A 55,091-nucleotide genomic window follows, 5' to 3' on the forward strand; every position below is an offset into this window, starting at 1 on the left:
AGCGGGGCACCGGCCGAGCCGCCCGCCCGGACCGCGAGAAGCCCGCCGGACGGCAAGCAGGGCCGGGGAATCGGACGGCTCTTGCCGTCGCCGCCAAACACGGTGACCATCCACACACCCGGCGGCCGACAACGCACCAGGTAGGGCCGCCGACCCTCGTCGTCGCCGCCCCCCACCCCACACCCCGGCAGCCCGCCGGACGGCCAGGGCCCGGGAGCGGGGCACCTGCTGGCCCCGTCGTTGCTGCTGTTGTCCTTGCATTCCGGTGGCCTGGCCGACGGCCGGAGCCCGTCAGCGGGGTACCGGCCGTGCCGCCGCCGACCACTGTTCGGCGGGGGGCGCGTCAGCGCCGAGCTGCCGCCGTCTCGATCGCCGCCGCAGTGCCGTCGAGGATCAGCTCCAGGCCGAACGTGAAGTCGTGCTCGGCGGGGTCTTCTGCCCCCTCGGGCGGGTGCTCGAACACCTCGGACGCGAACAGCCGCGCCGCGTCGGGGAACCGGTCGGGGTCGACGAACCGCGCCAGCGTCCTGCCGTAGTCGCGCTCGACGCTCGCCTGGTCCGTCGCTCCGCGCATCGCCTCGACCATCTGCCGCTCGGCCGCGCTCGTCCGCTGCACGTATCCGGCGAGCACCATCTGGACGCCCACCTTGTCCCCTTCGTCGAGCCTGGTGCCGCGCAGGGCGCGCAGCCCCGCGTCCAGCCAGGCGATCGCGTTCGGCCCGCTCGGCGGCCCGGTGAAGGGCACGTCGGCGAGCCAGGGGTGGCGCCGGTGCACCTCCCGCAGCGCGTGCGCCCACGCGCGCAGGCCTTCGCGCCAGCCCCCTTCGGGCACGTCGAGTTCGGGCGGGGGGCCGTCGGCGGCGTCCACCATCAGGACGACCAGGTCGTCCTTGGACCCCACGTGGCGGTAGAGCGACATCGCCGTCACGCCCAGCTCCTTGGCGACCTTGGCCAGAGTGGCCCCCGCCAGCCCGTCCCGGTCGGCCAGGTCCACCGCCGTGCGCACGACGCGCTCCACGTCGAGCTCGGGCCGCCGCCCCAGCCTGCCGCCGGCCGGCAGCCTCCACAGCCGCCCCAGCAGGGCGGGCACCTCGTCCATGCCTGGAACCTACCTCCCGTCTGACCGGGGCCGGGGGACGGGCGCGGTCCGACGGGAGCTCGCCCCGGCCTGGAGCTCACCCGGCCTGCCCCCCATTTGTTTACTTCATATAGTTTATCTCGTATATTAATGACGTCCGCCGACGCCCCGAGGAGGGGACCCATGACCACCGCACCCGGCACCGGTCCGACCGCCGAGGCCGCGGGCCGCCTCGGCCCCGTCCGGCGCTCCGAGCGCTCCCTCGCCCCCGACCTGGCCCGGGGCGGCATGCTGCTCGTCATCGCCCTGGCCCACACCGGGATGGCGCTCTTCGCCACGGTGCCCGGATTCGCGCCCGACCCGATGGGCCTCGAACGCGCCTACGACGTCTTCATGTTCACCGTCGTGCACGCACGCGCCCTGCCGCTGTTCGCGATCATGTTCGGCTACGGGGTCGTGCAGCTCGCCCTCCGCCGCCAGGCCGCCGGTCCGCGTGCGGCCCGGGCCGTCCTCCTGCGCCGCAGCGCCTTCCTGTTCGCCCTCGGCCTGGCGCACGGCGTCCTGCTCTTCTCCGGCGACATCCTCGGCGCCTACGGGATCATCGGCGCCGTGCTCACTCTGGTGCTCGTCGGGCGCGGCGAGCGCGTCCACCGCGTCGGGCTCTGGTACCCGGGGGTGGCCGCCGTCTACGTCGCCGTGGCCGCCGCCATGGCCGCGTGGAGCCTCGCGAACGGCTCGGGCGAGCGTGCGGAGGTGCCCGTGGGCGCGTACTCCTCCGGCCAGGCGGCCACGTACGGCGCCGCCGTGCTGGAGCGGCTCGGCGAGTGGCCGATGACCACGCTCATGCTGTCCACCATGCTCTTGCCCGCATGGCTGGGCGCGTGGGCCGCACGGCGCCGGATCCTGGAGGAGCCCGCACGCCACCGCCGACTGCTCACGGCGGGCGCCGCGGGCGGGCTGACCGCAGGGTTCGCCGGGGGCCTGCCCATGGGCCTGTTCAGCGCCGGGTGGCTGAACGCCGACGCGTCCGCGGCCATGTGGCTCAAGATCCTGCACGAGTCGTCCGGCCTGTTCGCGGGCGTCGGCTTCGTCTGCCTCTTCGCCCTGGCCTGCCTCGCCTATGAGAACCGGCGCCCGGCGGCACCCGTGCGCGCCGCCGTCGGCGCGGTCGCCGCGCTCGGGCGGCGTTCCCTGAGCGGGTACCTGGTCCAGTCGGCCGCGTGGCTGGCGCTGTTCGCCCCGTTCGCCCTCGACCTGGGCTCCGCCCCGAACCCGGCGGCCACCGCGCTCGCTTCGGCGGTCGGCGTCTGGTCGGCCACGGTCGCCGCCGCCGCGCTGATGGAGCGCCGCGGCCTGCCCGGTCCCGCCGAGCGGGCCCTCCGCCGATTCGCCTACGGGCGGTCCCGGCGGGCGTGACAGGACCGTCCGCGTTGTCACCCCGATTCGGTGACAGCTTGTTACTTACGTCCGTGAGAGCGGCGTCGCCACAGTGGGGTCATGCCTATTCCGCCGAACCGCGACGCCGCCGTCGACGTCGACGGCCTGAACTTCTCCTACGGGCGATATCAGGCCGTCAAGGACGTCTCCCTGAGGGCCCTTCGTGGCGAGGTCTTCGCGCTGCTCGGGACGAACGGGGCCGGCAAGACCACGTCCCTGGAGCTCATCCAGGGGTACCGCCGCCCGGACTCCGGCCACATCCGCGTCCTGGGGCTCGACCCCTTCCGGCAGCGCCGGAGCCTCCGCCGCCGAACCGGGTTCATGCTCCAGGAGGCCGGGTTCCTCACGGAGATGACGGTGCGGGAGACGATCGAGCTGTGGGACTCGATCTCGGGGCGCCGCGACAGCGTGGACCGGGTCATGGACCGCGTCGACCTCGTCAGCCGTGCAGATGTCCGCCTCGACCAGCTGTCCGGCGGCGAGAAGCGCCGCCTGGACATCGCCCTGGCGGTGTGGGGCGGCCCCGAGCTGGTGGTCCTCGACGAGCCCACGACCGGGCTCGACCCCGAGTCGCGCCGGCGCCTGTGGTCGCTGGTCGACGACCTGCGCGCCGCCGGGACCACGATCATCCTCACCACCCACTACCTGGAGGAGGCCGAGGCCCTGGCGGACCGCCTCGCCATCATGCACGAGGGGAAGGTCGCGGTCGCCGGAACGCTCCAGGAGGTCCTCGAGTCGCACCCGGCCACCATCAACGCGCGGCTCACCGCCTCCTTGGCGGACGAGCTGCCCGCGCTCTCGGGGAGCACCGCCGTGGCCGCCCCGGGCGGCGCCGACGCCTCCGACACGCGCACGCTGCGGGTCGAGACCTCCGCCCTGCAGGCGGACCTGACGGTGCTCTTGGAATGGGCCGACCGGCGCGGCGCCACGCTCTCGGGCCTGCACGCCCAGCCCGCCACCCTGGAGAGCCTGTTCCACACCATCCGGACGCGGAGCGAGCGGCTGACGGCCGAAGCCCTGGAGGCGGCGGACCAGGGCACCGACCGCGCCGGAGGTGACGGCGGTGACGGCGGTGACGGCGGTGACGGCGGCCCCCACGGCGGTGGCGGGGGAGACGGCGGAGGCGGCGGACAGGGCACCGGGAACGGCGCCGAGCACGACGTGGAAGGGGTGTCCGCGCGATGACGGCCACCGCACGACAGGCCACGGTGGCGGCCGGGACCGCCGCCGGCCGGGACCGCGGCCCCGGCCGCGTGACGCTGATGCTCGCCCTCACCCGGGCGGAGCTGAGACTGCTGATGCGCCGCAAGGGCGTGCTGGCCGTCGCCCTGTTCCTGCCCATGATGCTGGTGGGCATCTCCTACCTGGGCGCCCGCCCGGAGGGCCCCGCCCAATGGGGGGCGACCCTCGGGGTGTACTTCATGTACGCGCTGATGATGACGCCGTACATGAGCACGACCACCCAGCTCTCGGCCCGCCGCGACACCCTGGTCTACAAGCGGCTGCGCACCACCGAGCTCGACGGCGCCGAGCTGATCGCGGGGAGCATGCTGGCGATCGCGCTGCTCAGCGCGGTGCAGATGGCGCTGATGCTCGGTGTGTTCACCGCGACCGGCGCGCCGCTGCCGCAGCACCCGCTGCTGGTGGTGGTGGGGGCGGTGCTCGGGCTGGTCCTCGCGCTGGTGCTGGCCGCGTTCATCGTCGCGGTGACCGGCAGCCACGAGCGCGTCATGTTCACCATGATGCCGCTGCTCATCCTGGCCGTGATCGGCGCCCAGCTCATCGACTACCCGGTGCAGGCGGTCGCCTGGGGGGCGATGCTCGTCCCGATGGTCCCGGCGGCCGACCTGATCGCCAAGGGGTTCGGCGGCACCGGGGTCGGGGCGGCGGACCTGCCGGTGCCGGTGGACCCGGTGGTCGCCGACCTTCTCCTCCTCGTGGCCTGGACCGCGGTGGCCCTGCTGGTCACGCGGCGGACCTGGCGCTGGGAGCCGCGCTCCTGACCCCCGCGCGGCGCCCGGCGCCCGCCCCGCCCCGCCCGCAGACCGTGGGCCGGACACGCGTCCGGCCCGGACCGAAAGGTGATTGCGCATGGACTTCTTCTACGCCCTCTCCGGCGTCAAGCTCGGTTCCACCCTCGGCCAGGAGCTCCTCGTCCAGGTCATCACGATCGCCGTCATCGGCGGCGTCGTGTTCGTGCTGGCCTCGGACCGCCCCGTGGTGCAGATCGCGATCTACGCGGCCCTGGCGCTCTATGCGGTCGGGCGGCTGGCCGCGGTCGCGTACGTCCAGCGCGGCCGACGCCAGACCACCGGCTCCTGACCGTCTCCGCCGGGCGCGCTCCCGTCCTGCGCGCACGGCGGGGCTTCCTCGGGGCCCCTGACCCGGTCCCGTCCGGAGCCCGCCCCCGCCCCGTCCTCGGGCGGTTCCGGACGGCGGCCCGTGGCGCTCCCTCCCCGCGCCCGGGCCGCCCTCGCACCGGACGCGCGGCCTCCGGGGAGGAACGCGGCCCGCCGCAGCGATGAACACGGCCCCTGCCGGATGTCCGGCGGGGGCCGCCGTCGTGGCGCGGGCGGGTCCGGTCCCGCACGCCTCCGCGATTCCGGCCGTGGAGGCGGGGCGGTCCGCAGCGCGCGGACGGCGGGGCGCCTCCGCCGCCGGAAGCGGCCGGATTCCGCCGACCACCGCCGCTTTCCGCCCCCTTCGGCGCTCCCGTAATGGCGCGCACCGGAATGACGGCCCCCGGAATGCTCCGCCATCCGCCCGGATGGGGGCTGGGCCGACGGCGCCTGCCCGGGTACTTTCGTATTGGACGACCGGGGAACGCGAGTGTATATGATTGACTCCTCGCATCGGTCCGCACCGTCCCGCCGCCCATCAGCGGCCGACGCTCGGAGCCCTGTTGTAGCACAGGCGATCATCGGAGAAACAGGGACCCCGTGTCACGGAAACAAATTACCGTGTAACACGCCACTTACGGTAATCAGTCGCCTTTATTCCGTGACGCCCCTTATTACAGTCATCGGGAAACCGGATCCCGACGCACCGCGGCGCCCGCTCCGAGGCGGACACAGAACGCGCACCAGAAGCGGCCCGCAGAATTCAGCGCCCACCCCAGAAGAGTGGCGAACACCCCACTGACCTGCCATGACACTACTCGGTCACCCCGAGTTCCGGGGCGCCGCCCCCGCCCCACCGCGCACCCGTCGACCGGGGGGAACGCTTTACCGGCCGCGAATCCTCACCCTTCTCCCCGCCCCCTGGCCCCGTCTCTCCATTTCTTTTCCCCGCCCCCGGCCACGGGTCCCGAACCGGTCACACGGACACGCCTCCGCGGGCACACGCCCCCCAGGAAGTCCCCTGCAATGCCCTGTTCACCTGGAGTGATGCCGCCAGGTCGCCACCGCCGCCCGCACCGTCGGCCCCCTCCGCAGCCCCCGCGCCCGGGCGCACACGCCCGGGACGCGGCACCCCCCGCCCGCAATTCCTGACAGGGTAATCGGGCCGCACGGCCGCGGAAGAACAATTCCTCCGGACCCGAAAACCCCACTTGAGCACCGCCGTCAGGTGGGTTAGCTTGGGCGCCGCCGGAGTCGCCGCCACGTCGAATCGAGCCGCTGTTTTCCCCCTTCCCCACACCAGGCGTCGGCGCCGACGCGGCCGGAATCTCCCTTCACACCGTGAACGACTTGGTATCGGTTGGTGACGATAGTGCTCTGCCGTCGGGGGTATCGATGACTTCTCAAGGGATATCGATTGACCGACCGCCTGAACAGCTGCAGGCCCCCGCTCTGCACATCCGAATGGACGTGCTGCTCGACTCGCTGCGGAAGAACCGCCCCCGCGAGATCCGCATCTTCCACCCCGCCTCGGCCGGGGCGGCCACCCTGCTCTCCGCGGTGACCCGGCGGGCGCTGTCCTCCGGCGCGCAGGTCCGCACGGTGGTCGAGCGCCGCGCCGGCGCCGAGCCGGGGCTGCCCCCGGCGTTCCGGACACAGCACCGCGCAGGTGCCCGGATCCGCACGGCGGATTCGGTGCCGCACTGCCTCGTCCTGCTCGACCGGACCATGGCGGTGCTCGCCTCGCAGGGCTCCGGCGAGCCGCAGTGGGCCACCCTCGTCCGGGAGCGGACCATGCTCAGCGGACTGTCCACCCTGTTCGACCTCGTCTGGGCGTCGGCCGCGCCGGTGGACGAGGCCCCCTGCGCCCCCGGGCCCGAACCGGAGGCGCTCTCCAACGCGATGACCCGCCAGCTCATCCTGCTCCTGAGCGAAGGCCTCAACGACGAGGCGGCCGCCAAGGAGCTGGGGACCTCGCTGAGGACCGTGCGCAGGCACGTCGCGGAGATCAAGGAGATGGTGAACGCGAAGAACCGGTTCCAGACCGCGGTGCGCCTCACCAAGAGAGGACTGCTGTGACGACCACCCTCGCGTCGCCCGGCCCCGGGCCGCTGTCCGACGCCGATGTACGGGCCGTGCTCGACCGCGCCGAACCCGTCCCCCTGCACCCGCGGGTCACCCGGGCCGACCACCGGGGCCGGACGTTCATCGTGAAACATGCGCGCCGCGCGGGCGGCGGGCAGGACGCCCTGCGGCACGAGCGCGAGGCCGGGGAGCGGGCGGCGGCGCTGCGCCTGCCCGACGGCGCCGCCCTGTGCACGCCGCCCGTCTGGCACGACCCGGAGCGGCTGGTCTTCGCGGCCCCCGAGGGGCGGGGCACGCTGCAGGACCTGGTCGCCGAGGGGCGCGGGGCCGGGGAGGCGCGCCGGTGCGGTGCCGCCGCGGCCGCGCTGCACGGCGACGACGGGCGCGGCCTGCCTCCGGCCGTGCCGGAGCGGCCGCGGCTGTTCCCGCTGCGGACGGCCGAGTACGCGACCACGTCGGACCAGGTCATCGCCCTGCTCAAGCAGCTCGACCGGCACCCGTCGGCGCGGGACGCGCTGGCGTCGGTCCAGGAGCGCGGCGCCGCGGACGCGGACCCGGTGTTCGTCCATGGCGACTTCAAGCCGGACAACATCCTGGTCCCCTCCGGGCAGGACCGGGAGACCACCGGCACCGGCGCGATCACGGTCATCGACTGGGAGCTGGCCGGCCGCGGCGACCCGCACGAGGACCTGGCGGCCTTCCTGGCCGGGGCGCTGTCGGCGTCGCTCCAGGCCCGCGTGCACCGCATCCACCAGGACCGGGCGGCCGACGTCCGCGCGGCCGTCGAGGGGGCGGCGGGCCAGTCCTTCGCCCTTCTCGCGGCGATGCTGGACGGCTACCGCGCGGTCCGGCCCTGGTCGCCGGACCTGGAGCGGCTGCTCCTGCTGACGGGCGGGCGGCTGCTGTGCCGGGCCCAGGCCCTGGCGACCGTCGGCAGCCAGGTGGGCACCGTCCCCACGGTGCTGCTCCGCGCGCTCGCCGCGATGCTCGGCGACCTGCCCCGCGCGGTCGCCGGGCTCCGGACGGCCCTGGACGAGGGGGGTGCGCGATGACCCGCACCGGCGCCGCCTTCCCCGAGCCCGCCTTTCCCGGCCCCGCCACGCTGCGCACCTGGTGCGACCGGGTGCGGGCCGCGGTCGCGCCCGAGTCCGCGGCCGACCCGGCGGGCCGGTGGATCCGCGCCGCGACCGGCGAACGGAGCGAACCGGCCGCCCACCCGCGCGGGGTGCCCGCCCTGCGCAGCTGGCTGTACCGCGACGTCCACCTGGCGGGGCCGCACTCCGAGGCCGCCACGCCCGGCGCCGACGCGGCCGCCACGGCCCTGTTCGCCGAACTCGCCACGGGCACCTGGTGCGACCCCGGCTGGACCGTCGAGGGCGAGGCGCCCGCGGAGGACGGCGACGGCGACGGTCCCGAAGGGCCGGATGCGGTGGTGTCCAAGAACGGGGTGCGCCTGCGCGCCGCTCCCGGAGAGCTGCGGACAGGGGTCGACGGCGGAACCGCCGAGGTGCTGCTGCCCCGCGCCCGGCCGGGGGCGCTGTTCGGCTGGTTCGGCTACACCGGCCCGAACGGCCCGCCCGTGCGCCCCCGGGCCCGCCTGTACCTGCACCCGCCGTCGCTGGCCGACCGGGGCGTCGTCGGGCCGCTGCTGGAGGCGCTGGAGCGGTTGGAGGCGCCCTGGCAGGCCAAGGCGGCGACGCGCGGCACCGGAGCGCCCCGCCCCGACTCCTTCGTGGTCTACCTCGCCGCCGCCGACGCCGACGGCGTGGCGGCGGAGCTGGCCGCTTCGGGCCTGCCCGAGGTGCTTGCCGACCCCGTTCCGGGCTTCGCCCTCCGGGTCGCGCAGGGGGTGGGCCTGGCCGTGCACCCGCCGGGCCTTCCCGGAGGCAGCTTCGGCGTCCGGCTGGCCGACCTGTTCGCCCGGACGCTGGTCGAGAGCGGCGCCGACGGCCTCGAAGAGCGGATCGGCGCGGCGCTCCACCCCGCCGTACCGGAGGCCGCGGCCGCCGGGGCGGAGCACCCTGAGGCCCTGCGTCCGGAGCCGGAGCGCCCCGAAGAGAGGAGCGAGGTCCATGTCCCCTGACGCCCAGGGCGTCGCCCGCCCGCCGGTCCGCACGGTCGAGCCGTCGGAGCGCGGCTGGACGTGGCGGATCCCCGCGCCGCCGCCTCCCGGCCGGTCGGCCTCCCCGTTCCCGCCGCCCGCCCCGGCCCCGGCGGGCGAGGGGGGCGAGGTCCCGGTGCGCTTCCTCTCCCCGTCGTGCGAGCGGCCCACCGAGGGCGGACCGGTGTCCGACTCCGTCTCCTCCTCCGGGGGCACCGAGGTCTTCACCGGCGTGCGCGGGCACGCCTCGGTCGCCGACGCGATCCGCGTGCCCGGCCCGCTCCCTCCCGAGGCCCTGTCCGGCCTTCCCGGTGCCGTGCTCCAGGGCATCATGGAACGGCCGCGCCGCCCCGCGCCCCCTTCCGGGGGCGACCCCGGGAATGCCCCCACCCTGTGGACGGCGGTCCGGGAGTTCCTGGACGAGTGCGAGGAGGCGGGCGTCCGGCAGTCGGCCTCGGTCCGCGCCCACCTCGGCGACGCGCCCCCTGACCCGGTGTTCTCGGCCCACGGGGTCCACCGGACGCTGGGGCTGGGGCGGCTCGCCGTCGCCGAGCGGGACGGGCGGCCCCGGTACGGCCGCGTCGACGTGCTGCTGCCCTCGGCCCCCGCCCCGCTCCTCCTCGACACCTGCAGGGTGCTCGGCGAGCTCGCCCTCACCACGCAGCTGTTCACCGCCGCGGGCAAGGCGAGCGCCCCCTCCCTGGCCCGCCTGCTCCGCGCGTTCGAGGCGCTCGCCTCCGAGGAGGCCCCGTTCCCGGCCGAACTCCTGCGGCGGGGGACGGCCGTCCTGATGGTGGACCACGCGCGCAGGCTCGCCGCCCAGGCGGGGCTGGACGCGCGGACGGCGGCGCTGGAGATGGCGGTGGTCGTCGCCCTGCTGACGGCGCCCGCCCCGGCCCCCTCGGCGGCGTCCCCGGCCGCACCCGCCTGAGCCCGCGCCCCCGGCGGCGGACGCGGCGCCCCCGATGACGAGGACGATGAGAAGGAAGCCCTGCGCATGAATCCCCCGAAGATCACCCTGCCCCGCGGAAACGTCCTGCTCGTCGGCGCGGGGGCGCTTCCCGTCGCCCTGCTCCCCGGCTGGGTGCTGTACCTGCGCCAGCTCTACGGGTGGCAGGTGCGGGTGTGCCTGACCCGTTCGGCGACCGGCCTGGTGGCGTCCGACGCCCTGGCCGCGATCTCCGGCCGCCCCGTGCTCGGCCCGGAGTGGCGCCCGGCCGGCGGCACGGTCGAGCACCGGGAGGCGGCCGAGTGGGCCGACCTGGTGGTCGTCATCCCGGCGACCGGTGCCTTCATCGCCAAGTGCGCGGCGGGCATCACCGACAGCCTCGCCCTGGCGACCGTCGGCTTCACCGGGGCCCCCGTGTTCATCGTGCCGTCCCTGGGCGGACCGCGGCTCCGCTCCAAGGCCGTCCGCCGCAACCTGGCGGCGCTGGAGGAGGACGGGTACCACGTCCTGCCCACGGAGACGGGGACCTCCGCGCACACCGGCGCCGACGACCTCGGGGCGATGCCGTCCATCTTCACCGTCCTGCGGACGATCGCCGATTCCGGCGCCGTGGGGGCGGGCGGCACTGAGGCTGGCGGTGCGGACGCGGAGAGCGCGGAGCCGGGCCCGGCGGGCCGGGTCGCCGAGGGGACTGCCTAATGCTGTTGTCAAGCCACGAGACGGAGCGCGGGCCGGTCCTCATAGGGTCTGCGGTCGCGCAGGATCGCGAACAGCACGTTGACCCGCCGTCGGGCCAGGGCGATGAGCGCTTGGTGGTGCCGCTCGCCCTCGGCACGCTTGCGGTTATAGAAGGTGCGGGGCAGGGGGATGAGCCTCCTGAGCCATCGGTGGCAGCCGGCATGAAATCCATCCCTGCCCCGCTCGCACGGCCCCATCGTCGCGAACCTCTGGGGCGCACTCAAGAAGGTAGGGCCGCATGACCGGGGCGCCCCGGACCGCCGCCCCCGCCGTTCCGCCGCCCGACCCGCACCGCTGGCTGGAGGACGGCGCCGACCCCGCCGTCGGCGCGTGGGAGGCCGGGCAGGCCGCCCTGCTGGACCGGTCGCTGGGCCGCGACGGCCTGCGGGACTCGGTGCGCCGCGCCCTCGCCCCCTACCTGGAGGTCGGCGGGTACACGGCCGCGGGCTGGCAGGACGGCCGGGCCCTCTACCTCCGCCACGCGCCCGACCGCGACCTGCCGGTGCTCGTCAGCGCTGACGCGGTGGGCCCGCAGCAGGACGCGGATGCCCGCACCGTCTTCGACCCCGCCGTGTGGGACCCGTCCGGGGACACCGTCCTGACGGGCTGGTCGGCCCCGCCCGGCGGCGGGCCCGTGGCGGTGACGCTCGTGTCGGCGGCCGGGGGGGACGGCCGCGTCCTCGTGCTGCCCCCGGGCGGGGGAGAACCGCTCGGCCCCCCGCTGACCGGCTGCCACCCGGCCGCGCCGTCCTGGCTGCCGGACGGGTCCGGCTTCGCCTACATCAGGGAGGCGCGCGACGGCGGGCGGCTGCGCCGCTGGGCGGCCCTGCACCGGCTGGGCACGCCGCAGGGCCAGGACGCGGACGTCGCAGCGGGGGCGGCGGACTGGACGGCGCAGCGGACGCAGGTCGACCCCTCCGGGCGGTGGCTGCTGGTGCAGACGCGCGGCGCCAAGGGCACCGCCGTGTGGGTCGGCCGGCTGGGGGACGGCGCCCTCCGGGCGCCCGGGATGGCGGCGGTCCACGCCGCACCGGTGTGCACCGCCCGGTTCCGGCGGGCGGGGGTGCTCGACGTCCTCACCGAGCACGGGGCCCCGCGCGGGCGCCTGCTCAGCGCCCGCCTCGGCGAGGAGCACCACTGGTGGGAGGCGGTCCCCGAGCGCCCGGACGCGCACCTGGCGGACGCGGTGGCGCTGGGCGGGCGGCCGGAGGCGCCCCTGCTCACGGTCTGGCGCGAGGACGGCTCCTCCCGGATCCGGCTGCATGGCGGGGACGGGGAGGACGGAACCCCCCGCGAAGGCGGCCCCGGAGAGGAGGGGGAGGTCCCCCTGCCCGGGATCGGCACGGTGTCCGCCGTCGCCCCCCGCCCGGACGGCCGGGAGGCGCTGATCGAGTGGACCGGCTTCACCACACCGCCCTCCCTCCTGCTCTTCCGGCCTGACGGGGGCTCCTGGGACGGCGGCGCCGCCGTGCGCACCGCCCTCACCGCACCGGGGGCGGCCCGCCCGGGGTCGGTCCGGTGCGAGCGGCTCCACGCCACCGCCCCGGACGGGGCCCGGATCGGCCTGTTCGTCATCGGCCCCCCGGAGGACACCGGACCGGCGCCGACCCTGCTCACCGTCTACGGCGGATTCGGGCTGGCGCTCACCCCCTCGTTCTCGGCGACCGCGCTGGCGTGGGCGGCCGCCGGGGGGCGCTGGGCGATGGCGGCGGTGCGCGGCGGCGGCGAGGAGGGGAGCGCGTGGCGGGAGGCCGCGCGCGGCCGCGACAAGCACCGCTCCGTGGGCGATCTGCACGCCGCGGCCGACCACCTGGTGGCGGAGGGCGTCGCCGAGCGCGGGCGGGTCGCGCTGATCGGCTCCTCGCACGGCGGGATGCTGGCGGCGGCGGCCGCGGTGGACCGGCCGTCGGGCTATGCGGCGGCGGTGTGCACGGCGGCACCGCTGGACATGGCGCGGTTCCCGCGCTGGGCGGCGGGGCGGGCCTGGATCCCGGAGTACGGGGACCCGGACGACCCGGAGGACCTGGCCGCGCTGCTGCGGTACTCGCCGCTGCACAACGTCCGGGAGGGGGTGGCCTACCCGCGGATGCTGCTGACCGCCTTCGAGCTGGATCTGCGCGTCGACCCGGCGCACGCCCGGAAGTTCTGTGCCGCCCTCCAAGGGGCCGCGCCCGCCGTCCGGAACCGTGCCGGGCGCCCGGGGGAGCCGGACGCCCCAGAGGACCCGGGGGCGCTCTACGCGCTCCGCCCGAGCCTGGGCCACACCACCGGCGCGGCGGCGGCCCGCAAGGCGCAGGCGGGCGACGAGTTCGCCTTCCTGACCCGCGCGCTGGGCCTGCCGGAGCCGCCGCCCCCTGAGCCGTGACGGCGGTGCCTCCGCCGACCGGCGCCCGTCGGGGCCGTCACGGCGAAGGCGTGCTCGGCGGCGCGGGCAGGCGGGCCGTGAGGGTGAAGTGGGACCCGCGTGCCTCGGCGGTCATCTCGCCCCGGTGCTCGCGGATGTGGCGCCGCAGGCTCTCCAGGCCGGTCGGGGGCTCGTCCAGCGGGTAGGGGCGTGCGGGCCCCTCGGCCGCCCCGTCGTTGCGGACGACCAGCACGACGTCGTCGCCGTACCGGTCCAGGCGGATCTCGCAGACGGTGGCGCGGGCGTGCCGGAGGATGTTGGTGACCGCCTCCCGGACGACCCTGCCGAGCGGGTGGGACAGCTCCTCGGGGACGTCGGCGAAGGCGCCCTCGGTCTCGCAGCGGATCGACGCCGACTCCAGCAGGCGGCGGGCCGTGTCCACTTCGTGGGCGATCTCGGTGGTCTGGTTGGCTCGCACGAGGTTGCGGACGTCCCGGACGGCGCCGCGGGCCACCTCTTGGACCTCGCCCAGCTCCCGTTCGGCACGCTCGGGGGCGTCCCGCACCAGCCGGGAGGCGAGTTCGCTCTTGAACGCCACGACCTCCAGCGCCCGGCCGAGGATGTCGTGCAGGTCCTCGGAGATGCGCAGGCGCTCTTCGGTGACGGCCAGCCGCAGCGTCGACTCGTTGGCGTCGACGGTGCGCTGCCACAGCACCGGGCCGGTGGACTCCCAGTAGGCGAGGAAGCCGACCGCGAGGACGCTGGTGACCGAGTAGCGGAGGGCCTCCTCGGTGCTCGATCCGGGCGCGACCACCACGTACACGCACACGCCGGTGGCCAGGGCGATGGGCACGATGTACGCGGCGATCCAGTGGCGGGGGCGCATGGTGACCACGTCGGCGGCGGCGATGCCGGGCAGCAGCAGCCAGAACCAGGGCGCCTGGGTCCGGGCGGTGGCGAGCGTCATGGCGGCGATGGCGATGACGACCAGGGTCCACAGCAGGACGGTGCGGTACATGCCGACGGGCGGGGGTCCGCCCAGGCCGATCACCATGGACCGCAGGATGGAGAAGCCCATGAGCAGGACCACGAGCACGGCGATGGGGACGGGCGCGGCGTCGGCGGTGACCAGGGCGATTCCGGGGAGGAGCAGCGCGAACGCCGAATTGAGGTACTGGTGCCGCTTGATGTAGCGCAGGACGACGCGGTCCGGTGTGGGGGGACCGGTGGCGGGCTGGTGAACTCGCATGGGACCCGTTCCACGAGTGGGTGTTTACAGGGCGATGGTAGGGCGGCGGCGCGGGCGCGGAGTCGGTCCGGGAACGGGAATTCCCGCCCGGATGCGAGTGGTATTCATCTCTTGTCCACGCCCCGGGGACGTTCCATTCTGGCCGATCCGCAGTGCGGAAGCCGTGCGCCCTCCCGACCTCCGATCCGTGAACTGGGGCTGGAGTACCATGGCGTATCAGCGGGTTTTCCGTCCCCGGAAGAATTGTCGCGCGGGCGATCCCCGCGCGGGGCGGCAACGAACAAGTGAGGAGGATACGGCTCTGATTCGCGTACTGCTGGCCGAGGACGAGGCCATGACCCGTGAGGCGATCGCCGCCCTCCTCGACCTGGAGCCCGACATCACCGTGGTCGCCCAGACGGAGGACGGGTCGGCGGCGCTGGCCGCCGCGCTGGAGCACGCGCCGGACATCGTGATGCTCGACGTGGAGATGCCGGAGGGCGGGCTCGCCCTGCTGGAGAAGGTCAAGAAGCACCTCCCGGACACCCGCTGCGTGATCCTCACCCGGCACGCCAGCCCGGGGGCGCTGCGCCGCTCGCTCAAGGCCGGCGCGGACGGCTTCATCGCGAAGAACAGTTCGGCGAAGCTGCTGTCGAACGTGCTGCGGCGGGTGGTGGACGGCCACCGGTACGTCGACCCCTACCTGGCCGCCGACGCCCTGGCGGAGCCGGCGTGCCCGCTGAACGAGCGGGAGCTGGCGATACTCGCGCAGGTCAGCCAGACCTCCACGACGGCGGACATCGCCCGCAACCTGCACCTGGCCAACGGCACGGTGCGCAACTACCTGTCGGCGATCCTCGACAAGCTCAACGTGCGCTCCCGGTACGAGGCCGCGGAGCTGGCGCGCGAGCAGGACTGGATCTGACCGGAGCACCCTTCCCGGGGCGCGCCCCGGGGGCCGCCGGGCCGGGCGACCGCCGGGCCGCATGACTGTCATCCGGCCCGGCCCGCACACCGTCATCCCCGCGCGTGGCGACCGCTCCGCACCGGTCACTCTCCGCCATTTCCCGAACACCCTGGAGACGCCTTCCGCGGGCCGGAGACCAGGGTGAACACCCGCCGGCGAGGGCCGGGGACACGTCACGTGGCACCAACGTGCCAATCTCCCGCGTTCGCTTGGAATCGTCCTCGCGGACCGTGATGCTGTTCATGTCCGGACAAAAAGAGATAACCCGGCACAGGGGAATGACCCCCCGGTGCCCGGCCCCACTACTTAAGGAGTCCGACATGGACCAGTCCGTTTTCGGTGACCTGGACCTGCTCGCCGCCGCCGGTGCCGAGGCCGCCGACGTGACCGTCGCCATGGACGAGAGCGTCGACGCCCCGACCACCGTCCCCTGCGGCATCACCATTTCCATCACCCTGGACTGCTGAGTCCTTCCCCGATAAGGGGACATGCTTCTCGGCCTGTGGTGCGGGCCGTGAATAAAAGGAGGGCCGCTCACCGCTGTACGGCGGTGGGCGGCCTTTCCGTGTTCGAATTCCGGAATGGCGTCCGACGCGGTCGGGAGCCCGTCAGCCGTCGGAGGCGAGGGCGCCGAGGCGCTCGCGCCTCGCCTCCAGGGCCTCGCGCTGCTCGTCGAGGCGGGCCGCGATGCCGTCGACCTCGGCGCGGAGGGCCGGGCACATCTCCAGGGTCATGCCGTGCTCTCCGACCCTCACGCAGTGGAAGTAGCGGCGGACGGTGCTCGTGGGAAGGCCGGCGTCGATCATGGTCTTGATCTGCAGGACCCGGACGACGTCGGATTCGGAGTAGACCCGGTAGCCGTTGGGGTCGCGCCCGGGGACGAGGACCCCGCGCTCCTCATAGTGGCGCAACGCGCGCGCGGAGACTCCGGTCCGTGCGGCGAGCTCGCTGATCAGCACCCGTACTCCTTCGGCTTGACCTTCACGCTGACGTGAACCCCTACCGTCCGGCGGTATGGCACCTAAGGCAACCGAACGACGAGAATCGATCTTCCACGGATACGCGGCGACGCCCGGGGACCACTGGTTCGGGTGGCTCGCCGAGCGGCTGGAGCGGGCGGGCATCCCGGCGGACGTCCCCGCACTGCCGGAGTCCGGCTCCCCGGATCCGGACCGCTGGGGCGCCGCCGTCGCGGAGGCGGTCGGGACGCCCGACCAAGGGTCGGTGGTCGTGGCGCACAGTCTCGGGTGCCTGGCGGTCCTGCGGTACCTGGCCTCGCTCTCCGGCCCCTGGCGCCTGGGGACGCTCGTGCTCGTGTCGGGGTTCGTCGACGAGCTGCCTGCGCTGCCCGTCCTCGACGGGTTCATCGGGGACGACGGGGCGGATACCGCTGGGGTGCGGGAGAGGATCGGGTCCCTCACCCTTCTGCGGTCCGACGACGACCCGTACGTCCCCACCGGGCACACCGACCGTCTCGCGCGGCTCCTCGGGACGACGGCGACCGTCGTTCCGGGTGCGGGCCACTTCCTGGCCGAGGACGGCGTGACGGCTCTACCGCAGGCGCTCGAAGCGATCGTGTGACGCGTCGGCCGCGCGGGCACCCTCCCCGTTGATCTCGGGAAAGACGCCCCTACAGACGCGGTTTCAGCGTCGAATCTCCCGAGATCAACGAGCGGATGGGGCGCTCAACTCTCGCGGACCGGCAGGTCGTAGACGCGGCGGACGCTGGAGCCGAGGCGGCCGATGTCCGCCCCGTACACGTGGAGCGACACGGCGGGGCCGCCGCCCGCGTTGGCCACCCGGTGGATGTCGCCGGGAGGGGCGAAGCCGCAGGTGCTCCCCGCGCGGTTCACGGCGCCGCCGACCGTGACCAGGCGGCGGTCGTCCTCGGGCCCGGCGAGGGCGTAGCGGGTCTCGTCCTCGGCGCCGAGGTGCACGCCGGTGACGCACCAGGCGACGTGGTCGTGCACGGGGGTGGCCTGGCCGGGCAGCCAGACCAGGGCCACGACGGAGAAGGCGCCGCCGTCCTCCACGTGCAGGACGTGCTGGGTGTAGGTGTCCGGGTCGGCCGCCATGGCGGAGGCGGGGAGGAGGCCGGGGTCGGTGAGGAACGGGGGCAGGGCGTCGGCGACCAGTTCGGCGGTTCGGGCGGGGGTCTCCCGCCGGTTCACAGCGGTCCGGACGGCGCCGACGAGCGCGTCGAGGCGGGGCGTGGTCGCGGTTCTGGAAGCGGTGGACACGGCTGCTCCAAGGGGTGGTCGGATGCGCAGGCGTCCACGGCGGCGGCCGTCCCGAGATCGCCGGGAGGCCGCCGTGCCGTGATCGCGATGCCCCGAGCCTCGTCCCGCGGGGGCCGTGTGTCGACGGCGACTTGTTCAGCCGCTCCCAAGGCGGCGCTTATAGGAGGCGTTCGCGGGGAGCGCGGACATCGGTCCGTCTCCGGTGACCCCGACCGTGCCCGGCCCGATGCGTCGCGCGGTGTCCGCCAGCACCTCCAAGAGGAGGCGGGTCGCCGGGATGCGGGCGTATTCGCGCAGGGTGTAGGCGGCGACCGTGCGGTGGGCGGGCGGCTCCACCCGGCGGCCGACCACGCCGGGGTGGCGCAGGCAGGACAGCACCAGGCCGGGCATGCAGGCGATCCCGGCCCCGGCGGCGACCAGGCTCTGCACCGCGAGGTTGTCGTCGGTGGTGAAGGCGATGTCGGGCTCGAAGCCCGCGGCGGCGCAGGCCGTGACGAAGTTGCCGCGGCAGCGGGAGCACCCGGCGATCCAGCGCTCGTCCGCCAGGTCGGACAGGTGGACGCCGTGCTTGCGGGTCAGCGGGTGGTCGCGGGGGAGGACGATGACGACCGGGTCGTCCAGGAGCGGCACCGCGAGGGTGTCCTCTTCGGCGACCTCGTCGGGGAGGGCGACGGTGCCGCCGTAGCCGAAGGCGATGGTCACGTCGCACTCCCCGGCCTGGAGGGCGCACAAGGAGCCCGGGGGCTCGGTCTCCACGAGTTCGACGCGGATGCCCGGGTGCTCCTCGGCGAGGCGGGTGACGGCGGCGGGGACGAGGGTCGCGCCGGCGCTGGGGAAGGTGCAGAGCCGCACGCGGCCCGAGCGCAGGCGGCGGACGGCGGCGATCTGCTCTTCGGCGGCGGAGAGGTCGCGGAGGATGCCGGAGGCGTGGCGGAAGAGCATGCGCCCGGCGTCGGTGGGGCGCAGGCGGCGGCCGACACGGGTGAAGAGGGGCGTCCCGGCGGAGCGTTCGAGGGCCCGCATCTGCTGGCTGATGGCGGGCTGGGTGTAGCCCAACTCCCGGGCCGCCGCGGAGAAGGAGCCGTGTTCCACGACGGCGTGGAAGGTCCGCAGATGGCGGGTGTCGAACATGCCGGGAGTATAAGAAGGCGTTCGGGAGGCGCTAAGGGGCCTTGGGTCGGCCTTTGGTCCCTGCGGCTTTGCACCGCTGCCCTCCGGCCACAGAGGCGGGCAGCGGGCGCTGGGTGCTCTCGCTCAGCTACAGCGGTGGAGGCGCGCAGAACTGCGTCGAAGTCGCCAGCCTCTCCATCGGTGCCGCCGTTCGGGACTCCAAGCACCCCGATGCCGGGCACCTCGCCTTCCCTGCCCCCGAGTGGTCCTCCTTCCTCGCCGGGGCCGTCGCCGACCGGCTCTGACCTCCAGACAGCACTCGGCCCCGACCACGCAATGCGTGGTCGGGGCCGAGTGCTTGGGCCACCCCTAGATCTGACCCGTCCAGAAGGACCAGAAGGCCTGGGCGATCGCGGCGATGATCAGGAGGAACCACACCGTCACCACGACCGTGTGGTTGCGGATCAGCACCCCGGCCGCCGAGCGGGCGCCCGCTGGGAGCGGGATCCTTCCCGTCCGCACGTTGTCCAGGGTCACGTAGGTGAAGATCGGGATCATCACCGCCCACACCACCATGCAGTACGGGCACAGCGCGCTGATCTTATACAGGCTCTGGAAGATCAGGAAGTGCACGAACCCGATCCCGAAGACCACGCCGCCCTGCAGCCCCCACCAGAACCACGGCCGGAACGACGCCCCCGCCAGCATCGCCATCCCGATCGCCGTCACGATCGCGAAGCACGCGATGCCCAGCAACGGGTTCGGGAACCCGAACGCCTCCGCCGTCGGCGTGTCCATCACCGTGCCGCAGCTGATCACCGGGTTCACGCTGCACGTCGGCACGTAGTCCGGGTTCGCCAGCGAGTTGACCTTCTCGATCGCCAGCGCGAACGCCGCCAGCAGGCCGATCCCGCCGCCGACCGCCAGGATCCACGGCAGCGCCCGGCCCATGATCGGGACCTCGGCGCCCGGAGGCTCAGAGGCGGCCGACGGGGACGGGGGCGGGGCCGCCGACCCTGCGGCGGCCTTCTGTGCGCTCACTGCTCGCCGCCCTCCTCCTGCGCGGCCTCGAGCTCCTCGTCGATGATGTCGCTGAGCTGCTTCTCCGACGGCATCGACGACATCAGCCGCCCGTTCACGAAGATCGTCGGGGTGCCCTGCACGCCCGCCTCCTGGCCGTCCGGGAGGTCGGCGTTGACCCGCTCCAGGATCGCCGGGTCCTGCATGTCCTCGACGAACTGGTCCCGGTCCAGGCCGATCTCCTCGGCGTAGTCCACGAACACCTCCGGAGTGGGCTCGGCGGCCCCGCTCCACTCGTCCTGGGTCTCGAAGAGCTTCTGGTACATCTCCTCGAACGAGTCCTGCCGGGCGGCGGCCTCGGCCGCGGCGGCGGACGCCTCGGCGTTCACGTGGCCCGGCAGCGGGAAGTACCGCACCACGAAGTTGATGTCGCCCTCGTACTTCTCCCGGATGTCCTCCATGACCGGGTACTGCTGCGCGCACGCCGGGCATTCGAAGTCGAGGAACTCCACCACGGTGACCTCGGCGCCCTCCGGCTGGTCGAGGTAGTGGCTGTCGTCGTTGACGAGCGTCTCGGCCGAGACCCGCTCGGCCTCGGCCGGGCCTCCGCCGTTCACCGAGCGCACGATGGCGAAGATGCCGAACGCGAGCGCCAGGACGAGCAGGAGGCCGAAGGTGATGCTGAGATTTCTGGACATGTCCTCACCAGGATCGTTTCGGGCGCCGCCCCTGGTGGGGCGCACGCCGGGAAAGGTCGGGGGGTCCGGTGAAGGCGCGCCGCCGGGGGTGGGACGGCGCGCGGGCATCTAAACGCGCTGGATGCACAGGGTGGTGAGCAGCCGGATGCCGCTCGGGCGCCAGACCGCCGGGACCGCGGCGAGCCGAACGGGCCCACGCCACAGCGGGGGCAGGCGCAGGGCGACCGCCAGGGCGACGCTGAGCAGCAGCATCACCAGCAGGGCCGTCGAGGCGGTCCGGTGGTCGGCCGGCGATTTCACTCCGCCGTCGTCGGTGTCCGTGCCGAAGAAGGCGGAGGTGTTGATGATGGGGGCGTCGCACTCATAGTCGTGCGCGCTGTCGGGGGCCAGGGCGGAGGCACCGCCGACCCCGCCGTCCCCGTCGGCGAGGGCCGGGAGGACGCCCGCCTTCACCAGCTCCTCCGGGGGCACCTCGACGGCCTCCCCGGCCGGGGCGGGCGCATCCGGCTCCCCACCCGGCTCCGCGGCGGCCTCGGCGACGACCGCCTTTCCGGCGACGGCGGCGGTACGCACCTCGTGGACCTCGGCGGCGGACGCGGCCGCGGCCATACAGACGATGCACACGTAGTGCAGTGCGAGGACGACGGCGAGGGCGAGCACCCACCCGGGGCGCGCCCTCCATCCTCGCTTCAGCACCGTGTACACGGCGCAAAGGGTACCCCGGGCGTCACCGCCTGTCCCTCCCCTCTCCGCTCTTCGCGCACCTCTGGGCCCCCGGCGCACCGGCCTCCTCTGTCCCCCTGGGCACCCGTGGCCATGGTGTGCGGCCACTCACAGCCCCCGGCGCACCGCTTGCCAAGGAATAAATGTGTATGCATACTCTTTCTAGCAAGCAGTCATCCGGCAAGCGACCCGAACCCGTGGGGGCACGACCATGAGCGACGTGAAGCTGAGCGTCATCTACTACTCCTCGACCGGCACCATCTCCGCGCTGGCCAAGGAGATCGCCGAGGCGGCGGAGAAGGCCGGCGCCGAGGTGCGGCTGCGCAAGGCCGCCGAGCTGGCGCCGCAGGCCGCCATCGACAGCAACGAGGCGTGGGCGGCCAACGTCGAGGCGACCAAGGACGTCGCCGAGGCGACCGCCGACGACGTCGTCTGGGCCGACGCCGTGATCTTCGGCTCGCCGACCCGCTACGGCAACATCGCCTCGCAGCTCAAGCAGTTCATCGACACGCTGGGCCCGCAGTGGGCGCAGGGGCAGCTCGCGGACAAGGTCTACAGCGGCTTCGCCTCGTCGGCCACGCAGCACGGCGGGCAGGAGAGCACCCTGCTGGCGCTGTCGAACACCTTCTACCACTTCGGCGGGATCATCGTGCCGCCCGGCTACACCGACGGCTCCAAGTTCGTCGACGGCAACCCCTACGGCACCTCCCACGTGGACGCCCAGGGCAACAACCCGGTCGACGACACCTCCCGCAAGGCCGCCCAGGTGCAGGCCGAGCGCGTCGTCCGCGTGGCCCGCGCCCTCAAGCCCGGCGCGAGCCTCTGACCCGAGGCCCACACACCGCCCGTGCCCCGGTAAACCGGGGCCGCCGGCTCACCGGGTGGATCGGGATCGGACACAAGGGGGCGCCTCCGGGCGCCCCCTCTCGCATGCCCCTCCCCCCCCCGCGTTGATCTCGGGAATTCCGACGCTAAAACCGCTGTTGTAGGGGCGTTTTTCCCGAGATCAACGCGGAGGGGGCGCCGCCCGGGTCGAGGCGCGTACCACCAGCTCCGGGGCGATGGCCACGCGGCGGTGCGGTTCTTCGCCTCCTCCCAGCCGGGCGGCCAATGTGCGCACCGCCTCGGCCGCCAGTTGTTCCAACGGCTGGCGCACCGTGGTCAGCGGGGGCTCGGCCAGTTCCGCGAACGGGATGTCGTCGAACCCGGTCACCATCACCCGGCGGGGCACGTCCACCCCGTTGCGGGCCAGCTCCCGCAGCACCCCCAGGGCTATCGTGTCGTTACCGCAGACGATCCCCTCGGGCATCTCGCGGCGGTTCTCCAGCAGGCGCCGCGCCGCGCGGTGCCCCCATTCCAGGCTGAAGTCGCCCAGCAGCACCCGCTCGGTGGCGCCCGGGCACAGCGGCGCCGCGCCCCGGTAGCCGTCGAGCCGCGCCTGCGCCGAGGAGTCGGTCGGCTCGGACCCGACGTAGGCCAGCGTGCGCGCCCCGGCGCCGACGAGGTGCTCGACGGCCGCCAGGATGCCCGCCTCGCTGTCCACGCCGACCCAGCTCCCGCCGCCCCCGTCCAGGCACAGGTCGAGCTGGACCGTGGGCACCCGCTGCCCCGCCGCCTCGATGGCGGCGCGGCTGCGCTCGCTGTGGCAGGGCACCGCGATCAGCGCGTCCACCCGCCGGTCCAGCAGCGACCTGAGCTGCCCCGCCTCCACCTCCGGGTCGTACTGCGAGGTGGACAGCAGCAGCCCCTGCCCGCCGCGCGCGGCCTCGCGCTCCACGGCCTCGACGAGGGTGGCGAAGAACGGGTTGGAGATGCGCGGCACGACGATGCCGACGCTGTTGGTCGTGCGGCTGCGCAGCGCCGCGGCCACCGCGTTGGGCTCGTAGTCCAGCTCCTTGGCGGCGCGCAGCACGCGCTCCCTGTTGGCCGGGCGAACGCCGCGGCCGCCGGACAGCGCCCGCGAGGCGGTGGCGACGGACACCCCGGCCCGCTCGGCGACCTCCTTGATGGTGACGGACATCACTTCACTCCTCGGAACCGGGCGGGGACGGGGTGTCGAGAAATCGTTTTCTCATGAGCCGAAGGCCCTGCCAGGACACGCCTCCCGGCCTGCGATCAAGGACTCACCAGCTCATTTACGATGTTCTGTGACAACTCTGAAGGGTTGACAAAAGATGTAACACACTTGCAGTGTGCGACATCACGGTAATCGTTTACATCCCCGGCGGGCTCCCCCGCCGCGACGGCCCGGCGGACCCCCGCGGCCCGGCCCGGTCGCAGATCCACCAAGAAGGGAGGGGGCATGGACGTGCTCAACGTGCTGTGGGGCATCGGCGGGATGCTGGTGATCCTGGCGATCGCGTTCGCCTTCTCGACCGACCGCCGCGCGATCCGCCCGCGAACCGTGCTCGGCGCGCTCGCGGTCCAGGTCGTCTTCGGCGTGCTCGTGCTCTACACGCCCTGGGGCAAGTCGGCGCTGCAGGCCATCGCGCTCGGCTTCCAGTCCCTCATCGACGCCTCCGGCGAGGGCATCGACTTCCTGTTCGGGGCGATCCTGCCGGAGGAGGGCACGGTCTTCGCCTTCCAGGTGCTGCCGGTCGTCATCTTCGTGTCCTCCCTGACCGCGGTGCTCTACTACCTGAACATCCTGCAGTGGGTCGTGCGCATCATCGGCGGCGGGCTGCAGAAGGTGCTCGGCACCGGCAAGGCCGAGTCGATGAACGCCACCGCCAACATCTTCCTCGGCCTGACCGAGGCCCCCCTGGTGATCCGGCCCTACCTGAACAGGCTCACCCGCTCGGAGCTGTTCGCCGTCATGGTGGGCGGCCTGGCCACGGTCGCCGGGAGCGTGCTCGTCGGCTACTACCTGCTCGGCGCGAGCATGGAGTACCTGATCGCCGCCGCCTTCATGGCCGCCCCGGCGGGCCTGATGATGGCCAAGATCATCATCCCCGAGACCGAGAAGGAGGTCTCCGACCTCGCGGTCGAGGGCAAGGAGCCCGTCCCCGCGGTCCCCGGTGACGGCGCCGCCGCAGGCGGCGAGGGCACCCCCTCCGCCGACGGGGCCGTCGCCGAGAGCCACGCCCACGGCACCGGCACCTCCAGCGGCGCGGGCGACTCCCAGCCCGGCGCCACCGGCGCCCTGGACAGCGAAGAGGACTCCAAGCCGCACAACGTCATCGACGCCGCGGCCCGCGGCGCCACCGAGGGCCTGAAGCTGGCGCTGAACATCGGCGCCATGCTGCTCGCCTTCATCTCCCTGGTGGCCCTGCTCAACATGGGCCTGGGCGCCATCGGCGGCCTGTTCGGCATGGACGACCTGAGCTTCCAGAAGATCCTCGGCTGGATCTTCTCCCCGCTGATGTTCGTCATCGGCGTCCCGTGGAGCGAGGCCGTCACCGCCGGCGGATTCCTCGGCCAGAAGCTCATCCTCAACGAGTTCGTGGCCTTCCTGGACTTCACGCCGCAGATGGACGCGCTGTCCGACAAGACGGTCGCCATCGTCACCTTCACCATCACCGGCTTCGCCAACGTCGGCTCGCTGGCCGTGCTGCTGGGCGGCCTGGGCAACCTGGCCCCCAACCAGCGCAAGCGCATCGCCAAGCTGGGCGTGCGCGCGATCCTCGCGGGCACGCTGGCCAACCTGATGAGCGCCGCCATCGCGGGCATCCTCATCGGCTAGCCGCCGGACCGTGCGGCCCGTCCCCCGCCGGGACGGGCCGCACACGTATACGACAGACCCGAACCACGCAACGTCCCCGACCCCGGAGGAGACCCGATGCTCGGTCAGTCCGAACGGCCCACCCCCGCCCAGATTCGCCGGGCGCCCAAGGTGCTTCTGCACGACCACCTCGACGGCGGGCTGCGCCCGTCGACGGTCGCCGAGCTGGCGGCGGAGTCCGGCTACGACCGGCTGCCCACGACCGACACCGCCGAGCTGGGCCGCTGGTTCCGCGACGCGGCCGACTCCGGCTCGCTGGAGCGCTACCTCGAGACGTTCTCGCACACCGTCGGCGTGATGCAGACCCGCGAGGCGCTGGTGCGGGTGGCCGCCGAGGCCGCCGAGGACCTCGCCGCCGACGGCGTGGTCTACGCCGAGGTGCGCTACGCCCCCGAGCTGTTCCAGGAGCGCGGGCTGGGCCTGGACGAGATCGTCGAGGCGGTCCAGGAGGGCTTCGCCGAAGGCGAGCGCCGCGCCGCAGCGGACGGGAACCGCGTCATCGTGCGCACGCTGCTGTGCGCGATGCGCCAGAACGCCCGCGCCACCGAGATCGCCGAACTGGCGGTGCGCCACCGCGACGCCGGGGTGGCCGGGTTCGACATCGCCGGGCCCGAGGCCGGGTTCCCGCCCACCCGCAACCTGGACGCCTTCGAGTACCTGCGCCGCCAGAACGCCCACTTCACGATCCACGCGGGGGAGGCCTTCGGGCTCCCGTCGATCTGGGAGGCCATCCAGCACTGCGGCGCCGAGCGGCTGGGCCACGGGGTGCGCATCGTCGACGACATCAAGGTGCACGACGACGGTTCGGCCGAGCTGGGCCGCCTGGCGCAGTACGTGCGGGACCGGCGGATGCCGCTGGAGATGTGCCCGAGCTCGAACGTGCAGACGGGGGCGGCCGAGTCGATCGCGGCGCACCCGATCAGCCTGCTGCGGCGGCTGCGCTTCCGGGTGACGGTCAACACCGACAACCGGCTGATGAGCGGCACGTCGATGTCGGAGGAGTTCGAGAAGCTGTCCGAGGCGTTCGGGTACACCCTGGACGACATGCAGTGGTTCACGCTGAACGCGATGAAGTCGGCGTTCCTGCCGTTCGACGAGCGGATCGCGCTGATCGACGACGTGATCAAGCCGGGGTACGCCGCCCTGCGCTCCGAGCACCTGTTCCGCACCCCGGGCCGCGCCTGAGGAGGCGGCGCCGACCGGGTCGCGCACCGGCCGGGTCGAGCGCCGACCAGTGCCGACGCCGAAAGGGGCCGCGCCTCGCGCGGCCCCTTCGCCGTTCCGTCCGTTCCGCCCGGCCGCCGCTTCCGCCGCGGGCCCGGTCACTCCCAGCGGAAGAAGACCGCAGCGATCACGGCGGAGGCCGCGGCCGTGGCCGCGAGCACCGCCATCTGCGGGCCCGGGACCCCCTCCCCGGCCCAGGCGGAGGAGAGCACGTCGACCGCCGCGCCGAACGGGAGCCACTCGCCCACGCGCGCGACCCCGTCCGGCAGCGACTCCTTGCCGCCGAACATCCCGCCGAGCGCGCCGAGCCCCAGATAGGCGACGAGCCCCATCGCGAGGGCGGAGTTGGGGGTGGGCGCCACCGCCGCCACCACCATGCCCAGGGCGAACATCACGGCGATGCCCAGGGCGAGGGCGCCCAGCGCCGCGCCCGTGTCGATGGGCGGCTTGGCACCGAAGAACAGGACGGCCGCCCCGAACGCGACCGCCATGCCCAGCACGGCCTGCACCACCCCGACCGCGACCTGGGCCACCAGGACCATCGCCGGGGAGGCCGGGGTGGTGCCCAGCCTGCGCAGGACCCCGGTCCTGCGGTAGGCGGACAGGAAGCTGGGCGTGTTCACCACGCCGATCAGCCCGACCACCATCGTGAAGACGAGCGGGATGACGTGGATGTCCAGGGCCGTCCGGCCGCCGGTGATCACCGTCTCCGAAGCCGACGAGGCGCTCATGACGAGGATGAGGACCGGCAGGCCGAAGGGGACGATGAGGCCCGCGGTGTCCCGGATGACCATCTTGGCCTCGCACACCGCCAAGAGCAGCCAGGACCGTGCACCGGGGTGGGCGGGGGCGGGGGACCGTTCGGCCGTCGCCGTCTGCGAGGTCACGGCGCCTTCCTTTCTTCCGTCGTCCGGGGGCGCCCCAGGGGTCCGCGGCGGCCGGGCCGCGCGGTCGGGGCGGGTGCGGGGGTGCGTGCGGGATCGGGTGCGGTCGGCGCGCGCATCAGGCGGCCTCCTCCTCTTCTTCGGACTCGCCGAGCCGCTCGCCGGTGAGCGCGAGGAACGCCTCGTCGAGATCGGCGGCCCCGGCCGTGCGCACCAGCTCCGCCGGGGTGCCCAGGGCCGCCACACGCCCGGCGCGGACCAGGGCGACCCGGTCGCACAATCGCTCGACCTCGTCCATGGCGTGGCTGACCAGCACCACGGTCTCCTCGGTCAGCTGCTCGACGGTGGCCCACATGCGCCGCCGCGCCCGCGGGTCCAGGCCGGTGGTCAGCTCGTCGAGGATCACCACCCGGGGCCGCCCGGCGAGCGCGAGCGCGATCGACAGCCGTTGCGCCTGGCCGCCGGAGAGCCGAGAGAAGCGGGTGTCCCGCTGCTTGGTCAGCTCCACCAGCTCCAGCAGTTCGTCGCGCGGGCGCGGCGCGGGGTAGAAGCTCCGGTAGAGGTCGACGAGTTCGGCGACGGTGAGGGCGTCGTGGAGCTGGGCCTCCTGGAGCTGGACCCCGAGGATCTGGCGGACGGCCGCGCGGTCCCGCCACGGGTCGAGCCCCATCACGGTGACGCGGCCGCCGTCCGGGGCGCGGAGTCCGGCGATGAGCTCGACGGTGGTCGTCTTCCCCGCGCCGTTGGTGCCCAGGATGCCCAGGACCTCGCCCTGTTCGACGCGCAGGCTCAGATCGTCGACGGCGACGGTGTCGCCGTAGCGTTTGCGGAGGTTCTCGACGCGGATGGCAGGTCGGTTCATAGCGCCGACGCTAGGTCCGGCGCGGCGGAGAGCACCTGTGCCGGACGTCAGGGACGGCGCCCATGACTTTCGGCACCCGTGGGCCCCACCCGCCCCACGTACCGTTGAACCATGCGCCGTGTCCCTCTGGAGGCCTGGTCGGGCTTCGCGATGCTCGCCGTGTGCGTGGCCATCGGCGTCTTCGTGGTGTCCAGTCCGGCCGGGCTCCGCGTCCCGACGGCCGCATGGGTGCTGCTGTTCACCATGACCATCGCGGCGGTGCTGACCACGGCCCTGGTCGAGGACTCCCGGCCCTCCCTCCAGCGCGCGACCTACGCCGCCGCCGTCGTCCTCGGCTGGTGCGTCCTGCTGACCGCGCCGGAGGCCGAGCCCCTGGCCATCCTCCTGGTCGTGATCGCCGCCTTCGGCTCCAGCGTCCTGCCGCTCCGGGCGGTCCTGGGCGTCGCCCTCGTCAACACCGCCGTGATCGGGGCCGCTTGGAGCGACCGGATGGACGATCCCTCGTCCTGGGCGTTCGTCGTAGGGATGTACCTGCTGATCCACGTCTCCGCGGTGCTGAGCGTGACCGCGATCCTCCAGGAGCAGCGCATGCGCCGCGAGCTGGCCGAGGCGCACGTCGAGCTTCAGGCGGCCGGGGTGCTGCTGGAGGAGTCCGCGCGCACCGCGGAGCGCTTGCGGATCTCCCGCGACCTGCACGACCTGATCGGGCACCAGCTCACCGTGCTCACCCTGGAGCTGGAGGCGGCCCGGCACCGGGAGGGGGACCGGGCACGGGAGCACGTCGAGCAGGCCGGCCGGGTCGCCCGGGACCTGCTGGCCGACGTGCGCTCCACGGTGGAGGCCCTGCGCACGGACCCGCGGGAGGGGCTGGCCGCGTCCCTGGTCCGGATCGGCGCCGACGCGCCCGGCCTGGACGTGGCGGTGGAGGTCGCCGACGGTGTGCGGCCCGATGAGGAGCAGGCGGAGGCGCTGGTGCGGGCGGTGAAGGAGATCGTGACGAACACGCTGCGCCACGCGGACGCGCGCGAACTGTGGATCGACCTCGTCCTGGACCGCGGCACGATCCGGCTGACGGCCGCCGACGACGGCCGCGGGGCCGCCGATCCGCGGCCCGGCAACGGGCTGACCGGGATGCGCGAGCGGTTCGAGGCCCTCGGGGGCGGCGCCGCCTTCGACGGGGACGACGGGTTCCGGGTGTCGGCGTGGACGCCGGTGCGATGACGCGGGTGGTGGTGGTCGACGACCAGACGCTGGTACGCCAGGGCATCCGCGGGCTGCTGGACCTGGCGGGCATCGACGTGGTGGGGGAGGCGGGCGACGGGGCCGAGGCGCTGGAGGTGATCGCCGAGGCCGAGCCCGACGTGGTCCTCCTCGACCTGCGGATGCCGCGCCACGACGGGATCTGGGCCCTGAGACGGCTGCGCGAGGGGGAGTCGCGGGTCCCGGTGCTGGTGCTGACCACGTTCAACGACGATGAGCTGGTGCTGGAGGCGCTCCGGGCGGGGGCGCGCGGGTACCTGCTCAAGGACGTGACGCTGGACCAGCTCACCCGGGCCGTGCACACCCTGGCGGCCGGGGGGACGCTGGTCGCGCCGTCGATCACCGACCGGCTGCTCCGGGCCATCCAGGACGGCCCGCCGCCCGCGGCGGAGGGGCCGGTCCGGATCGAGGACCTGACGGAGCGCGAGGTGGAGGTGCTGCGGCTGGTCGCGGAGGGGTACAGCAACCGGGAGATCGCCGGGGTCCTGCACCTGGCCGAGGGGACGGTGAAGAACCACGTCTCCGCGATCCTGGTGAAGCTGGGCGCCCGCGACCGCACGAACGCGGTCCTGCGCGCCCTGCACGAGGGTGTGCTGCCGTAAAAAACCTTATCCACACCCTGTGGACAAAAGCGCGCACACCCCTCTCGCGATGATCTCGACAAGAGTGCTGCCATTCCGGCGGATTTGGCAGCACTCTTGTCGAGATCATCGCCGCGTCAGCCGAGCCAGACGCCCTCGCGCATCAGGTGGCGGCCTTCCATCTCGTCGACCTCACGCCAGGCCTGGATGCGGTCCGGGCGGATGCGGAAGTACCGGTACGGCTCCGCGCTGTCGCGCGGGTCGAAGCCCGTGGCCTCGGCGAACGCGTCGCCCGTCCCCTCAGGGAGTTCGGCGAGGTCCACCGGCTCGGCCCGGCCGTCGATGAGGACCACGTCCCGCGTCGGGCCCAGCGCGAGCCTGACCCGGCCGTCGGCGAGCAGGTTGCGGCCCGTCACCGAGGCGGCGGCCGTCGAGACGAGGAGGGTGCTCCCGTCCCACATGTAGGAGAGCGGGACGAGGTAGGCGCCCTTCGAGGTGCCCGCGCTCGCGACCCACAGGTCGACCTCGCGCTCCAGCACGGCCCGGGTGTCGCGGATCCGCTCGTCGAGTGTGCGGACGGTCATGCGCGCCTCCTGGCGGTTCCTAGGGACTCGTGGCGGGCGGGTCGCGCCGGTCGTCGGAGGAATCAGAATACGGACGGCTCCCCGGCCCGGCCGGGGACGGGTCCGCTGTCGCGGAATCCGGCCACAGCGCGCCTTCTCGGCCGCCGCGCTCGCGCGACCGATGGTCGGCGGCGAGCGCGGCTCTCCACGCGGGGTGGCACATCAGTCGGCCTGCCGGATGCGGATCAGGTTGCCGGCCGGGTCGCGGAAGGCGCAGTCGCGGATGCCGTACGGCTGGTCGGTCGGCTCCTGGACGACCTCGGCGCCCCGGGCCTCCACCTTCTCGAAGACGCCGTCGACGTCGTGGGAGGCCAGCAGGATCCACCCGTAGGTGCCCTTGGCCATCATCTCGTGGATCATGCGGCGCTCGTCCTCGGTGAGCCCGGGGTCGACCGTCGGCGGCGCCAGCAGGATGTTGGTGCCGGGCTGCTCGGCGGGGCCGACGGTGATCCAGCGCATGGTCCCCTGGCCGACGTCGGTGCGGACCTCGAAGCCGAGGACGTCGCGGTAGAAGGCCAGCGACTCCTCCGGGTCGGTGTGCGGGAGCGGCGTGGTGTGAATCGTGATGTCCATGCAGATCACCCTAGGTTCGGCCGGTCATCGGCGCTTCTCTGTTCCTGACCGGGTCCGGCGCGTGTCGCGGGACCCGGAGTGCGGCGGCCGGGACCCCCGGCACCGCTCGCCTCGCCCGCGGCGGTCACCCGGCGGAGGCCGGGGCCGCCGCCTCCCACGCGAAGCCGTCGGGGTCGGTGAAGGCGCCCAGGTCCCCGCAGACCGCCAGGCGGTGCGCCCCGGTCCCGCCCGGAGCCACGCCCGCGTTCTTGGCCAGGGCGCGCCGCCGGTTCAGCCCGAACTTGACCGGGCCGTCCCCCGTGTCGAATTCGACGTACATGCTGCCGAAGCTCTTCGACACGGTCAGGCCGTGCTCGACATAGAACCGCTTGCTCGCCGCGACGTCGTCCGGCCCCAGCAGGAGGACGATGTCGTCGAACCGCCGGGCGGCCGGCGCCTTGTCCTTCTTCGTGGAGGTCGCGATCGTCCAGACGGCCCCGTCCGGCGCCCGGAGGGTGCCGCCGTAGCCCCAGAACGACTTCGTCGCGGGCTTGACCTCCTCCGCTCCGGCGTCGAGCGCCGCCGCGACGAGGAGGTCCACGTCGCCCGGCTGGGCGGCCGTGAGCGAGAGCGTGTACCCGCGGAACCCGTCCGTGGGCTCCTGCGACTCCCGGACACGGATCTGCCCGTCGAGCCCGAAGGCGGTGGAATAGAACTCTTCGGCGGCCGCGGGGTCCGTTGCACCAAGGGTGATGAAGTCGATGTTCGCCATGCACACAACGCTAGAAGCGCACCCCCGGACGGCGCTTCTCGATTCCTGACCGGCTCGCGCCCGGCCCGCGGGCCCAGTGCCCCGCACCCGCACGCCCGCGGACCACGGCGGCCCACGCCGGGCGCCGCCGGGCGCCGCCCGCGCCGCCCCGCGAGAAGCGGAAGCGCGTTCTCCGGGCATCACGAGAAAGGGCAGCGGAGATTCACCATCGCCATGCGGAACACCGTGCAGGCTGCACGTTTAAACCGAGGTCGAAGTAGTTGTCTCCCGGCACCCCCTTCGCTAGCATCACCGCTGCCCCAACTGAAAAAAGGAGAATTAAGAGATGTCCTTCAAGGGGAAATTCGCGTCCGTGTTCATCGGAACGGCCACGGCCCTCACCCTGCTCACCCCCGCCACGAGTGCCGCCGCCGACGAGGCGCCGGCCACCGGTGGCGACGTGTCGGCCAATGCGGTCTGCAGGGGCGGCTACACGAAGCGGATTCCGGGCGAGGGTCATCTGAAGTACGGAGTCTGCACGAAGACCAGCTCACACGGAACCAAGTTCCAAATGGTCGAGGGCAGACTCGTCGACACCAAGGACAACGACATCTACCTGAGGGCCACGGTGGAATACACCAAGTCCACTGCGGGATACTTCTACTACGTCGGCTCCAAGAGCGGAACCGACACCTTCAAGAGCCCGTGGAAGGCGGGGAACGCCGTGGTCAGCCTGACCGCACTCAGGGACTAGAGATGCGATCTGGGCCCCGGCGGGAACGTCACTCCCCGCCGTCGAGGCCCAGAAGGCGCGCCGCGTTGTCCTTCATGATCAGGCGGCGCGCCTCGTCCCCGATTCCGAGTTCGGCGAAGGAGTCCCGCCACCGGTCGGGCGTGATGAGCGGGAAGTCCGACCCGAACAGCACCTTGCGCTTCAGGTACCGCCCCGCCGCGCGGACCAGCGCCGGAGGGAAGTACCGGGGCAGCCACCCGGACAGGTCGATGGACACGTTCGCCTTGTGCGTCGCGATCGCGATCGCCTCGTCCGCCCACGGCACCGACGGGTGGGCCATGATGATCCGCAGCTCCGGGAAGGCCGCCGCGACGTCGTCGATGCGCATCGGGTCCGACAGCCGCAGCCGGATCCCGCGCCCGCCCGGCAGCCCCGCGCCGATGCCCGTCTGGCCGGTGTGGAACAGCACCACCGCGCCCAGCTCCTGCAGGGCCTCGTACAGCGGGTAGTGGGCGGTGTCGTCCGGGGCGAACCCCTGCAGGCTGGGGTGCAGCTTGATGCCGAGCACCCCGTGGTCCTCGACGAGGCGCCGCGCGCGGTCCACGGCGGTCGCGCCCTGCAGCGGGTCCACCGACCCGAACGGCAGCAGCACGTCGTTGTTGCGCGCCGCCGCCTCGGCGATCTCCTCGCTCGACAGCGCCGGGTGGCCGGTGGCGGTGGCGGCGTCCACGGTGAACACCACCGCCGCCATCGACCGGGCCCGGTAGTGCTCGGCGATCTGGTCGACGGTGGGCGTGCGCAGGTCCGTCGATTTGAAGTAGGAGGCCGAGGCGTCCATCAGCTCCGTGTCGAGGGAGTGGTGTCCGCAGGCGTCGGCCTCCACATGGGTGTGGACGTCGATGGCCTCGACGGCGTCCAGGTCGATGGCGGGCTCGTAGCGGGTGGGCACGTGGTCCTCCAAGAGAGAGCAAGAGAGAAGGCGGGGGGCAGGGCGGTCCGGGGCGGGCTCAGGGCAGTGAACGGCCCACGTCGCGCTTGTCCTGGAGCAGGCGCACCAGCAGGGCGTCGCGCGCGGCGGACAGCTCGTCGGCTTCGCGCTCTCCGACCTCCTCGTCCACCCCGTCCACGAGCAGCGACACCAGCTCCGGGCTCAGGCGGGCGTCCCGGAGGTCGTCCATCCACTCCTGGGCGGGCGGTCCGAGGTGCTCCAGGGTGTGCGCCATCCCGCCGGGGCCGCCGCCCAGGTGCTGGCCGAGCAGCGGCCCGACCGCCGCCCATCGCAGCCCCGGACCGTGCGCCACGGCGGCGTCCACGTCGGCGACGGTCGCCACACCGCGTTCGACGAGCGAGTACGCCTCCCGCCACAGCGCCGCCTGCAACCGGTTGGCCAGGTGGCCGGGGACCTCCCGCCGCACCCGCACCGGGCGCTTGCCCAGCGACCGGTAGAAGCCGCACGCGCGCTCGGCGACGTCGTCGGTGGTGTGCGCGTTCCCCACCACCTCGACCAGCGGGATGACCGGCACCGGGTGGAACGGGTGGCCGACGACGACCCGCCCCGGCGCGCGCGTGCACGCGGCGGCCAGCGTGCTCGGCATGGTCCCCGAGGTGCTGGACGCGATCACCACCTCGGCGGGGAGGCGTTCGTCGAGCCATGCGGCCAGCCGTGACTTGAAGCCGGGGTCCTCGGGCCCGCTCTCCTGGACCCACACGGCCCCGTCCAGGGCCGATTCGAGGCCGGTGCCGGTGCCGGCGACGACGTCCATGCGCGACTCCCAGCCGCGCAGGTCGCCGCCGAGCCCTTCGACGGCGAGCCGGCTCCGCTCGACCTGCCGGGCGACCTCGTCAGCGCCGACCGCCGGATCGGCCAGGACGACGCGGTGCCCATGCGCGAGGAGCTGCACCGCCCACCCCTTGCCGATGACCCCGCCGCCGATCAGGACGACGTGTCCGGACGCACCGCCGCCCCCGTGTCCGTTTCGTCCCTGCGCGTTCCCAATGTTTCCCGTGAAACTCATCCGGCCGACCTCCCCGCGCGCCCCGCGCCCTCGTGCCCCGCGTCCCGCGCCATCTCCTCGAAGGGGTCCAGCGCCGCCTCATCGGCCGCCACACCGGGCGGCGCCGCATCGGCCCGCGGACGCCCCTGGAGCAGGCGTTTCACCGGGACCTCCAGCTTCTTTCCGGTCCGGTTGCGCGGGACGGCCGGGACCTCCACCACCGCGTCGGGCACGTGCCGCGGGGACAGCGCCGCACGGACCGCGGCGGTGATCCGGGCACGCCCGTCCCCGTCCAGCGGTGTGCGCGTGACGACGAACAGGATCAGCCGCCCCATGCCGCCGCCGGAGCTGTCGCCGGGGCCGTCCTCCAGGTGCACGACGAGGCTGTCCTCGACCCCGTCCAGCTCCTCCACCACGCCGTAGAACTCGGCCGTTCCCAGCCGGACCCCGCCGCGGTTGAGGGTGGCGTCCGACCTCCCGGCCACCGTGCACCCGCCGTCGGCGTCGAAGCGGACCCAGTCGCCGTGCCGCCACACGCCGGGGTAGTGCGCGAAGTAGGCCTCCCGGTAGCGGCTTCCGTCGTCGCCCCAGAACCCGACCGGCATCGACGGCATGGGGCGGGTGACCACCAGCTCGCCCAGCTCCCCGGTGACCGGGCGCCCCTGTTCGTCCCAGGCCTCGGCGCGCACGCCCAGGCACGGCCCGGCGATCACCCCTTCCCGCACCGGCTGGGCGGGGCCGCCCTGCACCAGTCCGGTGCACACGTCGGTGCCGCCGCTGCCCACGTTGAGCAGCGCGCCGGGGAAGCGGTCGAGCACCCACCGGTACCCCTCGGGCGGCAGCGGGGAGCCCGCCGCCGCGATCTGCCGGACCGACGACAGGTCGTGCGCGGCCGCCGGGTCCAGCCCGTCGGCGCGGCACCGCATCAGGTAGCCGGGGCTGGTCCCGACCACCGTGGCCCGGGTCCTCGCGGCCAGCCGCCACTGGAGCTCGGGGTCGGGGCGCAGCGGGTCGCCGTCGATCAGGACCGCGCCGGCGCGCACCAGCGGCGCCGACACCAGGGCGTTCCACATCATCCAGGCGGTGGTGGTGTACCAGAGCAGCCGGTCGCCCGGCCCCAGGTCCCAGCTCAGCGCGTGGTTCTTCAGGTGTTCGAGGAGGATGCCGCCGTGCCCGTGCACGATCGGCTTGGGCGCCCCGGTGGTGCCGGACGAGAACAGGACGAAGAGGGGGTGGTCGAAGGGCACGTCGGTGTAGGCGGGGGCGGGGTCGGACGGACCCGCGGCGGCGGTGAGCTCCGACCAGTCCGTCCACTCCAGGCCCGGAGGCGCTTCCGGGGGCGACGCGAACTCCCCGTAGGGCACGTGCACGGCGGCGCGGAGGCCGGGCAGCCCGGCCGCGACCGCCGCCAGCTCCTCGGACCGGTCCACCCGCTTGGCCCCGTACCTGTAGCCGGTCACGCCGAGCAGCACGGTCGGCTCCAGCTGCCCGAAGCGGTCGAGGACGCCGCGCACACCGAACTCCGGGGCGCACGAGGCCCACACCGCCCCCAGGGACGCCGTCGCCAGGAACGCGACGACCGCCTCGGGGACGGAGGGCAGGTAGCCGACGACGCGGTCGCCCTCGCGGACGCCGAGGCACCGCAGCCCCGCGCGCGCATGCGCGACCTTCTCCCGCAGCTCACCGAAGCCGATGCGCACCTCCTCCCGCGTCTGCGAGTACGCGAACAGCGCGGTGTCCCCGTCCAGGCGGCGTCCGGGGTCGGCGTCCTCCAACAGGTGGCGGGCGTAGTTGATGCGCGCCCCGGGGAACCAGCGGGCGCCGGGCATGGCCTCCTCGGCCAGGGCGGGCCCCGGGTCGGCCGTGCTGCGCACGCCGAACCGGTCCCAGACCTGCGCCCAGAACTCGGAGGGCCGGTCCACCGACCAGCGCCACAGGTCCGGGTAGCCGTCGATGCGCAGCCCGTGCGCCTCCTCGGCGCGGCGGGCGAACGCCCCGACCCGGGTCGCGGCCTTCCAGTCCTCGCGCGGGGCGCGCAGCACGCGTCCGGTCGCGGTCACTCGTCCTCTCCCTTCGTCCGGGCGTCCCCCTGCGCGTTCCGCTGGACCTTCGCCGACCGCTTGCGCAGGAAGTCCTCCATCCGCCGCTGCGCCTCGCCGCTGCTCGACGCGGCCGACGCCATCAGCGCCTCGGTCAGGTAGCCCACCTCGGGGGAGGCGTCGGCGATCCTCGGCAGGGCCTCGACCACCGCGAAGTTGGTGAGCGGGGCGTTGCCGGCGGCGGCCTCGGCCAGGGCGGCGGCGCGCTCCAGCGCACCGCCCTCCGGTTCCAGGTACTGGGTCAGCCCGGCCGCCGCCCCCTCCTCGGCGTCCAGCACCCGCCCGGTCAGCATCAGGTCGGCCATCCGGTGGGCACCGATCAGCCGGGGCAGCCGCACCGACCCCCCGCCGCCGACGAACAGGCCGCGCTGCCCCTCGGGCAGCGCGTAGAAGGCGGTGCGGTCGGCGACCCTGATGTGCGCGGCGGCCGCCAGCTCCAGCCCGCCGCCGATCACCGCGCCCTTGAGCGCGGCCACCACCGGCAGCCCGCCGCGCTCCACCGCCGCGAACGCCCTGTGCCACATGCGCGAGTGCCGCAGGCCGCTCTCGGCGTCGGTGCCGCCCAGCTCGGACAGGTCCAGCCCGGCGCAGAAGTGGTCGCCCTCGGCGTCCAGCACCGCCGCGCGCGCCCAGTCGGGCGGCTCGGAGAGGAACCGGCCGATCCCGGCGACGGTGGCGTCGTCCAGCGCGTTGCGCTTGCCCGGGCGGCACAGCCGCAGCACGGCGACCGCCCCGCGGCGCTCGACCCGAAGCGAGCCGGGCAGGGCGGGGGCGGGAGCGGCGGGGGCCGGTCCCCCGGCGGCGCCGCCGGCGCGGGCGCGCAGCCGGTGCCGCAGGACCTTTCCGGAGGCGGTGCGCGGGAGATCCTCGACGAACACGACCTCCTTGGGGAGCTTGTACCGGGCCAACCGGGCCTTCAGGTGCTCCCGGATCGGTGCGGGGTCGGCCGCCGCGCCCGGGGCCGCCTCGACGAACGCGACCCCGGCCTCGCCCCAGCGCTCGTCCGGGCGGCCGACGACCGCCGCCGCGGCCACCTCGGGCAGTTCGTTCAGCACCGCCTCGACCTCGGCGGGGTAGACGTTCTCCCCGCCGGAGATGTACACGTCCTTGACCCGGTCGACCACGCGGAGCACGCCGTCGCCCGCCCGCACCACGTCGCCCGTGCGGAACCAGTCGCCGGGCCCGCCCGGGGTGCCGCCGTCGGTGAGGAACCCGGCCTCCTCCGTCGGCCGGTTCCAGTAGCCGGGGAACACGTTCGGCCCGCGGACCAGCAGTTCCCCGGTTCCGCCGCCGTCGGCCGGGGCGGGTCTCCCGTCCTGCCCGAGGAGGGCGGTGTCGATGAAGAAGTGCGGGGCGCCCGCGGTGGGGGCGTCGTCGGGAAGCGCGGCCTCCATGGACACGCCGGGGGCCGCCTCGGTCATGCCGTACCCCTGGTGGACGGGGACCCCGCGGCGCCGCCATTCCGCGGCGACATGGGCGGGCATCGGCGAGCCGCCGTAGAGGACCAGCCGGAGCGAGGACAGGTCGGCCCCGGGCCACCCCGGGGCCTCGGCCATCATCCGCATCATCGTGGGCACGCAGGAGAAGCAGGTGGCCCGGCGCTCTTCGATGAGGGACAGGACGGCCGCGGCGTCGAAGCGCGGGACCACCTCGACCGTTCCGCCCTTGAGGAGCAGCGGGAAGGAGATCTGGCCCAGGCCCACCGCGTGGAACAGGGGCGCGATGCAGAGCCCGGTGTCGGTGCTGGTGAAGTCCAGGTGGACGAGCTGGTTGACCGTGTTCCAGGTCAGGTTGGCGTGGGTGAGGACCGCGGCCTTGGGGCGGCCCGTGGTGCCCGACGTGTAGAGGAACAGCGCGGGGTCGTCCATGGACACCGCTTCGTTGGACACCGCTTCGTTCGGGGCCGTGTCGGGCACGGCCCCGGGCGCGGCGTGCGAAGGCGCCTGCGCGGCCAGCTCGTCGTACGACAGGTGATGGCGCAGTTCCCGGCGCGGGGAGTCGAGCGCGCGCAGGCGCTCGTCGGGTTCCTCTCCGCCGGGGCCGACGACCAGGACGGAGGCCCCGCTGTCGGCGAGCATGTAGTCCAGCTCCGCCGCGGCCAGCCGGTGGTTGAGCGGCACGAAGACCGCTCCCGCGCGCTGGGCCGCGAACATCGTCTCGAACGTGGCCGTGTCGTTGAGCCCGAGGTAGGCGACGCGGTCGCCGTGCCGCACGCCGAGCCCGGCCAGCACCGCCGCGAGACGGTCGGTGCTGTCGGCCAGCTCCTGGTAGGTGAGCGCCCGCCCGCCCTGGCTGAGGGCGACGGCACCGGGCGAGATGCGCGCGCGACGACGGGGCCAGGAACCGAGCCCCGCGCCGGGGGTGAGGCTCCGGGCGCTCATCGCCGACCCCCCTCGCCGCGCGCCTCCGGCAGCCGGTTCAGGTGCAGGCGCGCCCCGTCGGCGCCGCCGAGCCGCAGGGTCTGGTGGTTCTTCTCGGCCGTCGCGGCCGTCCACGGGTGCAGCCCGTTGCCCGGCTGCGGCATGAACTCGGGGAAGTCGCTGGAGGCCACGTGGACGCGGAAGCGGTGCCCGGCGCGCAGCCGGTAGCCGATCTGGCCCATGTCCACGTCGGCACGGCGCCCGCCCGCGGTGTCGGGCAGGTGGACCTGGCCGCGCGCCACCAGGTGGGCGGCGCCGTCCGGGGCGACGTCGAGCAGGCGCACGAACACGTCCATCTTCGGGCCGCTGCTGCCGACCTCGCCGGTGAAGCGCACCGGGCCCGCGTAGTCGGCGTCGTCAGCGGTCTGCGGACCGTCGAAGACGAGCACGTCGGGCCGGTCGGCCAGGTCCCGCTCGTCGGGGTATTCGCGCAGGGCCGCGAACGGGTCCGTGACCGGCGAGGGCACGAGGTCGTCGGGGTCGTGGGTCCACTCCACGACGGCGGGGGGCGCCTCCTCCCCGCCGTGCCCTTCCTCCGAGGGGACCAGACGCCCTTCGGGGGCCGGGGAGAGCGTGAGCGGAGAGATCCCTTCGGGCGGCCAGCTCGCGCACGTCCGGAAGCCCTCGGTATGGGCGAGGTTCCACCGGACTCTGGGGATGTCCTCGGGCGAGCCCTGGCCCTTGACGAAGACGTCGAAGAACTCCAGCGCGGGTTCGAGGTACTCCGGCAGGAACGCGCGGAACTCCTCGACCGTGCGCTCCGTCCCGCGCCCGGCCTCGGAGAGGCCGACGTTGACGTGGTCGATGGAATCGATGAACAGGTACTGGTTGTGCGCCCACCCCGGCCGCTCGGCCAGCGCGCGCACGTCCTGCCAGTGCCACGGCGCACAGTTGTCCCACCAGCCCATCTGGTGCAGGACCGGGAGGGGACGGGCGTCGTAGGGGTGGCCGCCGGGGAATCGCCGAAGGAACACCGGGCTGTCCGGGTGCCATTGGTCGAATGACATCGACCGGGCGCCCACCTGCGCGAAGAAGCGCTCCACATTGTCGATGTAGGGGCGGTGCGTCCAGTCCGGCTCCCAGAGGTGGACGTCGTTGTCGTGGAAGAAGGTCGCCGCGTACAGGCGGTGGATGCTCATCTCCACCTCCATGGCGCCGTCCTCGCCCACCGGCTCGGGCAGCGAGCCCAGGCGCGTGCCGGTGACCCGCGGGGCGATGGCCTTGAGCGCCGGATGGCCGGTCGAGGCGGCCGCCCACTGCGTGTAGCCGTAGTAGGAGTCGCCCCACATGGCCACGTCGCCGTCGCACCAGGGCTGCTTGGCGATCCAGTCGATGGTGTCGTGGCCGTCCACGGCCTCGTTGACGAAGAGCAGCGTCTCGCCCTCGGAGCGGAACTTGCCGCGCACGTCCTGGGCGGCCACGTGGTACCCGCGCCCGACCATGTAGGCGGCGATCTCCGGGATGGAGATGAAGGGGCCGTCCTTGTCGTAGGGGAGGCGGATGAGGACGACCGGCCCGGGGGAGCCGTCGCCGGCCAAGTAGACGTCGGTGGCCAGGCGCACGCGGTCGCGCATCGGGACCATGTACTGGGTGGCGGCGTCGGGGACGGGGGCCGGTCCGTTGTGCAGGATCTGGATGGGCTCGGCGTCCATGCGTCGTCCTCTCTGTCACGGCGGATCTGTCACGGCGGAGGTGCTCAGGCTCGCCAGAGGCCGGTACAGCCTCTCGGATATCAGGAAGCTTGTCTTGTTCATGATGAGGATCAGGCCGAGCGCACGACGGGAAAACGGCCGCTCTTCCTCGACTTTCTGGCCGTAAAGCGGTCCACCCCGCGAAGAGTGGCATGCGTCTCAACGGGCACGAGTGTAAGGAGACATCAGGTTTCCTGACAAGAGTCGGAACGGGATTCTGCTAGACTGCCCCCGTGCCACCTACGGAATCCGCAGCAGCGCCGCCCGCGCCGGGCGACCCGGCGGCGCCCCCGTCGTTCACCTACGTCGCCGGCCGCGTGGACCAGGGGATCCGCCGGGAGCTCAACCGGCGCCTGCGCCCGCACGGACTGAGCGTCCCGGAGCTGACGGTGCTGTCGGTCCTGGCACGCCGCACGGGCCTGTCCAACGCCCAGCTCGCACGGCGGTCGATGGTGACGCCGCAGTCGATGAACCAGGTGCTGGGCTCCCTGGAGCAGCGCGGCCTGGTGGAGCGCACGTCCGACCCGGACCACGGCCGCGTCCGCCGCACGGTCCTCACCCGCGAGGGCGCCGCGGTGCTCGACCGGGCCCAGGAGTCGGTGGACGATCTGGAGGACGAGATCCTCGGCGACCTGTCCCCCGCGCAGCGGGCGCTGGTGCTGGAGAGCCTGGTCCACTGCATGGAGAAGCTGTCCGAACTCTCCCGCGACCGCTGAGGAGGAGCGCCCCTCCCCCGCGCCTCTCCCCCTGTCCCGGCCGGAATCCGGCGGTCCGCCGCCCCGAGCGGGAACCGGACCGGGGTGCCGACGAGTCGATTCACCGACGGATCGATTCGCCACCTCGCGCATCGATCGATCACAGTGGGACCGCTATGGTGCGTTCCGCATCCGGTGAGGAGAGGAATCGGTGTCGATGCAGCAGTCCCCGCCGCCCCCGGGTCCGCCAGGGCCGCCGTTCATCACGCCCCCTCCCCCGCCTGAGGCGGTGCAGCCGCCCCCGGCCTCGCGGCCGGGCGGCGCGAGCCGGTGGGTCGCCCTGGGGGCGGGGGTGTTCATGCTCGCCCTGGTGGTCGTCACGGGCGTCGTCGTGGTGACGGCGGCGGTCGGAGGCGGCGGGGCGGGCGCCCCCGCCGGTGGCGCCGCCGCCGAGACCGGGGCCGAAGGCGGCACCGGGGGCGAGACCAGCGGCCGGGAGGACGGCGCCGACGACGGCGCCGGTGACGGTGACGGTGACGGTGACGGCACGGGCGGCGCGGACGAGGCCCCCGGCGCGGGCACCGGGGAGGAGTACGCCCCCGACCCGCACGAGGGCGTGGCCGCCTATACCGGCCCGGACACCCCGACCCAGGTGGCGGTCGGCCCCGGGCCCTACCGGCTGCCCGCCGACGCCTGCTCCGGTGTCGGCCCGCAGACCCTCGAAGGCCTGGGGATGGGCGAGGAGCCCACCCGGTCGGAGTCGTCCGAGGGTGCGGCGCCCAGCAGGAGCTGCATGTGGCAGCAGCTCGCCGACGACGGCTCCTTCCACGTGCTCCGGATCCGGTACCAGTCCGCGGACGCGCCGGAGTCCGCCGCCGCCCTCTACCGGGGGGCCGCCGAGGAGCAGGCGGGCATCCTCGGGGACGTGGTGCAGCAGGAGGCCCCCGGCATCGGGGACGAGAGCACGGTGGTCCTGGTCGACAACGGGGACGGCGCCTACCAGGGCGTGGTCTTCATCCGCCTGCAGAACACGGTGGTCACCGTCGAGCGGGAGATCCAGCCCCCGGCGGGGGGCACGGACACGCCCACGCTGGCGTGGGGGCCCACAGGACGACTCATGCCCGAGCTGGGCCGCCAGGCCCTGAACAACCTGGTCTGATCCGCGCCGCGGCCCTCCTCTCCGGGCCGTGCCGCGCGTTCCCCGGCGCCCCTTCCCCCGTTTCCCGCCGCCCCCGGCCGGGGGCGGGGGCGGGGCCCACGCCCGGACATGGGCCCACCGCGGGGATTGACGCGCCTGTGGCGCCGCGGTGAGGATTACTCTCCGGTAAGGGTGTTTCGCAGACGTCCCGCTCCGTCCGCTGCGCGCAGCCTCCCCCGTGTCCCCCCGACTCCCCCGCACCCCGCGGCCTGGCCCCCCTGTGCCCGGCCGCCCCGGACACCACGCGAGGTCGCGCCATGTCCCCATCCCCCCGTGCCCGACGCCTGTCCCTGGCCGCCGTCCCCGTCGCCGCCGCGGCCCTGGCCGCCCCGCTGCCGGGCACCGCCCCCGCTTCGGCGGCCCCCGCTCCCGCCGAGGCCTCCGTGGCGGACTACGCCGCCCTGGGCGACTCCTTCACCTCCGGCGTCGGCATCCCCGACCAGGTCGACGCCGAGTGCGGCCGCTCCGACCGCAACTACCCGACCCTGGTCTCCGCCGACCTGTCCCCCGACGCCTTCACCGACCTGAGCTGCGGCGGCGCCACCACCGAGCACATGACCGAGCCGCAGGGCTCCAACCCGCCGCAGTTCGACGCCCTGAAAGAGAGCACCGACCTGGTCACCCTGCAGGTCGGCGGCAACGACATGGGGTTCGCCGACATCGTCACACGGTGCGCCGTCCTGGGGGTGTTCGATCCGAACGGTCAGCCGTGCAAGGACAGCTTCACCTCGGGCGACAGCGACGAGCTGCAGGAGCGCATCGAGGAGACCGCGCCGAAGATCGACGGGGTGCTGGAGGGGATCGCCGAGCGGTCGCCGGACGCGCGCGTGCTGCTCCTCGGCTACCCGGTGATCATGCCCGACGACGGGTCCAACTGCCACGGCACCGTACCCATCGCCGCCGGCGACGCCCCCTGGCTGCGCGACACCCAGAAGAGCCTGAACGACATGCTCGCCGAGCGCGCCCAGGCGCACGGCGCCGAGTACGTGGACACCTACACCGGCTCCGTCGGCCACGACCTGTGCCAGCCGGAGGACGTGCGCTGGATGGAGCCGCTGGACGCGGTCGACGCCGCCCCCGTGCACCCGAACGCCGCGGGCCACGAGGCCATGGCGGGCGCGGTGCTGGACACGGCCTCCACGGCCCCCGCCGGGAGGGTCTGACCCCCGCCCGGGATCAGCCGGGGAGGCTGTCCGGACCGTCCACGGGCCGCCGCCCCGGCCGGTTCCTCCGGTCGGCCCCGTCGTCCACCCCTTCCACCATGACCATGCAGAAGGCACTGGCCCCCTCGGGCACCCGCTCGTTGAGGGCCTTCTTCTGCTCCTCCTTGGTGGCGGTGGGCTGCCAGGGGTTCCCGTCCCCGTCGATCCGGGTGGTCCCGTGCAGGTCGCGCGGACCGGCCACGGCCATCACCGTGGTGACCAGGAGCCCGACGAGGCCGAGGAAGACCAGCAGGGCGCCGAGGAAGTTCCCCGCCGCACCGGTGAAGATCAACAGCGCCTCGGCGGCCGCGACACCGGCCGCGATCCCGCCCCACTTCTTCGCCGAGGCGCGGCGCAGGGCCCGTGTCCCCTCCTGGTCGAGGATCCGGTGGCGCTCGGTGCGGCCGCATTGCCCGCACTGCACCTGGACGTCGGCGTGGCCGCGCGCCGGTCGGGCGACGACGTGCAGGGTCTCCCGGTTCGTGTGGCGGGTCAGATTGATCCCGGCCTTCTCCACCGAGAGGTTGTGGACGACCTTGAACAGGACGCGGTCGGTGACGGGCGCCATCGGGGGGATCCTCCATCGGAACGGTGCCGGGAACGCCCGGAACGTCCCCCGTCCGGGGAGACCGAAACGGGGTTCCGAACGCCTCCCTCTGACGGCGGCCGCCCGGACCGCCCAGGACGCCGTGTCGACATGCGGTGCCGACGCGGTGTCGACATGCGGTGCCGACGCGGTGTCGACATGCGGCGACATGCGGTGTCGACATGCGGACGAAGCGGCACGTCGCCGAATCGCCGCAGGACCGCCGCCCCCGTCAGCGGCCCTTGCGGGCCTCGTGGACGAGGAGCCACACCAGGTACCCGCCGCCGAAGACCACGGTGACCACGCCCACCGGGATCGTCAGCGGGATGACGTGCTGGGCGATGAGGTCCGAGGCGAGCAGCAGCCCGGCGCCGAAGGCGGCCGTGGCCACCAGGGGGATGCCCGGCGCCCCGGCGATCCTCCGGGCGATCTGCGGGGCGGCCAGGGACACGAACGCGATCGGCCCCGCCACCGCCGTCACCACGCTCACCAGGGCCACCGCAACCGCGATCGCCGCGGTGCGGGCGCGCCCGACGCGCACGCCGGTCGCCTGGGCCATGTCGTCGCCCAGGTCCATCTGGCGCAGCGCCGGGGCGGTCAGCGGCAGCACCGCCATCAGCGCGGCGCACGCGGCGATGGCCGGATAGGCGGTCTCGGCGGTGACGTTGTTCAGCGTCCCCGCACCCCATGCGGAGGCGAACAGGGCGGTCTCCACGTCCGCCCGCAGGATCAGCCAGGTGTTCACCGAGGCCAGCATGGACGAGATGCCGATGCCCACCACGATGAAGCGGAAGCCCTTGATCCCGCCCCGGTAGGCCAGCAGGTAGATGGCGACCGCGGCGGCCAGGCCGCCGATGAGCGACCCCGCCGTCATCAGGGCCCAGCCGCCGCCCAGGACCATCAGCGCCACCAGCATCCCGGTGAACGACCCGTTCGCCAGGCCGACGAGGTCCGGGCTGGCCAGCACGTTGCGCGTCAGGGTCTGGAAGACGCCGCCCGCCAACGCGAGCGCGGCGCCGAACACCACGGCCGCCAACGCACGCGGGAGGCGCCACTCGACGACCACGATGTTCTCGAATCCGTCGGTGCGGCCGGTGAGCACCGCGATCACTTGGGAGGGGCTGAGCGGGTAGTCGCCCAGGGCCAGGGCGGACAGTCCGAGGACGGCGACCGTGGCGACGGCGGCCAGCACCACGGCGGCCGTGCGCAGCCGCACCACGACGTTGGCCCGTTCGGGGCCGACGACGACGCGCCGCCGCCCGCCGTCGAGGGCGGGCCGGTGCACCAGCCTGCGGTCCGGCGCCGCGGGGCGCTCCGGGGCCCGGGATGTCTGCGGAGTGCTCACAGGCCGCTCGCCTTCGGTCGGCGCACCAGTGCGATGAGGACCGGGGCACCGACGAACGCGGTCACCACGCCGACCGGCATCTCGCTCGGGAGCACCGCGACCCGGCCGAGCACGTCGGACAGCAGCACCAGCACCGGGGAGGCGATCAGCGTGCCGAGCAGCAGGCGGCGCTGGTCGGGGCCGACCACCCAGCGCACCGCGTGCGGGATCATCAGCCCCACGAACACGATCGGCCCGGCGACGGCGGTGGCGCCCCCGGCCAGCAGGGTCACGGCGGCGAGGACGGCGATGCGCACCCGCCCCACGTTCACCCCCTGAGCGCGGGCGACGTCGGTGCCCAGCGCGATCGCGTTCAGCCCCGGCGCGACGGCGGCGGCGATCGCCAGCCCGGCCGCGAGCAGCGGGAGCACCGGGAGCAGCACGTCGGCGCCGCGCCCCAGCAGGCTCCCGGCCTCCCACCCGCGCATCCGGTCGAAGGCGTCGGGGCGGGTGAGCATCAGGCCGGTGGTCAGCCCGGCGAACACCGCGCCGAGCGCGACCCCGGTCACCGTCAGCCGGACCGGCCCGGCCTGCGGCCCCCCGGCGGTGCCGACGGCGTAGACCGCGAGGGTGACCGCCAGGGCGCCCGCGCAGGCCAGCCAGACGTACCCCGCGGGGGTGGTCACCCCGAGGAAGGCGATGCCGATCGCGACGGCGAACGCGGCGCCCGAGTTCACCCCGAGGATGCCGGGGTCGGCGAGCGGGTTGCGGGTGAAGGCCTGGATGAGGGCGCCGGCCGTGCCCAGGGCGGCGCCGACGGCGAGCCCGGCCGCGGTGCGCGGCGCCCGCTGCTCCCAGACGACGTAGCGGGCCTCGGAGTCCCCGCCGCCCAGCAGCGCGTCCAGCACCGCCGACGGGGGCTGGGGGTTGGCGCCGACGAGCAGGGACAGCAGGACGGCGGCGGCCAATGCCAGGAGGCCGCCGACCACCCACACCGGGGCGCGTGCGCGCATGGGCCGGGCAGGGGAGGGCGCCGCCTTCTCCCCCGCGACCGCTCGTCCTGCCACCCGCGCCCCCGTTCCGATCCGGTCCCGCCGCGGCGCGCCGGGGGTCCGGCGCGCCGCGTGGAGCCTACTCCGAAGCCTCGAAGGCGTCGGACTCGTCGAGGATGCGGTCGAGGTCGTCGAGGACCGTCATGCCGCCCTTGGGGCCGACACCGGCGATCCAGAACGAGTTCTCCACCGTGTACAGCTCGGGGAACTCGTCCTCGTTGTCGCTGATCGACGGCGGCACGGCCCCGTCGGCGTCCGGGTCGTCGGCGGTGACCAGGACCAGGTCGGCCTTGGCGTCGAGGACCTTCTCGGGGGAGATGTCCAGGGAGATGTCCTCCCAGTCGTGCTCGGGGGTGGTGAACCCGGCGCACTCCAGGGTGCTCCCGGCGAAGGACGTGGGCCCATAGAGCGAGAGGACGTCGTCGCGGGGGCGGATGACCTGGGCGGTCGAGCCCTCGGTGCCGTACTTCTCGGCGATCTCGTCGCAGCGCGCCTCGTAGTCGCCGAGCAGCTCCTCGGCCTCGTCCTCCTTGCCGAGGGCGCTGGCGACCAGGTCGACGTTGTCCTGCCACGGGTCGGCCTGGGACTCCATGAAGACCGTGGGCGCGACATCGGACAGCTTGTCGTAGAGGGCGGAGTGGCGCGACTCGGTCCCGATGACGAGGTCGGGCTCCAGGGCGGCGATCTCCTCGATGTCGGGCTCGGGCACGGTGCCCACGCCCTGCACGTCGGCGGCCTCCTCGCCGAGGTACTCGGGGACCCCGGCGGCCTCGTCGAAGAGCGCGGCGCCGACCGGGACCGTGCCCAGGGCGACCGAGGTGTCGAGCTGGACGGGTTCGAGGACGACGACCTTCTGCGGGTCGGCGGGGACCTCGGTGGTGCCGCGGGCGTGCTCGACGGTGCGGGTCTCGCCGGAGGCGTCCCCGGATCCGCCGGAGCCGCCGGTGTCGGCGCCGCCTCCGCACGCGGACACGGCGAGCACGGCGGCGGCCGGGAGGGCGAAGGGGAGCAGGCGCGCGGTGCGGCCTCGGGTGGTCTGGGGCATGGGGGATCCAATCCGCCGGTACGGGGGTGGCCGAGTCCGGCCAATTTAGCGGACCCTAACTTAGCAAAGGCTCACCTCAACCTGTCCAGCCCCCTGCCTGGTCGGATGCGGTGACGATCGGAACACGCCCCGGAGCCGCGCCTCCGGGGCGCCGCCCGCTCCGGCCCTCCGGGCGGCGTCTAGGCCCCCGATCCGGAGCCGACTGGTCTAGGCGCCCCCGAATCGACGGCGTCCGGTCCGGCGGACGCGGAGGCCGCGCGCCGCTCACCGGTGCGGCCCCTGGAATTCCAGTAGCCCTGGGCGTGCACGCGGTCGGGGGCGATGCCCGCACCGCGCAGCAGGTCCCGCATCCGTGCGACGCGGGTGCTCTCGGCGGCCGTCCAGGCGTAGAAGCCGGGGCCGAGGGCCGCCGCGCCGGGGGCGTGCTCGCGGGCCCAGTCGGCGACCGCGTCGACGAGCGGGCCGCCGTGGCCGGAATCCGGGGCGCGGAGCACGGCGGTCGGCCGGTGCCGCTCCTCCTTCGCCCCGGCCACCACGACATCCGCGGGGTCGGCCGCCTCGACGAGGACGTCGGCGCGGACGGACGGGTCGAGGTCGGCGAGGATGTTGCGGATCGCGGGGAACGCGGCCTCGTCACCGGCGATGAGCACGCGCCGCGCGGGACCGGGGTTCCACTGGATGCCGTGGGCGGGGCGCCCCCGGCGGACGTCCGGTCCGGAGAGCAGCACCCGCTCCCCGCCGAGCGCGGCGGCCGCGAGGGCGCTGGCCGGTCCGGGACTGGAGTGGAGGTAGAAGTCGATGTCCACTTCGCGCTTCTCCGGGCGGACACCGGCGACGGTGTAGCTGCGCAGGAGGGGCCGATCCCCGGCGGGGAGCGAACGCCAGCGCGCCCGCCACTCGGCCTCGCCGAGCAGGCCGTCGTCTCCGGCCCCCGCACCGAACACGTCCGGCACCGCCCCGTCGGGCACGAGGATCTTGATCCGCTGGTCGAGCCCGTAGGGCCCGAAGCGCCCGAGATGCGGCCCGGTGACCGTGAGCCGCACGAACCCGGGCGAGAGCCGCCGGACGGCGCACACCCGCGTGTCGAAGAGGACATTGGGCGAGGCGGTGAACGACGGCATCGGTGGGCGGCTCCAAACCCGTCGGGGCGACAAGGACGACCGCTCAATGATGCACGAGGGGCGGATGCGGCTCAGCGCGACCACGGCCATCGCGGCCAGGCGCCGTACGGCCCCTCCGGGCGCGGCCGCGGCTCCTCCTCCCACCAGCGATGGTCGTCTTCGTTGAAGCGTGCGGCCCACCGCTCGGCGATCCCCCGTGTCCACGCGGAGCCAACGGGTCTCTCGGGACGCTCCAGGTGCCGACGGGGGCGACGTCGGAGAGGTCGGCGAAAGCTCCGTGGGTAGGTACGGGGGCGGGCGCGACGGCACGACGCCCGCGCCGCCGCCCCGCCCCACGAGGGCGGGGACCTGGGGAATCACGGAGGGGGACCCATGGACGGGGACGCGTTCGAGTACACGGCCTTCATCGCCACCGATCCGGAACGGCTCTGGCGGGCCCTGACGGATCCGGAGCTCACCCGGCGCTACTGGGGCGCCGAGCTGCGGACGGACTGGCACCCCGGATCGACGATCACCTGGGTGGAGCACGGGGCCGAGGTCGACCACCCCGAGCAGGTCGTCCTGGCGGCCGATCCGCACCGGAGGCTGTCCTACACCTGGCACACCTTCACCCCGGAGTGGGCCGCGGCCGTCGGTGTCGCCGAGGACCTGCGGTCCGTGCTGGCCGCCGAGTCCCGGTCGAAGGCGACGTTCACCATCGACGACCTCGGACCGACGGTCCGGCTGAAGCTGGTGCACGACGGGTTCGACCCCGGCAGCACGGTCCTGGACATGCTGCGCGAGGGCTGGCCCGCGGTGATCTCCAGCCTCAAGACCCTCCTGGAGACGGGAAAGCCGCTCCCCGAGCCGCTGGGAGAGGGCTTGGACGGCGCCTGATCCCGGAGGGAGGCGGGGACGGGAGGGCCCGGTCCGCCGTACCGGGCCGCTCCCGCCTGTTCCGCCCCGGCCCCGTCGGCCGGCGCGGGCGGAGACGGGTCGGAGGGGGCCGGAGGGCTCCACGGGTCAGGGGCGGACCGGCCCCTCTCCCACGCCGGCGGCCGAGACGGCGATGGCCGCATCGTCCGGGTCGGTCCCGGCGGGCCCGGGCCTGAGCCGGGGCCGGGCCGGGGCCGGGCCGGGTGTGCCGACGTATCCTCGAATCCCCCTGTCCTTGAAGCGGCTAGTCCACATGTCGACTTATCGTCCGTCCGAAACCACGGGACGGACGCAGGCCGTCCCGCCGTCCCCAGCCTGTGGACGGCCGCCCCGCGGAGCCGCTCTCACCCCCGTTCGGCGACCACGGACGACGGCGTGCGGCGCAGCGCCCGGGACGCGGACACCAGCGCCGCGAGGAGGCCGACCGCCAGGCAGGCGGCGGCCACCGCGCCGAACTCCGCCCAGGGCAGGTGCACCGACACCTCCACCGGCCCCTTCCGGGGGTCGAACTCGTCGCGCAGCCCGATGCCGAGCGCGAACAGGCCGGGCAGGGACAGCAGCGCCCCCACGGACAGCCCCACCGCGGACGCCAGGCCGGACTCCGCCGTCAGCAGCGCCGCCGCCTGCCACCGGTGCGCCCCGGCCACCCGCAGCAGGGCGAGGTCGCGGCGGCGCGCCGAAGCCGCCAGCGACAGCGTGTTGCCCAGGGAGACCGCCGCGTACCCCAGCGACAGGGCCAGGATGACCCAGGTGAACAGGCGCATGAGGCGGAGCTCTCCCGCGATCCCGTCGTCGATCACCCGGGCGGTGTCCTGCACGTACGCCCCCTGACCGGCCAGCGCGCCCGAGAGCGTGCCGGGGAGCCCGTCGGGCTCCGCGGGGTCGAGGCTCGCGGCGGCCGTAAAGGCGCCCGGATCGTGCTCGCGCGCCAAGTCGTAGGGGAGGGCCAGCTCCGCCCACAGCTCCAGCGCCGGCGGGAACGGCGCGACGGTGACCGGGACCGTGCCCTCGGTCCCGTCCGCCCACGTCAGCTCCACGGTGTCGCCGTCCCGCCAGCCGAACCGCTCCGCGGTCTCGGGCGAGGCCTGCACCGTCCCCTCCTCGGGGGCGTACCGGTGCAGCCCGACGGACTCCACCCAGCGGCCGCCCGCGTAGACCCCGGTGGACAGCTGGCTGAACACCTCCCCCTCGGCGTGTTCCCCGGCCAGGTCCAGGGCGCGGTCGGTCAGGCCCTCCTCGTCCCCGCTCATGACCATGGCCGCGCCCGGGATCTCGCCCCGGGAGTGCTCGTCGATGGCCGCCCCGACCGTTCCGGTCAGGCCGAGCACCGTGACGGCCAGGGCGGATATCAACAGGCTCGGCATCATGACCGCGCCCAGTCGGCGCGCGCCCGCCCGCGCCTCCGCCCGCAGCAGCTCGGCCATGGGGGACCGGCCCGGCAGCAGGCCGAGGATCCGCGGCAGATGGACGGGCGCGGCGACGGCCGCCGCCACCAGCAGCGCCAGGCTCGCCCCTAAGGCGAGGCCCATCGCGTCCTCCGCGTCCGCCCGCGCGGTCGCGGCCGCCGTCGCGGCGCCCGTCGCGGCGGCCGTCGCGGCGGCCGCGGCGGCGGCCCACAGGCGCCACCGCGGCAGCGGCTCCGAGCGCGTCTCCCCCGGCCGCAGCGCCTCCAGCGGGGCGACCCCCGCCGCGCGGCGCGATGCGCCCAGGACCCCGGCGAGCGCCGTGGCCATCCCGGTGAGGACCGCGGCCGCGACGGGGACGGCGACCGACCGCACCTCCCAGGTGCCGGACAACAGCTCCCGCCCCACCATCCAGTCGCCCAGCAGGAACGCCCCCGCCACGCCGAGCACCGACCCGGCCGCGGACGCCGCGGCGCCCACCAGCGCCGCCTCGCCCAGCAGCATCCGGCGCACCTGCCCCGGGGTCGCGCCGACCGCCCGCAGGAGCGCGATCTCCCGCCGCCGCACCGCCACCTGGAAGGTGAAGGTGGTGCCGACCACGAACACCGACACGAACACCGCCAGGGCGCCGACCAGGACCAGGAGCTGCTGGCCCACCCAGTCGTCGGTCGCGTCGAACTCCGCGGCCATCGCCGCCTGGTCGGCCGCGGTGAACACCTCCGCCCCGGGGTCCAGGACGTCCCGCACGCGCCCGCCGACGGCGGCGGCGTCGGCGCCCGGCTCCGCGACCGCGCCGATGAGGGAGACGCCCGTGGCGGATTCGGCGGCGAGGGCGTCGGCGACGAGGACGTCCTCGCCGTCGGTGACGCCGGAGACGGTCATCGGCCACGCGGCCCCGGCCGTCAGCACGGTCACCCGGTCGCCGACCGACCGCCCGTAGGACGCGGGGAGGACCACCTGGTCGCGCTCCGACGGCGCCCCGCCGTCGAGCATCCGTGCCGCCCCCAGCGGGAAGGAGGACCAGCCGGCCGCGACCGGGGCGCCGTCGGCGGGGCCGCCGACGATGCGCTCCCCGTCCATGACCCTGGCGTCGAAGCGCCGCTCGGCCACCGCCGCCTCGACACCGTCGGCGGCTGCGATCTCCCCGGCCAGGGCGTCGGCCTCCGCCCCGCTCCAGACCGCGCGCGCGACGGTGGCGCCGTCGGACCGGGTCCCGGCGGCCTCCGGGACCGCCATGACGTCGGCGCCCCCATAGCGCTGGGGCACCGCCGGCAGGGAGGAGGCGATGACGACCGCGGAGGCCGCGAGGAGGGCGACCCCCAGGGTCAGCGCGATGAAGCCGCCCACGACCGCGCGCAGGCGGTGGCGGACCATGGCGAACGCGATCACACCGCCTCCAGCCCGGCCATGCGCACCGCGACGGCCTCCGCCGCGGGGGCGGCGCCGTCCGCGCCGAGCTCGTCGACGATCCGGCCGTCGGCCATGAACACGACCCGGTCGGCGCGCGCGGCCACGGCGGGGTCGTGGGTGACCATCAGGACGGTCCCGCCGTGCACGTCCACCACCGCGCGCAGCCGGTCCAGCACCTGGCGCCCCCGGGCGAGGTCGAGGGCGCCGGTGGGCTCGTCCGCGCAGAGGACGGCGGGCCGGGACAGCACCGCCCGGGCGATCGCCACCCGCTGCTGCTCGCCTCCGGAGAGCTGGTGGGGGCGGTGGTCGGCGCGGTCGCGCAGCCCCACCTCCTCCAGCGCCGCCAGGGCGTGGCGCCGTCCCGCCCGCGCCCCCGCCAGGCGGGCGGGCAGCAGTGTGTTCTGGGCGGCGGTGAGCGCGTCGACGAGGTTGTAGTCCTGGAAGACGAACCCGATCCGCCTGCGCCGGAACTCGGTGAGCCCCCGTTCGCCCAGGGACCCGAGGTCGACCCCGTCCACGGTGACGGTCCCGGCGTCGGGCCGGTCCAGGCCCGCCGCGCAGTGCAGCAGGGTCGACTTCCCCGACCCGGAGGGGCCCATGACGGCGGTCAGGGTGCCCGCCCGCACGGTCAGCGACGCCCCGTCCAGGGCGGCGACGCGGTGCTCGCCTGCGGTGTGGTGCTTGGCCACGGCGGCGACGCGGACCGCGTCGCGGGTGGCGTGGGGTATGGCGTTCATATCCCCAGCACATCGGCCCGGACCGGCTCCGCGCGGGTGCCCTCGGTGGACTCTTGAAGGTAGACCCCGGTCTACCGCGCCGCCGCCCCGCGGCCGTCTATCGTCGTCCCGTGCCCATCCGAACCCTGCGCGCGGCGATCACGCACGCGCCCCACCGTTTCCTGCTGTCCGCGTGGCCGTGGCGCGCCCTGGCCTACCTGCTGGCGGGGACGGTGGCGGGGACGCTCCTGTTCGGGACCGCGCACGCGATGGCGCTGAACTGGCCCGACTCGGGTCGGCACTGGCGGGTCGTGGGCCCGCTCATGGGGATGCTCTTCCTGGCGACGGTCTTCGGGAGCACCCCGCTGGTCGTCCGGTGGGGGCGGTGGTGCGAGGGGCTGGTGGGGGCGCGCCCGGAGCCGCCCCGCGGGGAGGCCGCAAGCGCGGCCCGCCCCTGGGGCCGGCCGCTCTCCCCGAGGCTGTGGCGCGACGTCGGCTATACCGTGCTCAGCTTCAGCGCCTTCTACGTGCTGGACGTGGTCGTGCTCCTCCTGGCGCTCGGCGCCCCGCTGGCGGGGGTGCTCACCTACTGGAACGCCGAGCAGCTGCGGGTCTTCGAGTGGGTGCCCACGGTGCTGGCCTGGGGGTCCCTGTGGCTGGTCGGGCTCTACCTGGTGGCGGCGTGGGCGGCGGCGCGCTCGGAGATCGCCCGCGCGGTGCTCTCGCCGCGGGAGGACCGCCTGGCGGCGGAGCTGAGCGCCGTCACGGCCTCGCGGGCGGCGCTGGCGGAGGCCTTCGACGACGAGCGCCGCCGCATCGAGCGCGACCTGCACGACGGCGCCCAGCAGCGCCTGGTCGCCGCGAAGGCCGCACTCGGGCTGGCCCGGCTCGACCTGCCGCCCGGCTCCCCGGCGGCCGACGCCGTCCGGCAGGCCCAGGACCACGTGACGGCCTCCCTCAGCGAGCTGCGCGACCTGGTGCGCGGCGTCCACCCCCAGGTGCTCACCGAACGCGGGCTGCGGGCCGCCTTGCGGGACGCGGCCGCCCGCACGGATGCGCCCGTGGACATCGGCATCGATCTGCCCGGACGGCTGCCCGCGGCGGTGGAGTCCACCGCCTACTTCGTGGTGTGCGAGGCGCTGGCGAACGCCGCCAAGCACGCCCCCGGCGCCTCGGTGCGCGTGCGGGGCGGAGTGCGGGAGGGGGTGCTGCGGGTGGCCGTCACGGACGATGGGCCCGGGGGCGCGAAGCCGGACGGCGGCGGGCTGGACGGCCTGCGCCACCGCTTGGCGGTGCTGGGCGGGGAACTGGCCGTGGACAGCCCGGAAGGCGGGCCGACCACCGTGCGATTGGAGATCCCGCAGGTATGACGGCGACGGGTGCGAAGACGGGGTCCGGGGCGGGACCGCAGGAGGCGTTGACCGTCGTCGTCGCGGACGATTCGGTCCTGCTCCGCGAAGGCGTGTCGGGCGTCCTGGAGCGGTTCGGGCACCGCGTCGTCGCGGCGGTCGGGGACGCCGACGCCCTGGAGGAGGCGGTCCGCGGCCACGACCCGGACCTCGTCGTCACGGACGTGCGCATGCCGCCGGGGTACGCGGACGAGGGGCTGCTCGCGGCGGTCCGGATCCGGCGCGAGCGCCCCGCCGTGGGCATCATCGTGCTCAGCCAGTACGTGCAGCCGGCCTACGCCGCGGAGCTGCTGGCGATCGACGCCCCGGGAGGCGCGGGCTACCTGCTCAAGGAGCGCATCGGGGACGTGGAGGAGTTCGCCGGGGCGGTGGCGAAGGCGGCGGCGGGCGGAACGGTCCTGGACCGCGAGGTGGTCCAGGTGATGATGGCGGCGCGGTCGAGCCCGCTCGACCGGCTGGCACCGAGGGAGCGCGAGGTCCTGGGGCTGATGGCCCGAGGCGAGTCCAACGCGGCCATCGCACGCCTGCTGGTGGTGTCCGACGCGGCGGTGCGCAAACACGTG

The 55,091-nt window shown here is 74.4% G+C and carries 52 protein-coding genes and 1 pseudogene (1 of these 53 running past the window's edge); 26 read left to right on the plus strand and 27 right to left on the minus strand.

Translation table 11 applies throughout. The features are described 5' to 3' along the window. Nucleotides 1-343: 343 nt before the first annotated feature. The gene (locus O4U47_RS09145; RefSeq protein WP_270677245.1) at nt 344-1,099 is read right to left on the minus strand and encodes a TetR/AcrR family transcriptional regulator; all 756 of its coding nucleotides are present in this window, start codon (nt 1,097-1,099) and stop codon (nt 344-346) included. Between the two features lie 162 nt (nt 1,100-1,261). Here O4U47_RS09145 and O4U47_RS09150 point away from each other — a divergent pair, with 162 nt between their 5' ends. From O4U47_RS09150 to O4U47_RS09190, 9 genes are all read left to right on the plus strand, one after another. Then, entirely contained in the window at nt 1,262-2,494 is a 1,233-nt protein-coding gene (locus O4U47_RS09150; protein WP_270677246.1) for a DUF418 domain-containing protein, read from the plus strand. A gap of 81 nt (nt 2,495-2,575) precedes the next feature. Beyond that, nucleotides 2,576-3,700 carry an ABC transporter ATP-binding protein gene (locus tag O4U47_RS09155; protein WP_270677247.1) on the plus strand — a complete coding sequence of 375 codons (1,125 nt, stop codon included), beginning with the start codon at nt 2,576-2,578 and terminating at the stop codon, nt 3,698-3,700. After that, nucleotides 3,697-4,518 (plus strand): ABC transporter permease, encoded by an 822-nt coding sequence (locus tag O4U47_RS09160; RefSeq protein ID WP_270677248.1) that lies wholly within the window; start codon nt 3,697-3,699, stop codon nt 4,516-4,518. Before O4U47_RS09155 ends, O4U47_RS09160 begins: the two co-directional genes overlap by 4 nt. Before the next feature lie 88 nt (nt 4,519-4,606). Continuing rightward, entirely contained in the window at nt 4,607-4,837 is a 231-nt protein-coding gene (locus O4U47_RS09165) for a hypothetical protein (RefSeq protein WP_270677249.1), read from the plus strand. Nucleotides 4,838-6,318: 1,481 nt separating this feature from the next. Continuing rightward, nucleotides 6,319-6,933, plus strand: a complete 615-nt coding sequence (locus O4U47_RS09170; RefSeq protein ID WP_270677250.1) for a helix-turn-helix domain-containing protein — start codon at nt 6,319-6,321, stop codon at nt 6,931-6,933. Further along, a complete protein-coding gene (locus O4U47_RS09175; protein WP_270677251.1) occupies nt 6,930-7,991 on the plus strand; it encodes a phosphotransferase in 1,062 nt (353 codons plus the stop codon). The genes O4U47_RS09170 and O4U47_RS09175 overlap by 4 nt, the downstream gene beginning before the upstream one ends. After that, entirely contained in the window at nt 7,988-9,022 is a 1,035-nt protein-coding gene (locus O4U47_RS09180; RefSeq protein ID WP_270677252.1) for a T3SS effector HopA1 family protein, read from the plus strand. Before O4U47_RS09175 ends, O4U47_RS09180 begins: the two co-directional genes overlap by 4 nt. Beyond that, nucleotides 9,012-9,971 carry a hypothetical protein gene (locus O4U47_RS09185; RefSeq protein WP_270677253.1) on the plus strand — a complete coding sequence of 320 codons (960 nt, stop codon included), beginning with the start codon at nt 9,012-9,014 and terminating at the stop codon, nt 9,969-9,971. Before O4U47_RS09180 ends, O4U47_RS09185 begins: the two co-directional genes overlap by 11 nt. Before the next feature lie 66 nt (nt 9,972-10,037). Beyond that, a complete protein-coding gene (locus O4U47_RS09190) occupies nt 10,038-10,688 on the plus strand; it encodes a flavoprotein (RefSeq protein WP_270677254.1) in 651 nt (216 codons plus the stop codon). A gap of 8 nt (nt 10,689-10,696) precedes the next feature. Here O4U47_RS09190 and O4U47_RS09195 read toward each other — a convergent pair. Further along, a pseudogene (locus tag O4U47_RS09195) lies at nt 10,697-10,855 on the minus strand (IS110 family transposase); the annotation flags it as partial. A 110-nt stretch (nt 10,856-10,965) separates the two neighbouring features. Between O4U47_RS09195 and O4U47_RS09200 the strand changes: the two are divergent. Then, nucleotides 10,966-13,092 (plus strand): prolyl oligopeptidase family serine peptidase, encoded by a 2,127-nt coding sequence (locus O4U47_RS09200; RefSeq protein ID WP_270677255.1) that lies wholly within the window; start codon nt 10,966-10,968, stop codon nt 13,090-13,092. Between the two features lie 37 nt (nt 13,093-13,129). On the opposite strand, the gene O4U47_RS09205 is transcribed toward O4U47_RS09200, so the two are convergent. Beyond that, on the minus strand, nt 13,130-14,320 hold the full coding sequence (locus O4U47_RS09205; protein WP_270677256.1) for a sensor histidine kinase: 1,191 nt from the start codon (nt 14,318-14,320) through the stop codon (nt 13,130-13,132). Nucleotides 14,321-14,636: 316 nt separating this feature from the next. Between O4U47_RS09205 and O4U47_RS09210 the strand changes: the two genes are divergently transcribed. Together O4U47_RS09210 and O4U47_RS09215 are read left to right on the plus strand one after the other, a co-directional pair. Then, a complete protein-coding gene (locus O4U47_RS09210) occupies nt 14,637-15,224 on the plus strand; it encodes a response regulator transcription factor (protein ID WP_270677375.1) in 588 nt (195 codons plus the stop codon). A gap of 362 nt (nt 15,225-15,586) precedes the next feature. Then, complete coding sequence (locus tag O4U47_RS09215) at nt 15,587-15,733, plus strand: hypothetical protein (RefSeq protein WP_270677257.1); 147 nt, start codon at nt 15,587-15,589, stop codon at nt 15,731-15,733. 141 nt (nt 15,734-15,874) lie between these two features. Here O4U47_RS09215 and O4U47_RS09220 read toward each other — a convergent pair whose 3' ends face one another. Next, entirely contained in the window at nt 15,875-16,225 is a 351-nt protein-coding gene (locus tag O4U47_RS09220) for a MerR family transcriptional regulator (protein WP_270677259.1), read from the minus strand. A 55-nt stretch (nt 16,226-16,280) separates the two neighbouring features. On the opposite strand from O4U47_RS09220, the gene O4U47_RS09225 reads away from it, so the two are divergent. Then, on the plus strand, nt 16,281-16,847 hold the full coding sequence (locus tag O4U47_RS09225) for an RBBP9/YdeN family alpha/beta hydrolase (protein ID WP_270677260.1): 567 nt from the start codon (nt 16,281-16,283) through the stop codon (nt 16,845-16,847). A gap of 104 nt (nt 16,848-16,951) precedes the next feature. Here O4U47_RS09225 and O4U47_RS09230 read toward each other — a convergent pair whose 3' ends face one another. Both O4U47_RS09230 and O4U47_RS09235 read right to left on the minus strand, forming a co-directional pair. Then, nucleotides 16,952-17,506: a cysteine dioxygenase family protein gene (locus O4U47_RS09230; RefSeq protein WP_270677261.1), complete on the minus strand. Its 555-nt coding sequence runs from the start codon at nt 17,504-17,506 to the stop codon at nt 16,952-16,954. 135 nt (nt 17,507-17,641) lie between these two features. Beyond that, nucleotides 17,642-18,637 carry a LysR family transcriptional regulator gene (locus O4U47_RS09235; RefSeq protein WP_270677262.1) on the minus strand — a complete coding sequence of 332 codons (996 nt, stop codon included), beginning with the start codon at nt 18,635-18,637 and terminating at the stop codon, nt 17,642-17,644. A gap of 113 nt (nt 18,638-18,750) precedes the next feature. Here O4U47_RS09235 and O4U47_RS09240 point away from each other — a divergent pair, with 113 nt between their 5' ends. Then, nucleotides 18,751-18,921: a DUF397 domain-containing protein gene (locus tag O4U47_RS09240; RefSeq protein WP_270677263.1), complete on the plus strand. Its 171-nt coding sequence runs from the start codon at nt 18,751-18,753 to the stop codon at nt 18,919-18,921. 64 nt (nt 18,922-18,985) lie between these two features. Here O4U47_RS09240 and O4U47_RS09245 read toward each other — a convergent pair whose 3' ends face one another. The 3 genes from O4U47_RS09245 to O4U47_RS09255 form a co-directional block, all read right to left on the minus strand. Further along, a complete protein-coding gene (locus O4U47_RS09245; RefSeq protein ID WP_270677264.1) occupies nt 18,986-19,657 on the minus strand; it encodes a vitamin K epoxide reductase family protein in 672 nt (223 codons plus the stop codon). Beyond that, the gene (locus O4U47_RS09250) at nt 19,654-20,334 is read right to left on the minus strand and encodes a DsbA family protein (protein WP_270677265.1); all 681 of its coding nucleotides are present in this window, start codon (nt 20,332-20,334) and stop codon (nt 19,654-19,656) included. The genes O4U47_RS09245 and O4U47_RS09250 overlap by 4 nt, the downstream gene beginning before the upstream one ends. 108 nt (nt 20,335-20,442) lie before the next feature. Continuing rightward, nucleotides 20,443-21,039, minus strand: coding sequence for a hypothetical protein (locus O4U47_RS09255; protein WP_270677266.1), 597 nt, complete (start codon nt 21,037-21,039; stop codon nt 20,443-20,445). A gap of 229 nt (nt 21,040-21,268) precedes the next feature. Between O4U47_RS09255 and wrbA the strand changes: the two genes are divergently transcribed. Beyond that, nucleotides 21,269-21,883 carry an NAD(P)H:quinone oxidoreductase gene (gene wrbA / locus O4U47_RS09260; RefSeq protein ID WP_270677267.1) on the plus strand — a complete coding sequence of 205 codons (615 nt, stop codon included), beginning with the start codon at nt 21,269-21,271 and terminating at the stop codon, nt 21,881-21,883. Between the two features lie 180 nt (nt 21,884-22,063). On the opposite strand, the gene O4U47_RS09265 is transcribed toward wrbA, so the two are convergent. After that, nucleotides 22,064-23,077 carry a LacI family DNA-binding transcriptional regulator gene (locus O4U47_RS09265; protein WP_270677268.1) on the minus strand — a complete coding sequence of 338 codons (1,014 nt, stop codon included), beginning with the start codon at nt 23,075-23,077 and terminating at the stop codon, nt 22,064-22,066. Nucleotides 23,078-23,359: 282 nt separating this feature from the next. On the opposite strand from O4U47_RS09265, the gene O4U47_RS09270 reads away from it, so the two are divergent. Together O4U47_RS09270 and O4U47_RS09275 are read left to right on the plus strand one after the other, a co-directional pair. Further along, nucleotides 23,360-24,739, plus strand: coding sequence for a NupC/NupG family nucleoside CNT transporter (locus O4U47_RS09270; protein ID WP_270677269.1), 1,380 nt, complete (start codon nt 23,360-23,362; stop codon nt 24,737-24,739). Between the two features lie 96 nt (nt 24,740-24,835). Further along, nucleotides 24,836-25,963, plus strand: coding sequence for an adenosine deaminase (locus O4U47_RS09275; protein ID WP_270677270.1), 1,128 nt, complete (start codon nt 24,836-24,838; stop codon nt 25,961-25,963). Nucleotides 25,964-26,100: 137 nt separating this feature from the next. On the opposite strand, the gene O4U47_RS09280 is transcribed toward O4U47_RS09275, so the two are convergent. Next, complete coding sequence (locus O4U47_RS09280; protein ID WP_270677271.1) at nt 26,101-26,889, minus strand: ABC transporter permease; 789 nt, start codon at nt 26,887-26,889, stop codon at nt 26,101-26,103. Between the two features lie 115 nt (nt 26,890-27,004). Next, nucleotides 27,005-27,748, minus strand: coding sequence for an ABC transporter ATP-binding protein (locus O4U47_RS09285; RefSeq protein ID WP_270677273.1), 744 nt, complete (start codon nt 27,746-27,748; stop codon nt 27,005-27,007). A gap of 111 nt (nt 27,749-27,859) precedes the next feature. On the opposite strand from O4U47_RS09285, the gene O4U47_RS09290 reads away from it, so the two are divergent. Both O4U47_RS09290 and O4U47_RS09295 read left to right on the plus strand, forming a co-directional pair. Beyond that, nucleotides 27,860-28,969 carry a sensor histidine kinase gene (locus O4U47_RS09290; RefSeq protein ID WP_270677274.1) on the plus strand — a complete coding sequence of 370 codons (1,110 nt, stop codon included), beginning with the start codon at nt 27,860-27,862 and terminating at the stop codon, nt 28,967-28,969. Further along, nucleotides 28,966-29,610: a response regulator gene (locus O4U47_RS09295; RefSeq protein WP_270677376.1), complete on the plus strand. Its 645-nt coding sequence runs from the start codon at nt 28,966-28,968 to the stop codon at nt 29,608-29,610. Before O4U47_RS09290 ends, O4U47_RS09295 begins: the two co-directional genes overlap by 4 nt. Nucleotides 29,611-29,726: 116 nt before the next feature. Here the strand turns inward: O4U47_RS09295 and O4U47_RS09300 are convergent, their stop codons facing one another. The 3 genes from O4U47_RS09300 to O4U47_RS09310 form a co-directional block, all read right to left on the minus strand. After that, nucleotides 29,727-30,173 (minus strand): pyridoxamine 5'-phosphate oxidase family protein, encoded by a 447-nt coding sequence (locus tag O4U47_RS09300; protein WP_270677275.1) that lies wholly within the window; start codon nt 30,171-30,173, stop codon nt 29,727-29,729. 201 nt (nt 30,174-30,374) lie between these two features. After that, a complete protein-coding gene (locus O4U47_RS09305) occupies nt 30,375-30,785 on the minus strand; it encodes a VOC family protein (protein WP_270677276.1) in 411 nt (136 codons plus the stop codon). A 124-nt stretch (nt 30,786-30,909) separates the two neighbouring features. After that, entirely contained in the window at nt 30,910-31,536 is a 627-nt protein-coding gene (locus O4U47_RS09310) for a VOC family protein (protein ID WP_270677277.1), read from the minus strand. A gap of 325 nt (nt 31,537-31,861) precedes the next feature. Here O4U47_RS09310 and O4U47_RS09315 point away from each other — a divergent pair, with 325 nt between their 5' ends. After that, a complete protein-coding gene (locus tag O4U47_RS09315) occupies nt 31,862-32,269 on the plus strand; it encodes a hypothetical protein (protein WP_270677278.1) in 408 nt (135 codons plus the stop codon). Nucleotides 32,270-32,297: 28 nt separating this feature from the next. On the opposite strand, the gene O4U47_RS09320 is transcribed toward O4U47_RS09315, so the two are convergent. The 5 genes from O4U47_RS09320 to O4U47_RS09340 are packed head-to-tail and all read right to left on the minus strand — an operon-like array spanning nt 32,298 to nt 40,413. Continuing rightward, complete coding sequence (locus tag O4U47_RS09320; RefSeq protein WP_270677279.1) at nt 32,298-33,197, minus strand: amidohydrolase family protein; 900 nt, start codon at nt 33,195-33,197, stop codon at nt 32,298-32,300. 58 nt (nt 33,198-33,255) lie between these two features. Next, nucleotides 33,256-34,263 carry a 3-hydroxyacyl-CoA dehydrogenase NAD-binding domain-containing protein gene (locus O4U47_RS09325; protein WP_270677280.1) on the minus strand — a complete coding sequence of 336 codons (1,008 nt, stop codon included), beginning with the start codon at nt 34,261-34,263 and terminating at the stop codon, nt 33,256-33,258. Further along, nucleotides 34,260-36,302 carry an acetoacetate--CoA ligase gene (locus tag O4U47_RS09330; protein WP_270677281.1) on the minus strand — a complete coding sequence of 681 codons (2,043 nt, stop codon included), beginning with the start codon at nt 36,300-36,302 and terminating at the stop codon, nt 34,260-34,262. Before O4U47_RS09330 ends, O4U47_RS09325 begins: the two co-directional genes overlap by 4 nt. Then, the gene (locus O4U47_RS09335) at nt 36,299-38,722 is read right to left on the minus strand and encodes a crotonase/enoyl-CoA hydratase family protein (RefSeq protein ID WP_270677282.1); all 2,424 of its coding nucleotides are present in this window, start codon (nt 38,720-38,722) and stop codon (nt 36,299-36,301) included. The genes O4U47_RS09330 and O4U47_RS09335 overlap by 4 nt, the downstream gene beginning before the upstream one ends. Beyond that, the gene (locus tag O4U47_RS09340; protein WP_270677283.1) at nt 38,719-40,413 is read right to left on the minus strand and encodes a CocE/NonD family hydrolase; all 1,695 of its coding nucleotides are present in this window, start codon (nt 40,411-40,413) and stop codon (nt 38,719-38,721) included. The genes O4U47_RS09335 and O4U47_RS09340 overlap by 4 nt, the downstream gene beginning before the upstream one ends. A gap of 272 nt (nt 40,414-40,685) precedes the next feature. Between O4U47_RS09340 and O4U47_RS09345 the strand changes: the two genes are divergently transcribed. The 3 genes from O4U47_RS09345 (at nt 40,686) to O4U47_RS09355 (ending at nt 43,508) form a co-directional block, all read left to right on the plus strand. Further along, nucleotides 40,686-41,168 carry a MarR family winged helix-turn-helix transcriptional regulator gene (locus O4U47_RS09345; protein ID WP_270677285.1) on the plus strand — a complete coding sequence of 161 codons (483 nt, stop codon included), beginning with the start codon at nt 40,686-40,688 and terminating at the stop codon, nt 41,166-41,168. Between the two features lie 190 nt (nt 41,169-41,358). Continuing rightward, nucleotides 41,359-42,306 (plus strand): hypothetical protein, encoded by a 948-nt coding sequence (locus tag O4U47_RS09350; protein WP_270677286.1) that lies wholly within the window; start codon nt 41,359-41,361, stop codon nt 42,304-42,306. A gap of 296 nt (nt 42,307-42,602) precedes the next feature. Beyond that, nucleotides 42,603-43,508, plus strand: coding sequence for an SGNH/GDSL hydrolase family protein (locus O4U47_RS09355; RefSeq protein WP_270677287.1), 906 nt, complete (start codon nt 42,603-42,605; stop codon nt 43,506-43,508). A 13-nt stretch (nt 43,509-43,521) separates the two neighbouring features. On the opposite strand, the gene O4U47_RS09360 is transcribed toward O4U47_RS09355, so the two are convergent. The 5 genes from O4U47_RS09360 to O4U47_RS09380 form a co-directional block, all read right to left on the minus strand. Then, entirely contained in the window at nt 43,522-44,115 is a 594-nt protein-coding gene (locus O4U47_RS09360) for a hypothetical protein (protein ID WP_270677288.1), read from the minus strand. Between the two features lie 250 nt (nt 44,116-44,365). Continuing rightward, entirely contained in the window at nt 44,366-45,478 is a 1,113-nt protein-coding gene (locus O4U47_RS09365) for a FecCD family ABC transporter permease (RefSeq protein WP_270677289.1), read from the minus strand. Next, nucleotides 45,475-46,470, minus strand: coding sequence for a FecCD family ABC transporter permease (locus tag O4U47_RS09370; protein ID WP_270677377.1), 996 nt, complete (start codon nt 46,468-46,470; stop codon nt 45,475-45,477). Before O4U47_RS09370 ends, O4U47_RS09365 begins: the two co-directional genes overlap by 4 nt. Before the next feature lie 118 nt (nt 46,471-46,588). Further along, a complete protein-coding gene (locus tag O4U47_RS09375) occupies nt 46,589-47,554 on the minus strand; it encodes an ABC transporter substrate-binding protein (RefSeq protein ID WP_270677290.1) in 966 nt (321 codons plus the stop codon). 179 nt (nt 47,555-47,733) lie between these two features. Further along, on the minus strand, nt 47,734-48,675 hold the full coding sequence (locus O4U47_RS09380; RefSeq protein WP_270677291.1) for a siderophore-interacting protein: 942 nt from the start codon (nt 48,673-48,675) through the stop codon (nt 47,734-47,736). Nucleotides 48,676-49,047: 372 nt separating this feature from the next. On the opposite strand from O4U47_RS09380, the gene O4U47_RS09385 reads away from it, so the two are divergent. Next, entirely contained in the window at nt 49,048-49,551 is a 504-nt protein-coding gene (locus O4U47_RS09385; protein WP_270677292.1) for an SRPBCC family protein, read from the plus strand. 383 nt (nt 49,552-49,934) lie between these two features. On the opposite strand, the gene O4U47_RS09390 is transcribed toward O4U47_RS09385, so the two are convergent. Both O4U47_RS09390 and O4U47_RS09395 read right to left on the minus strand, forming a co-directional pair. Beyond that, nucleotides 49,935-52,382: an ABC transporter permease gene (locus O4U47_RS09390; RefSeq protein WP_270677293.1), complete on the minus strand. Its 2,448-nt coding sequence runs from the start codon at nt 52,380-52,382 to the stop codon at nt 49,935-49,937. Continuing rightward, entirely contained in the window at nt 52,379-53,140 is a 762-nt protein-coding gene (locus O4U47_RS09395; protein ID WP_270677294.1) for an ABC transporter ATP-binding protein, read from the minus strand. The genes O4U47_RS09390 and O4U47_RS09395 overlap by 4 nt, the downstream gene beginning before the upstream one ends. Nucleotides 53,141-53,250: 110 nt before the next feature. Between O4U47_RS09395 and O4U47_RS09400 the strand changes: the two genes are divergently transcribed. Together O4U47_RS09400 and O4U47_RS09405 are read left to right on the plus strand one after the other, a co-directional pair. Continuing rightward, nucleotides 53,251-54,489 (plus strand): sensor histidine kinase, encoded by a 1,239-nt coding sequence (locus O4U47_RS09400; protein ID WP_270677295.1) that lies wholly within the window; start codon nt 53,251-53,253, stop codon nt 54,487-54,489. Continuing rightward, nucleotides 54,486-55,091 carry the 5' portion of a response regulator transcription factor gene (locus O4U47_RS09405; RefSeq protein ID WP_270677296.1) on the plus strand. The gene runs 87 nt beyond the window's last position, so the window shows 606 of its 693 coding nt (coding positions 1-606); the start codon lies at nt 54,486-54,488; the stop codon falls past the right edge of the window. Before O4U47_RS09400 ends, O4U47_RS09405 begins: the two co-directional genes overlap by 4 nt.

It is taken from the genome of Nocardiopsis suaedae, assembly GCF_027706745.1.
GTDB classification, from domain to species: domain Bacteria; phylum Actinomycetota; class Actinomycetes; order Streptosporangiales; family Streptosporangiaceae; genus Nocardiopsis_A; species Nocardiopsis_A suaedae.

Excerpts from the sequence above, each read along its gene's own strand:
- O4U47_RS09200 (WP_270677255.1), top strand. The coding sequence starts at position 10,966 with ATGACCGGGGCGCCCCGGACCGCCGCCCCCGCCGTTCCGCCGCCCGAC.
- O4U47_RS09190 (WP_270677254.1), top strand. The coding sequence starts at position 10,038 with ATGAATCCCCCGAAGATCACCCTGCCCCGCGGAAACGTCCTGCTCGTC.
- O4U47_RS09355 (WP_270677287.1), top strand. The coding sequence starts at position 42,603 with ATGTCCCCATCCCCCCGTGCCCGACGCCTGTCCCTGGCCGCCGTCCCC.
- O4U47_RS09305 (WP_270677276.1), bottom strand. The coding sequence starts at position 30,785 with ATGGACATCACGATTCACACCACGCCGCTCCCGCACACCGACCCGGAG.
- O4U47_RS09395 (WP_270677294.1), bottom strand. The coding sequence starts at position 53,140 with ATGAACGCCATACCCCACGCCACCCGCGACGCGGTCCGCGTCGCCGCC.
- O4U47_RS09370 (WP_270677377.1), bottom strand. The coding sequence starts at position 46,470 with ATGCGCGCACGCGCCCCGGTGTGGGTGGTCGGCGGCCTCCTGGCATTG.
- O4U47_RS09285 (WP_270677273.1), bottom strand. The coding sequence starts at position 27,748 with ATGAACCGACCTGCCATCCGCGTCGAGAACCTCCGCAAACGCTACGGC.
- O4U47_RS09360 (WP_270677288.1), bottom strand. The coding sequence starts at position 44,115 with ATGGCGCCCGTCACCGACCGCGTCCTGTTCAAGGTCGTCCACAACCTC.
- O4U47_RS09275 (WP_270677270.1), top strand. The coding sequence starts at position 24,836 with ATGCTCGGTCAGTCCGAACGGCCCACCCCCGCCCAGATTCGCCGGGCG.
- O4U47_RS09340 (WP_270677283.1), bottom strand. The coding sequence starts at position 40,413 with ATGGACGCCGAGCCCATCCAGATCCTGCACAACGGACCGGCCCCCGTC.
- O4U47_RS09385 (WP_270677292.1), top strand. The coding sequence starts at position 49,048 with ATGGACGGGGACGCGTTCGAGTACACGGCCTTCATCGCCACCGATCCG.
- O4U47_RS09310 (WP_270677277.1), bottom strand. The coding sequence starts at position 31,536 with ATGGCGAACATCGACTTCATCACCCTTGGTGCAACGGACCCCGCGGCC.
- O4U47_RS09160 (WP_270677248.1), top strand. The coding sequence starts at position 3,697 with ATGACGGCCACCGCACGACAGGCCACGGTGGCGGCCGGGACCGCCGCC.
- O4U47_RS09185 (WP_270677253.1), top strand. The coding sequence starts at position 9,012 with ATGTCCCCTGACGCCCAGGGCGTCGCCCGCCCGCCGGTCCGCACGGTC.
- O4U47_RS09150 (WP_270677246.1), top strand. The coding sequence starts at position 1,262 with ATGACCACCGCACCCGGCACCGGTCCGACCGCCGAGGCCGCGGGCCGC.
- O4U47_RS09265 (WP_270677268.1), bottom strand. The coding sequence starts at position 23,077 with ATGTCCGTCACCATCAAGGAGGTCGCCGAGCGGGCCGGGGTGTCCGTC.
- O4U47_RS09380 (WP_270677291.1), bottom strand. The coding sequence starts at position 48,675 with ATGCCGTCGTTCACCGCCTCGCCCAATGTCCTCTTCGACACGCGGGTG.
- O4U47_RS09295 (WP_270677376.1), top strand. The coding sequence starts at position 28,966 with ATGACGCGGGTGGTGGTGGTCGACGACCAGACGCTGGTACGCCAGGGC.
- O4U47_RS09235 (WP_270677262.1), bottom strand. The coding sequence starts at position 18,637 with ATGTTCGACACCCGCCATCTGCGGACCTTCCACGCCGTCGTGGAACAC.
- O4U47_RS09180 (WP_270677252.1), top strand. The coding sequence starts at position 7,988 with ATGACCCGCACCGGCGCCGCCTTCCCCGAGCCCGCCTTTCCCGGCCCC.
- O4U47_RS09205 (WP_270677256.1), bottom strand. The coding sequence starts at position 14,320 with ATGCGAGTTCACCAGCCCGCCACCGGTCCCCCCACACCGGACCGCGTC.
- O4U47_RS09165 (WP_270677249.1), top strand. The coding sequence starts at position 4,607 with ATGGACTTCTTCTACGCCCTCTCCGGCGTCAAGCTCGGTTCCACCCTC.
- O4U47_RS09225 (WP_270677260.1), top strand. The coding sequence starts at position 16,281 with ATGGCACCTAAGGCAACCGAACGACGAGAATCGATCTTCCACGGATAC.
- O4U47_RS09335 (WP_270677282.1), bottom strand. The coding sequence starts at position 38,722 with ATGAGCGCCCGGAGCCTCACCCCCGGCGCGGGGCTCGGTTCCTGGCCC.
- O4U47_RS09315 (WP_270677278.1), top strand. The coding sequence starts at position 31,862 with ATGTCCTTCAAGGGGAAATTCGCGTCCGTGTTCATCGGAACGGCCACG.
- O4U47_RS09215 (WP_270677257.1), top strand. The coding sequence starts at position 15,587 with ATGGACCAGTCCGTTTTCGGTGACCTGGACCTGCTCGCCGCCGCCGGT.
- wrbA (WP_270677267.1), top strand. The coding sequence starts at position 21,269 with ATGAGCGACGTGAAGCTGAGCGTCATCTACTACTCCTCGACCGGCACC.
- O4U47_RS09250 (WP_270677265.1), bottom strand. The coding sequence starts at position 20,334 with ATGTCCAGAAATCTCAGCATCACCTTCGGCCTCCTGCTCGTCCTGGCG.
- O4U47_RS09290 (WP_270677274.1), top strand. The coding sequence starts at position 27,860 with ATGCGCCGTGTCCCTCTGGAGGCCTGGTCGGGCTTCGCGATGCTCGCC.
- O4U47_RS09170 (WP_270677250.1), top strand. The coding sequence starts at position 6,319 with ATGGACGTGCTGCTCGACTCGCTGCGGAAGAACCGCCCCCGCGAGATC.
- O4U47_RS09155 (WP_270677247.1), top strand. The coding sequence starts at position 2,576 with ATGCCTATTCCGCCGAACCGCGACGCCGCCGTCGACGTCGACGGCCTG.
- O4U47_RS09325 (WP_270677280.1), bottom strand. The coding sequence starts at position 34,263 with ATGAGTTTCACGGGAAACATTGGGAACGCGCAGGGACGAAACGGACAC.
- O4U47_RS09270 (WP_270677269.1), top strand. The coding sequence starts at position 23,360 with ATGGACGTGCTCAACGTGCTGTGGGGCATCGGCGGGATGCTGGTGATC.
- O4U47_RS09300 (WP_270677275.1), bottom strand. The coding sequence starts at position 30,173 with ATGACCGTCCGCACACTCGACGAGCGGATCCGCGACACCCGGGCCGTG.
- O4U47_RS09375 (WP_270677290.1), bottom strand. The coding sequence starts at position 47,554 with ATGCCCCAGACCACCCGAGGCCGCACCGCGCGCCTGCTCCCCTTCGCC.
- O4U47_RS09145 (WP_270677245.1), bottom strand. The coding sequence starts at position 1,099 with ATGGACGAGGTGCCCGCCCTGCTGGGGCGGCTGTGGAGGCTGCCGGCC.